General features: G+C 69.4%; 38 protein-coding genes (2 of these 38 only partly in view). 21 read left to right on the plus strand and 17 right to left on the minus strand.

All coding sequences use genetic code 11. The features are described from left to right. From K343_RS0119670 to K343_RS0119695, 6 genes are all read left to right on the plus strand, one after another. Positions 1-1,618: the 3' portion of an efflux RND transporter permease subunit gene (locus K343_RS0119670; protein ID WP_028009514.1), read on the plus strand. It extends 1,208 nt beyond the left edge of the window; the window shows 1,618 of its 2,826 coding nt (coding positions 1,209-2,826); the start codon falls outside the window, past its left edge; the stop codon is at positions 1,616-1,618. Positions 1,619-1,865: 247 nt separating this feature from the next. Beyond that, positions 1,866-3,218 (plus strand): TolC family outer membrane protein, encoded by a 1,353-nt coding sequence (locus tag K343_RS0119675; protein ID WP_028009515.1) that lies wholly within the window; start codon positions 1,866-1,868, stop codon positions 3,216-3,218. A gap of 16 nt (positions 3,219-3,234) precedes the next feature. After that, positions 3,235-5,571, plus strand: coding sequence for an HlyD family secretion protein (locus tag K343_RS0119680; RefSeq protein WP_028009516.1), 2,337 nt, complete (start codon positions 3,235-3,237; stop codon positions 5,569-5,571). Positions 5,572-5,634: 63 nt separating this feature from the next. Continuing rightward, on the plus strand, positions 5,635-7,113 hold the full coding sequence (locus K343_RS0119685) for a hypothetical protein (protein ID WP_028009517.1): 1,479 nt from the start codon (positions 5,635-5,637) through the stop codon (positions 7,111-7,113). Then, positions 7,110-8,033 (plus strand): sulfotransferase, encoded by a 924-nt coding sequence (locus K343_RS0119690; protein ID WP_028009518.1) that lies wholly within the window; start codon positions 7,110-7,112, stop codon positions 8,031-8,033. The genes K343_RS0119685 and K343_RS0119690 overlap by 4 nt, the downstream gene beginning before the upstream one ends. 227 nt (positions 8,034-8,260) lie before the next feature. Next, positions 8,261-10,207, plus strand: a complete 1,947-nt coding sequence (locus K343_RS0119695; protein WP_028009519.1) for an alkaline phosphatase D family protein — start codon at positions 8,261-8,263, stop codon at positions 10,205-10,207. Between the two features lie 95 nt (positions 10,208-10,302). Here K343_RS0119695 and K343_RS0119700 read toward each other — a convergent pair whose 3' ends face one another. The 10 genes from K343_RS0119700 to K343_RS0119745 all read right to left on the minus strand — a co-directional run bounded on the left by K343_RS0119700 (position 10,303) and on the right by K343_RS0119745 (position 34,155). Then, positions 10,303-12,576 (minus strand): CaiB/BaiF CoA-transferase family protein, encoded by a 2,274-nt coding sequence (locus tag K343_RS0119700; RefSeq protein WP_084616015.1) that lies wholly within the window; start codon positions 12,574-12,576, stop codon positions 10,303-10,305. Then, complete coding sequence (locus K343_RS0119705) at positions 12,573-13,658, minus strand: glycosyltransferase (protein ID WP_028009521.1); 1,086 nt, start codon at positions 13,656-13,658, stop codon at positions 12,573-12,575. The genes K343_RS0119700 and K343_RS0119705 overlap by 4 nt, the downstream gene beginning before the upstream one ends. A gap of 91 nt (positions 13,659-13,749) precedes the next feature. Then, positions 13,750-14,622, minus strand: a complete 873-nt coding sequence (locus K343_RS23740) for an alpha/beta fold hydrolase (RefSeq protein ID WP_028009522.1) — start codon at positions 14,620-14,622, stop codon at positions 13,750-13,752. A gap of 10 nt (positions 14,623-14,632) precedes the next feature. Then, positions 14,633-14,914 carry an acyl carrier protein gene (locus K343_RS0119715; protein WP_028009523.1) on the minus strand — a complete coding sequence of 94 codons (282 nt, stop codon included), beginning with the start codon at positions 14,912-14,914 and terminating at the stop codon, positions 14,633-14,635. Further along, positions 14,844-15,710 (minus strand): LbetaH domain-containing protein, encoded by an 867-nt coding sequence (locus tag K343_RS25235; RefSeq protein ID WP_028009524.1) that lies wholly within the window; start codon positions 15,708-15,710, stop codon positions 14,844-14,846. The genes K343_RS0119715 and K343_RS25235 overlap by 71 nt, the downstream gene beginning before the upstream one ends. Before the next feature lie 133 nt (positions 15,711-15,843). Beyond that, positions 15,844-17,463 (minus strand): alkaline phosphatase family protein, encoded by a 1,620-nt coding sequence (locus tag K343_RS0119725; RefSeq protein WP_028009525.1) that lies wholly within the window; start codon positions 17,461-17,463, stop codon positions 15,844-15,846. Between the two features lie 43 nt (positions 17,464-17,506). Then, on the minus strand, positions 17,507-22,360 hold the full coding sequence (locus K343_RS0119730; protein ID WP_028009526.1) for a type I polyketide synthase: 4,854 nt from the start codon (positions 22,358-22,360) through the stop codon (positions 17,507-17,509). 73 nt (positions 22,361-22,433) lie between these two features. Then, complete coding sequence (locus tag K343_RS0119735) at positions 22,434-31,802, minus strand: type I polyketide synthase (protein ID WP_051278744.1); 9,369 nt, start codon at positions 31,800-31,802, stop codon at positions 22,434-22,436. A gap of 57 nt (positions 31,803-31,859) precedes the next feature. Then, positions 31,860-32,675 (minus strand): sulfatase-like hydrolase/transferase, encoded by an 816-nt coding sequence (locus K343_RS0119740; RefSeq protein WP_028009528.1) that lies wholly within the window; start codon positions 32,673-32,675, stop codon positions 31,860-31,862. Between the two features lie 637 nt (positions 32,676-33,312). Continuing rightward, a complete protein-coding gene (locus K343_RS0119745; RefSeq protein WP_028009529.1) occupies positions 33,313-34,155 on the minus strand; it encodes a symmetrical bis(5'-nucleosyl)-tetraphosphatase in 843 nt (280 codons plus the stop codon). Positions 34,156-34,427: 272 nt separating this feature from the next. On the opposite strand from K343_RS0119745, the gene K343_RS0119750 reads away from it, so the two are divergent. The 12 genes from K343_RS0119750 (at position 34,428) to K343_RS0119805 (ending at position 46,853) form a co-directional block, all read left to right on the plus strand. Further along, positions 34,428-34,616 (plus strand): Flp family type IVb pilin, encoded by a 189-nt coding sequence (locus K343_RS0119750; RefSeq protein WP_028009530.1) that lies wholly within the window; start codon positions 34,428-34,430, stop codon positions 34,614-34,616. A gap of 342 nt (positions 34,617-34,958) precedes the next feature. Further along, positions 34,959-35,399 carry a prepilin peptidase gene (locus K343_RS22995; RefSeq protein ID WP_051278745.1) on the plus strand — a complete coding sequence of 147 codons (441 nt, stop codon included), beginning with the start codon at positions 34,959-34,961 and terminating at the stop codon, positions 35,397-35,399. A 12-nt stretch (positions 35,400-35,411) separates the two neighbouring features. After that, positions 35,412-35,915 (plus strand): TadE/TadG family type IV pilus assembly protein, encoded by a 504-nt coding sequence (locus K343_RS23745; RefSeq protein WP_028009531.1) that lies wholly within the window; start codon positions 35,412-35,414, stop codon positions 35,913-35,915. 98 nt (positions 35,916-36,013) lie between these two features. Then, positions 36,014-36,937, plus strand: coding sequence for a Flp pilus assembly protein CpaB (gene cpaB, locus K343_RS23005; protein WP_154662663.1), 924 nt, complete (start codon positions 36,014-36,016; stop codon positions 36,935-36,937). A 12-nt stretch (positions 36,938-36,949) separates the two neighbouring features. Continuing rightward, the gene (locus tag K343_RS0119770) at positions 36,950-38,344 is read left to right on the plus strand and encodes a type II and III secretion system protein family protein (RefSeq protein WP_245585255.1); all 1,395 of its coding nucleotides are present in this window, start codon (positions 36,950-36,952) and stop codon (positions 38,342-38,344) included. A 52-nt stretch (positions 38,345-38,396) separates the two neighbouring features. Then, positions 38,397-39,584, plus strand: coding sequence for a CpaE/TadZ family protein (locus K343_RS0119775; protein WP_028009534.1), 1,188 nt, complete (start codon positions 38,397-38,399; stop codon positions 39,582-39,584). A gap of 27 nt (positions 39,585-39,611) precedes the next feature. Further along, positions 39,612-40,838, plus strand: a complete 1,227-nt coding sequence (locus K343_RS0119780) for a TadA family conjugal transfer-associated ATPase (RefSeq protein ID WP_028009535.1) — start codon at positions 39,612-39,614, stop codon at positions 40,836-40,838. Then, a complete protein-coding gene (locus tag K343_RS0119785) occupies positions 40,835-41,764 on the plus strand; it encodes a type II secretion system F family protein (protein ID WP_028009536.1) in 930 nt (309 codons plus the stop codon). The genes K343_RS0119780 and K343_RS0119785 overlap by 4 nt, the downstream gene beginning before the upstream one ends. Next, a complete protein-coding gene (locus K343_RS0119790; protein WP_028009537.1) occupies positions 41,764-42,705 on the plus strand; it encodes a type II secretion system F family protein in 942 nt (313 codons plus the stop codon). Before K343_RS0119785 ends, K343_RS0119790 begins: the two co-directional genes overlap by 1 nt. A gap of 40 nt (positions 42,706-42,745) precedes the next feature. Then, complete coding sequence (locus tag K343_RS23010) at positions 42,746-43,402, plus strand: tetratricopeptide repeat protein (protein ID WP_051278746.1); 657 nt, start codon at positions 42,746-42,748, stop codon at positions 43,400-43,402. After that, positions 43,399-43,737, plus strand: a complete 339-nt coding sequence (locus K343_RS23750) for a DUF3613 domain-containing protein (RefSeq protein ID WP_051278747.1) — start codon at positions 43,399-43,401, stop codon at positions 43,735-43,737. The genes K343_RS23010 and K343_RS23750 overlap by 4 nt, the downstream gene beginning before the upstream one ends. 329 nt (positions 43,738-44,066) lie before the next feature. Then, complete coding sequence (locus K343_RS0119805) at positions 44,067-46,853, plus strand: sensor domain-containing protein (protein WP_161628930.1); 2,787 nt, start codon at positions 44,067-44,069, stop codon at positions 46,851-46,853. Between the two features lie 18 nt (positions 46,854-46,871). Here the strand turns inward: K343_RS0119805 and K343_RS0119810 are convergent, their stop codons facing one another. From K343_RS0119810 to K343_RS0119830, 5 genes are all read right to left on the minus strand, one after another. Beyond that, entirely contained in the window at positions 46,872-47,300 is a 429-nt protein-coding gene (locus K343_RS0119810) for a universal stress protein (RefSeq protein ID WP_028009539.1), read from the minus strand. A 61-nt stretch (positions 47,301-47,361) separates the two neighbouring features. Next, positions 47,362-48,177 (minus strand): 16S rRNA (adenine(1518)-N(6)/adenine(1519)-N(6))-dimethyltransferase RsmA, encoded by an 816-nt coding sequence (rsmA, locus tag K343_RS0119815; RefSeq protein WP_028009540.1) that lies wholly within the window; start codon positions 48,175-48,177, stop codon positions 47,362-47,364. Beyond that, entirely contained in the window at positions 48,174-49,166 is a 993-nt protein-coding gene (gene pdxA, locus K343_RS0119820; RefSeq protein ID WP_028009541.1) for a 4-hydroxythreonine-4-phosphate dehydrogenase PdxA, read from the minus strand. The genes rsmA and pdxA overlap by 4 nt, the downstream gene beginning before the upstream one ends. A gap of 26 nt (positions 49,167-49,192) precedes the next feature. Then, positions 49,193-50,530: a peptidylprolyl isomerase gene (locus tag K343_RS0119825; RefSeq protein ID WP_028009542.1), complete on the minus strand. Its 1,338-nt coding sequence runs from the start codon at positions 50,528-50,530 to the stop codon at positions 49,193-49,195. 85 nt (positions 50,531-50,615) lie between these two features. Then, the gene (locus K343_RS0119830) at positions 50,616-52,784 is read right to left on the minus strand and encodes an LPS-assembly protein LptD (protein ID WP_028009543.1); all 2,169 of its coding nucleotides are present in this window, start codon (positions 52,782-52,784) and stop codon (positions 50,616-50,618) included. Positions 52,785-52,958: 174 nt separating this feature from the next. On the opposite strand from K343_RS0119830, the gene K343_RS0119835 reads away from it, so the two are divergent. Genes K343_RS0119835 through pmbA form a run of 3 tightly spaced genes read left to right on the plus strand, consistent with a single transcriptional unit; the run spans position 52,959 to position 56,069 of the window. Beyond that, entirely contained in the window at positions 52,959-53,981 is a 1,023-nt protein-coding gene (locus K343_RS0119835; RefSeq protein ID WP_028009544.1) for an aminoglycoside phosphotransferase family protein, read from the plus strand. Between the two features lie 41 nt (positions 53,982-54,022). Further along, on the plus strand, positions 54,023-54,700 hold the full coding sequence (gene murU, locus K343_RS0119840; protein ID WP_051278762.1) for an N-acetylmuramate alpha-1-phosphate uridylyltransferase MurU: 678 nt from the start codon (positions 54,023-54,025) through the stop codon (positions 54,698-54,700). A gap of 4 nt (positions 54,701-54,704) precedes the next feature. After that, on the plus strand, positions 54,705-56,069 hold the full coding sequence (pmbA, locus tag K343_RS0119845) for a metalloprotease PmbA (RefSeq protein WP_154662664.1): 1,365 nt from the start codon (positions 54,705-54,707) through the stop codon (positions 56,067-56,069). A 31-nt stretch (positions 56,070-56,100) separates the two neighbouring features. Here pmbA and K343_RS0119850 read toward each other — a convergent pair whose 3' ends face one another. Next, positions 56,101-56,913 (minus strand): UDP-2,3-diacylglucosamine diphosphatase, encoded by an 813-nt coding sequence (locus tag K343_RS0119850; RefSeq protein WP_028009547.1) that lies wholly within the window; start codon positions 56,911-56,913, stop codon positions 56,101-56,103. 144 nt (positions 56,914-57,057) lie between these two features. After that, positions 57,058-57,671: the 3' portion of a UDP-2,3-diacylglucosamine diphosphatase gene (locus K343_RS0119855; protein ID WP_028009548.1), read on the minus strand. The gene runs 232 nt beyond the window's last position; 614 of the gene's 846 nt are visible here — the last part of the coding sequence; the start codon falls outside the window, past its right edge — the gene reads right to left on this strand; its stop codon occupies positions 57,058-57,060.

A 57,671-nucleotide genomic window follows, 5' to 3' on the forward strand; every position in this document is an offset into this window, starting at 1 on the left:
TCTGGCGATCTACGGAACGATGGCGATCATGACCGACGTCGTCGGCTTCGCGCTGATCGGCCTGATCCCGATCGACATCATCCGCGAGATGGCGCTCAACGCGACGCTCGGCATGGCCGCGATCATCATCACCAACAAGGTGATGATGCCGATCATGCTGACCTGGGTCGATATCGGCGATCCGGTCGCGTTCCAGCAGAAGCAGGATTCGCGCGACAGCGTGTTCGATCCGCTGTGGCACCTGATTTCGAACATGGTGCGCCCGGCGCCGGCGGTCATCGCCATCGTCATCGGCGCGGGCCTGTTCGGCTGGAGCCTGTGGAAGGGAGAGGAACTGCAGGTCGGCGACAGTCAGGCCGGCGTGCCGGAACTGCTGCCCGATTCCCGCTTCAACCAGGACATGGCGGCGATCAACGCCAACTTCACGGTCGGTACCGATATCTTCAAGATCGTCGCCGAGATGGATCCTGAAGCCTGCGTGCGTTACGACATGATGGAGCAGGTCGACCGCTTCGATCAGCACATGGAGAACACGGTCGGCGTGCAGAGCATCCTGTCGCTGCCGTGGGCGGCCAAGCAGGTCAATTCGGCGTTCTCGGAAGCGGCGCCGAAGTTCCGCGTGCTGCCGCGCAACCAGTACGCGATCGTGCAGGCGATCACACCGATCCCGACCTCGTCCGGCCTGCTCAGCCCGGACTGCTCGGCGCTGGCCGTGTTCGTGTTCACCAAGGACCATACCGCAGCCACGCTGGAGCGCATCGTCGACGACACCAAGGCGTTCAACAAGAGCAACGCCGCCGAGTTCTTCGAGACGCACAAGGACGTCGATGCCAAGTACTGCGACGCCAAGCTCGACGCGCGCCGCGACGTGGGCGTTACGCGCGTGAAGATGGAGAAGTACGTCGAGAAGCTGAAGAAGAGCGGCAAGAAGCTCAGCGACAGCGAAATCGCCGAGAACGCCAAGGTCAAGGACCTGACCGCCAAGTACGAGGCGGCCAAGGACAAGCTCAAGGGCATGGACAAGGCCTGTCCGGTGAACTTCGCGCTGGCGACCGGCAACGTCGGCGTGATGGCGGCGACCAACGAGGAAGTGCACCGCCTCGAGCGGCCGATCCTCTACATCGTCTACGCCGGCATCATCATCTGCGTGTTTCTGTCGTTCTTCGAGTGGCAGTCGATCGTTTCGATCATGCTGCCGCTGGCGCTGGTTTCGTTCATGGCCTACGCGGTGATGGCGATCCTGGGCATCGGCATGAAGGTGGCGACGCTGCCGGTCGTCGCGCTCGCCGCCGGCATCGGCGTCGACTACGGCATTTACGTCTACGCGACGCTCGCCGATGCCACGGCCGGCGGCTACAAGCTGCGCGACGCCTACTTCAAGACGCTGAAGATGACCGGCAAGGCCGTGGTGTTCACCGGCATCACGCTCGGCATCGGCGTCGCGACCTGGCTGTGGTCGGGCCTGCAGTTCCAGCGCGACATGGGCAAGCTGCTGGTCTTCATGTTCACCGCGAACATGTTCGGCGCGATTCTGCTGCTGCCGGCGATCGCCTCGTTCCTGCTCAAGCCGCGCGAACTCGCGCCGGGCGAGGCGCCGGTCTTCAAGCCGCGCCACTGAGGCCGCTTTCGTTGCGTCTGCGTTCGATGGCCCACCTCGCGTGGGCCATTTTTTTGGCGCGGCGATTTCTTACCGACAAAGTTCATCGTCTGCGGCCATAATGCCAACGGCACGCCCGCGGGCACGGCGCGCCCACGTAGAAGCGACGGGCTGCCGGGTCGGGCGGCTGCTAACGAGGAATCTGGGGATGCTGTTTCGCACGAGACTGTACCGGTCATGCGGCCGGGCATGGGCACTGTTGTGCGTCGTGGCGGCTGCGCAGGCGGCGGCCCAGGACGTCGCATCGCCACCGCCGTCCGGGCCCGCCGATCTGCTGTCGATCTGCGGCGACGCCTTGCAGCTCAATCCCGCCTACGAGGCGGCGCGCGCGCAGTTCTTCGCGGCCCGGCAGCTGCTGCCGCTGGCGCGCGGCAAGCTGCTGCCGCAGCTCGAAGCCGGCGCGCAGTTCGCGTGGACGCACGACGACACCGACGTCACCTATTACGACATCTACCACGTGTCGGTGAACGACACCTACACCCGCACCGTCTACGGTGCGCAGCTGACGCAGGCGCTGTACCGGCCCGACCTGTTTCTCGGTCTGTCGAAGGCCGAGATGCAGCAGAAGCAGGCGAGCTTCGGGCTCGACGCCGCGCAGGACGGCCTGCTGATCGAGGTCGCGTCGGCCTATTTCGCGGTGCTGGCGGCGCGCGACGCGCTGGTCTTCGCCAAGGCCGAGACCAAGACCCTGGCCGAGCAGCTCGACTACATCAGCTCGCGCGCCGAGGCCGGCCTGGCGACGCAGGCCAACGTCAAGGAGGCGCAGGCCGCGCACGAACTGGCGATCGCCGACCAGACGGCCGCCGAGAACACGCTGGCCGCGTCGCGCATGTCGCTCGAGGCGCTGACCGGCAAGAGCTACGGCGAGCTCAAGGTGCTGCCGCCGAACACGCCGCTGGCGCCGCCGCAGCCGCTCGACGAGTCGGTCTGGGTGCAGCGCGCGCAGAGCGAGAACCCGCAGGTGCTCGCCAGCCGCGCGGCGCTGGAGATCGCCAAGATCGAGCGCCGCGTCGCCCAGGTCGGCCGCTATCCGAAGGTCGACATCGTCGGCACCGCCTATTCGCTCGACAACGGCGGCGGCATCACCGGTGACCGCAATCAGGACGACGCCCAGATCGGCATCAAGTTCGGCATGCCGCTGTTCACCGGCGGCCAGCTGACGGCGGCGATTCGCGGCGCCGAGGAGCTGCAGAAGAAGGCCGAGGCCGAGGAGCGCAACGCCGTCGCCAAGGCCGTGCGCGACACCCGCATCGCCTATCTCAACAGCTCGGCCGGCCTGCAGCGCGTGCTGGCGCTGCGTCGTGCGGTGGAAGCGGCGATCGAGGCCGAGGCCTCGGCGCGCGCCGGCTACGACGCCGGCACGCTGACCAATGCCGACGTGCTCGACGCGATCGACCGCCGCTACCAGGCCGAGGCCAATTACGCCAACGCCCGCTACATGTTCCTCGTCAATTCGCTGAAGCTGAAGCAGTCGGCCGGCAATCTGCTGACGGCGGATCTGGCGCAGATCAACCGCCTGCTGCAGTCGCCCGCGACGGCGCCGGCGCCGACGCAGCACTGAAGGCCGGACCCGCACGATGCATCGCTACCGCCGGTTCGTCGCTGCGTCGGTCGCAGATCTCGGCGTCCAGGTCGAGCTGTCGGGCGGCGAGGGCCTGCCGCGCCTGCGCCTGAGCGCCGACGAATACCGGCTCGCGCAGCTGTTCGACGGCGCGCGCGGACCGGACGAGCGCCTGGCCGCGGCGCGTGCGCTCGACATCGACACCAGCGCGGCGCGGCTCGAAGGCCTGGCCGACCGCCTCGCGCGCGCCCAGGTCCTGCAGCGCGGCACGCACGAGACGCTGCCGGTGCCGGCGCAGTCGGTCGACGAAGCGCGCGAGCTGGGCTGGCTCGATGGCCACGTCGGTCGGGCCGGGCGCACGCACGAGCCGCTGGCGCTGCCGCCGTCGTCGATGCCGGGCTCGCGCCTCAGTCCGGGCCTGCTCGGCGGCCTCGCCGGCCTGGTCGGCCGGCGCGGTCGCGCCAATCACATCGATCTGCCGCTGTCGCCCGGCGGCCTGGTCGCGCTGGGCCGCCCGTTCGCTGCGCCGCTGGCTTCGCGCGCCGGGCTCTACACGCTGCTGTTCCTGGTCGTGACGCTGGCGGTCGCGTTCTACCAGCGCCGCTTCGACGCGGCGCGCCACGTCGCCATGCTCGCGCATCTGTGGCCGTTCCTCGGCGCCGCGGTGCTGTCGGCCTATCTCGTCAATCTGGTGTCGATGGCGGCGCGCGCGGCGGCGGTCGCGCGCTACACGCCGAGCCGGCCGCGCGTCGGCCTGCGCATCACCTCGCTGTATCTGCCGGCCCTGTTCGTCGACACCGCCGGCCCGGCCGAACACGCCGGCCGCGCGACGCGCCTGCGCATCGTCGGCAGCCCGCTGGTCGCCACGCTCGGCCTGTTCGTGCTGGCGACGCTGCTGTGGTTCCTGACGCATCTGACGCAGCCGCGGCTGGCGGCGTTCTGTGTCGCGACGATGGCCGCCTGCGTGATGTCGACGGTGATCCGCATCAATCCCATCGCGCGCCGCGACGGTTACTTCCTGCTGCTCAATACTTTCGGCGTTTCCGACCTGCGCGAAACGGCGGCGCTGGTGTTCTTCGGCTTCGGCCGGCGGCCCTGGCAGGTCGCGCGGCGCGAGGTGCCGTCGTCGGTACTGCGTCTCTACGCCTGGCTGGTCGGCGCGTTCTGGCTGCTGGTCGCGGTGATGATCTTCAATTACTCCGGGCGCTGGCTGGTCGAGCATCTGCGCGGGGTGGGTTTCCTGTTGGTGGCAGCGGTTTTGGGGGTGTACATGGTCAAGCAGATGGGCAAGACGGACTCGGCACGCAGCAGCCTCGGCTGGACGTTCTCGTGGTGGCCGTTCTCGGAGAAGACGACCTGGATCGCGGTGACCGTGCTGCTGATCGGTCTGATTCCGTATCCGTACGAGCCGAGCGGCGACATGATCGTGCTGCCGCGCGCGCAGGCCGACGTCCGCGCGCTGGTCGCCGGCGACATCCGCGAGGTCCTCGTCAAGGAAGGCGACACGGTCGCGGCCGGGCAGGTCATCGTGCGGCTTTCCGACGACGTCTACGCCGCCAAGCTCGCCGCCAGCGAAGCGCAGCTTGCGTCGCTGAAGTCGGATCTGGCGCTGGCGCAGAAGGGCGGCAAGCCGGAGGAGGTCGAGGTCGCCCGGCAGGCGGTCGCGACGGCGCGCACCAAGGCCGAGTTCTCGCGCATCAACGCGCAGCGCCTCGCCCAGGCCTACCAGCGCAAGGCGGTGACCTCGCAGGAATACGACCGCGCCCGCGGCCAGGCCGAAGTCGACGCGCAGCTGCTGCGCGAGGCCGAGCAGCAGCTGGCGCTGGTCTCCAGCCCGGCTGCCGCCGATCGCCTCGACTCGATCCGTGCCGACCTGCAGCGCGTCGAGGCCGAGCTCAAGTTCAACCGCCAGCAGCTCGGCTACACCGAGGTGAAGGCGCCGATCGTCGGTCGCATCGTGTCCGGTACGTTGCAGTTCGCGCACGGCAACTACCTGAACGTCGGCGAGCGCGTCGCCATCATCGAGGATGCCGGCGCCAAGCGCGCCGAGATCAAGATGCCGGAGTCGTCGATCGGCGCCGCCAAGGTCGGCAATACCGCCTGGGCCAAGTCCTGGGCGTATCCGTGGCACAGCTTCGCCGGCACCGTCTCGGCGATCGCGCCGGCCGCCGAGGACAGCCCGTACGGCAAGGTCGTGCGCGTCGAGATGGAAGTCGATGATCCGCAGGATCTGCTGAAGTCCGGCATGACCGGCAGCGCCAAGGTCGACGGCGGCTGGAGCCTGGCCGGCGTGGTCTTCACGCGTGCGCTGGTCCGCTTCGTGTTCGTCGAGGTCTGGTCCTGGCTGCCCTGAGCATGACGCTCGCGCCGTGCCGCCTGTGCCTGATGCCCGCGTGCGGGCGGGAGAGTCTGCGCCATGACTGACGCGGCGTGGCCCTTGCGCGAAGCCGATTTCCGCCTGACCTGCGAGAACGGCTTCGGCGACGGCTGGAACCACTACGCGCACAGCATGGCGTGGTTCCGCGGTCGCCTGTACGTCGGTACGACGCGGGCGACGATGGCGATGAACAAGTGGGTGATCCCGCGGCCGGAGATGCGGCCGTGGCCGGTCGAGTGCCCGGAGGACGTCTACGATGTGCCGCGCCAGGCCGAGATCTGGGAATACACCCCGGAGACCGATACCTGGCTGCGCGTCTATCAGGCGCCGCTGGTGCCGGGCCGCGAGCTCAAGCGTCTGGTGCCGCGCTACATCGGCTTTCGCGGCATCACCGTGTTCCAGGGGCCGCAGGACAGCGCGCCGTGCCTCTACGTCTCGACCTGGGCGCCGCTGCAGGCCGAGCCGCCGGACATCCTGCGCAGCGAGGACGGCCGCGAGTTCGGCTCGGTGCCGCGCCCGCCGTGGGACACCGTGGTGCGCTCGTTCCGCACGCTGCAGGTCTTCAACGGCCGCGTGCACACCTCGCCGACCAGCTCGACCGCGGTCGCGCGCCGCACGCAGGACTCGGTCGGCTCGGACTCGACGATCTACGCCTGCGACGATCTGATCGGCGGCCGCTGGCAGGCGGCGAGCGCCGAGGGCTTCGGCTTTCGCGCCAACGTCACCGTGTTCGAGATGGCGCTGTTCGACGGCCACCTCTACGCCGGCACCGTCAATCCGGTCACCGGCCTCGAAGTGTGGAAGACCCGCGGCGGCGATCTGCCGTACCGCTGGACGCGCGTGCTGACGCGCGGCGCCTGGCGCGGCAAGCTCAACGAAGTCGGCGGCAGCTTCTGCGAGTTCAACGGCGCGCTGTACCTGGGCACCGGCATCGCCAACGGCGGCTACCACCGCGCCGCCAACGTCGGCCCGGGCGCGGCCGAGGTCATCCGCATCTGGCCGGACGACAGCTGGGAGCTGATCGTCGGCGAATCGCGGCTGACGCCGGACGGCGCCCGCTATCCGCTGTCGGGTTACGCGCCGGGCTTCGATTCGCTGTTCAACGGCTACATGTGGCGCATGGCCGCGCACGCCGGCCATCTGTACGTCGGCACCTTCAACTGGGCCAACATGCTGCCGTACCTGCCGACCTACGTCTGGCCCGAGGACGTGGTGGCGATGATGTACCGCTGGGGCGAGGAGAACCTGATCCGCCGCTTCGGCGGCTGCGAGCTGTGGCGCACCCGCGACGGCATCCTCTGGGAGCCGGTCACGCGCAACGGCTTCGGCAACAAGTACAACTGGGGCATCCGCAATCTCGTGTCGACGCCGCACGGCCTGTTCGTCGGCACCGCCAATCCGTTCGGGCCGACGGTCGCGCAGCGCATCGACGGCCACCGCTGGCAGTACGTGCACAACCCGCGCGGCGGCTGCGAGGTCTGGCTCGGCCAGCCCGCGGCGGCGGAGACGCCGGCATGAGCGCGGCGCCGCTGTTCGTCGTCGCCGCGCCGTTCTGCGGCGCCTCGCGGCTGGCGGCCGCGCTCGGTGCGCATCCGCAGCTGTACGCCGTGCCGGAAACCAATCTGTTCGTCGCCGGCACGGTCGCCGAGCTGCTGGAGATCTTCGAGCTGAGCCAGGGCAGCGACGCCGACGGCCTGCTGCGCGCGCTCGCCGAACTGGAATTCGGCGGCGAGGGCGACGAGTCCGTCGAACGCGCGCGCCAGTGGCTGGCGGCGCGCGCCGACTGGCCGACGCCGTGCGTGCTGGAGCATCTGGCGGCGCGCGTCGCGCCGCGCCGTCTGGTCGTCACCGAGACCCTGTCGGCGCTGCGGCCGCTCGACCTCGATCGCCTGTGCCGTGCCTTCCCGCAGGCCGCCGCGATCCAGCTCGTGCGTCATCCGTGGAGCCACGGCGCGCTGTTCGCCGCCTGGCTCGCCGACCGACTGTTCGTCGCCGCCGATTACCGCGACCACAGCCGCGATCTGGCGCCGATCGACCCGCAGCTCGCCTGGCTGCGTGTCAACGGCAATGTCGAGCGCGTGCTGGCGCCCGTCTACGGCGAGCGCCTGCTGCGCGTACGCGACGAGGATTTTCGCGGCGAGCGTCTGGCGACGCTGGCAGCGATCGCCCGCCACGCCGGCGTCGCCGCCGATGCGCTGACGGTTTCCGCCCTGCAGCCGCAGGCCTGGACCTTCCACGGCTACGGCCCGCCGGCCGCGCCCTACGGTCTCGACGCCGAGCTGCTCGAGGATCTGGTGCCGGACGATGCCTCGGCCCGCCTCGACGGGCCGCTGCCGTGGCGCGGCGACGGCGTCGCGTTCGCCGCCGAGGTCGTCGCGAGTGCGCGCGCCTGCGGCTACGGGCCAGAAGAAAATCCGTCTTCGCAGAATCCGGCCTAGAAGAATCCGGCTCGAAAAATCCGGCTCGAAGAATCCGGCGTAGAAGAATCCGGCCGTGAGAAGCCGCCGCCGGTCCGGGCTCCGGTAGTAAAAATCGCTGGGTCCGGCGCGCCGTCACGAGCCTGTCGGCTGGCGCCCGTACACTGCGGCGCAGGCGGCCTACGGGGGCGGGCGGCGTGTTGCGGCGTGCGCTCCGGGCCGCGCCCACCCGCTCTCGGATTCCTCGCATGGCCCCGCCGCTCGACCGTCGTCATTTCCTCAAGGGCGCCGCGGCGCTCGGTGCCGCGCCGCTGATCGGCGGACTGCAGGCCTGCGGCGGCAGCGACGCCGCGCCGGCGTCCGGCAACCTCGACGAAAGCGCCGGGTTTGACTATCCGCTGGCGCTGCCGCTGCCGTTCGCGCACGGCGTCGCCAGCGGCGATCCGCTGCGCGACCGCGTCATCATCTGGACGCGCATCACCGAGACCACGCCGTCGGCCGACGAGATCGCGGTGCGCTGGGAGGTGTCGGAGACGCCGGACTTCGCGCGCGTGCTGCGTTCCGGCACGCAGCGCACGAACGCGGCGCGCGACTGGACGGTGAAGGTCGACGTCACGCAGCTGGCGCCGGCGAGCAGCTACTACTATCGCTTTCACGCCTTCGGCCGGACCTCGATCACCGGCCGCACGCGCACCGCGCCGGATACCGCGGTCGATTCGCTGCGCATCGCCGTGCTGTCGTGCTCCAGCTACTGGTCGAGCTGGTGGAGCGGCCTCGGCCATCTCGCCGACCGCAACGACCTCGATCTGGTGATCCACTGCGGCGACTACATCTACGACTTCGTCGATCAGGACGAGGAAGTGCGCGCGCGCAAGGACGCCAAGGATACGGCGCTGCCGGACTACCGCGACTGGCTGAACATCGACGAACTGCGCCGCCGCTACGCGCTGTGGCGCTCGGACCCCAACAATCTGCGCGCGCACCAGCAGCATCCGTGGTTCATCGTCTGGGACAACCACGATCTCGACGAGGACTACGGCAACGAGCTGGCGACGCCGTTCGACGGCCAGCAGAGCACGACCACGCTGGCGCAGACCACGCAGGTGTTCTGGGAGTGGACGCCGTCGCGGCCGGTCAAAGCCGGCGGCTCCGGCGAATTCATCCTCGTCGACGACGGCTCGTATCCGGCGCCCGAGGACAGCCAGCTCGTCTGGCGGCGCCTGCCGTACGGGCCGCTGCTCGACGTGTTCGGCGTCGATACGCAGATCGGCCTGCCCGGCCACGGCCTGACGATGGACGCCTCGCACCTGCCGTCCGGTAACAGCCTGATGGGGCGCACGCAGTTCGAGTGGCTGACGCAGTCGATGCGCGCCTCGGCGGAGGGCGGCGTCACCTGGCGTCTGGTCAACAACCAGACCTGGCTGGCGCCGGCCGACGTGCCGGATCTGGTCGAGGGCCTGCCGCCGCTGCCGAAGATCGGCATCAGCCGCTGGACCGACTATCCGGAGGAACGCGCCGCGTTGCTGCAGAACCTGCGCGGCGACAATGGCGCCGGCTCGCGCGTGCGCAATAACATCGTCGTGTCCGGCGACGCGCACGGCAATCTCGCTTCGGACCTGATCGAGAGCACCGCCCTGCTCAGCGCCTACATTTCCGGCCTGCCGGTGCCGAACCCGCGCTCGGGTTCGACGGCGGCGAACGTGCTCGCCGGCTTCGGCCGCGCGACCACCGGCAACCTCGGGCCGCTGAACCTGCGCGACGCCTCGGTCGGCGTCGAGTTCGCGCCGACGTCGATGGGCCGCGGCGGCGGCGACGAACTGCTCGCCAACGCCCTCCAACTCGAACCCGGCTCGGCGGCGACGGTCGCCGGCACGCGCCTGCTCGAACTGGCGCTGATCTCGCTGAACAAGAACATCCAGTTCATCGAATGGGTCGACCACGGCTACGGCATCGTGCACCTGACGGCGGACCGCGCCGTGTTCGAATACTGGTGGCAGGACAAGCTGACGCCGGGCTCGCCCGACGTGCTTGGCCGGCAGATGATCGCCTGGGCGCAGACCGACAGCAGCGGCCTGGTCGCGCGCTTCCAGGACCAGATCGACGACGTCGCTGCGCACGGGCTCGCGGTCGCGCCGACGAGCGGCACGCGCGTCGCCGAGCCGGCGCCGCTGACGCAAACCCTGGCGCCGCGCTGAAGGCGCGCGTGCGAAGCCCGATCGCTCTGCGAAGCGCGCCGCCGCGACGCGCGCGGCCTGATGCCGCGCGTTGCGCGGCGCCGCTGCCGCAGCTTCTACTGGAAGGCGGTTCCGAGGCGGTCCGGCGCCAGCGTGTCGCCGAGCGCGAGATCGCCGTAGGCAGCGAAGTGCGCGTTGTCGCGGCCGAGGTCCGGGCCGCGCCAGCGCAGCACGCCGCCGCCGCGGCGCATGCGGAACGGAAAGCCGGGCAGGCGGATGCCGTCGACGCTCTGGAACCACTGCCGCGCCGCGAGCTGCGGATCGACGGCGAGGTCGCGCGCGTTGCAGACCAGGCCGGCGGCGATGCCGGCCGCCTGCAGGCCCCGCATCGCTTCGTCGGCCTCGTGCTCGCGCGTCCACGCGGCGATGCGGGCGTCGAGTTCGTCGTGCGCGGCGCGGCGCTGTTCGACGCTGGCGTAGCGCGGGTCTTCGGCGAGCGCCGGGCCGCCGACGATGAGCGCGAGGCGCCGCCACTGCGCGTCGTCGGCGACGCTCAGCGTCAGCCAGCGGTCGCTGCCGGCGGCCGCATAGCAGCCCTGCGGCGCGTGGCGCGCGTGGCGGTTGCCGAGCACCGGCGGCTCGCGGCCGCTGGCCGAGGCCTGCGCGAAGAACTCGCCGACCGTCCAGCAGCAGGTTTCGGTTTCCGACAGGTCGATCCACTGGCCGCTGCCGCCGCGCGCGCGGTGCAGCAGCGCGGTCAGCGCCGCGCAGCTGCCGAAGATGCCGTTGAGCACGTCCATCTCGCGCACGCGGAACGCCGGACCGGACGCGTCGTAGCCGGTCAGCGCCTGCAGGCCGCTGATCGCCTCGATGGTGCCGCCGTAGCCGGCGAAGCGCGCGTACGGGCCGTCGGCGCCGAAGGCCGACATCGAGACCATGACGATCCGCGGGTTGATCGCGCGCAGCGCCTCGTAGCCGAGGCCGAGCTTGTCCATCACGCCCGGCCGCGAGTTCTCGAGGACCAGATCGCTGTCGGCGGCCAGGCGCTTGCAGAACGCCAGATGGTCCGGGCGCTCCAGATCGAGCGTCAGCGAGCGCTTGTTGCGGTGCAGCTGCCAGAAGCGCGCGAAGTCATTGACCTTCGCCGGATAGCCGCCGCGCATGCCGTCGAGGCGCTTCGGGTATTCGACCTTGATGACTTCGGCGCCGTAGTCGGCGAGCACCCGCGCCGCGTGCGGGCCGGCCCAGTCGTGCGTGAAGTCGAGCACGCGCAGGCCGGCGAGCGGCGTGTCGACCCGCTCGCCGTTGGCGGCCGCTGCGGCCGCGCTGCGCGGAGGCGCGTCGTCGTCATCGTTCCAGCGCGTGGCGGTGCCGCGGAACGGCGCGCCGGGCACGCGGCAGGCGCGGCCGTCCGGCAGCGTCGCGTCGACGAAGAACTGCCGCGCCACGTTCTGCGGGTCCTGCAGGGCGTCGAGCATCGTCGCCAGATACGACCAGGCCAGGCCGCAGCGCTGGCCGGCGAGGAAGATCTCGCGCTTGTCGTGCGCTTCGAGCCAGGGCCGCAGCAGCGCCTCGAACTGCTTGCGCTCCTTGATGCGCTGGTCCATGCGCGCATAGCGCTCGATCTCGGCGTTGCCGAACAGCGCCGCGGCCTTGCTCCAGTTGCGGATCGGCCCGCCGATGATCGCCGCCTCGCCGTCGGCGCAGCGGTAGGTGCGCCACGGCACCATGTTGTGCTCGTCGCCGTTGCGGCGCGGGATGTTGCCGGCGTGCAGGTGCTCGGCGATCGCGTTCTCGTAGTTCTCCATCGCCGCTTCGCGGATCGACAGGTCGATGAAGTCGCCGAGGCCGTCGCGCTCGCGGCGCAGCAGGGCCATGACGCTGGCGATGTAGGCGTAGAGGCCGGCCGTGACCTGGGCGATCTTCGGCTGCGCGTTGAGCGGCTCGCGCGTGCCGTCGCCGGTGCTCGTCATCAGGCCGCTCATCGCGTACAGCGTGATGTCCTCGGCGGCGTGGTCGCGGTACGGCCCGTCGAGGCCGAACGGCGTGATGCGGCAGACGATCAGGCGCGGATGGCTCGCGGTCAGCGTCTCCGGCTCGGCCGGGCAGGGGCCGGCGTCGGCAGCCGCGCGCGCGTCGATCAGCACGTCGGTCTGCTGCAGCAGGCGCGCCCAGGCCTGGGCGGCGTCGGCCGCCGACCAGTCGAACGGCAGGCGCCCGCGCTCGACCTCGTACCAGGCCATTTCTTCGCCGCTGTAGTCGGGCGTCGCCGCATCGGCCGGCACCACGCTGTGCACTTCGGCGCCGAAGCCGGCGAGCAGCTTGGTGCAGTAGGCCGCGCCGAGGCCGTCGCCGATGCGCAACACGCGAATCCCGCCGAGTGACTTCATGGTCGTACGCTCCTTGTCTTTTCTTTTTCCTGCTGCGGTCGCGCGTCGCGCGCCGGCGGCGATGCCGCGCCCGGTCCGGGCGCGGCCGGCGCCGCGTAATACGTCGCCAGCATGTCGCGCAGCCGCGCGGGCGCGAAGCGCGCCTCGATCGCCTGCCGCGCGTTGCGGCCGATGCGCTCGCGCAGCGCGGGGTCGTCGCGCAGGCGGCGCAGAATCTCGATCGCCTCGCGCTGTTCGTCGAACACGAAACCGGTCTGCCCGTGCACGATGTGGTCGGCGTGACCGGCGAAGCGGTGGCAGACGACCGGCAGGCCGCAGGCCATCGCTTCCCAGACCACGCGCGCGGCCGGGTCGTAGAACGTGCCGGTGCGGTAGAAGAACACGTCGAGCCCGCGCAGGAAGCCGGCGACCTCGACCTCGCCTTCCGGGCGCAGGCGGATCGCCGGGTGCGGCGCGACCAGCGGCGCCAGGCTGCGCGCGCCGAGCAGGTCGAACTCGATGCTCTCGCGCGACAGCAGCGCGTAAAGCTCGGGATCGTAGAGGGCGTGATGCTTGTCGAGCGCGTCGCGGCTGCAGCGCCCGACGCGCAGGCGTCCGGCGACCGCCGCCGGGCGCGCCGGTTCGGGCGCGAAGCGCTGCAGGTCGATCGGCGACAGATGGATGTCGCCGTCGACGCCGTGCGTGCGCCGTTGCAGCTCGCAGGTGTAGACGAAGCGCACCGCCGGACAGATGCGCCGGTACAGCGGCAGGAAGTTCGCGAAGCGCTGCGGCTCCATGGTGTTGACGACCACCGTCAGCTGCCGCGGCCGTGTCAGGCGCAGCAGGCGGCTCGGCTTCCAGAACGTGCCGACGAAGACGAAGCTGCCGTCGAGGCCGAGGTGCCAAGGCAGGAACAGGCGGATGCCGTGCCGGCGGCGGAACGCGGCGCGCGAGCGCGACGAGGTCGCCCACAGCTGCGCGTCGGCGCCGCACAGCTCGCGCAGCTGCCGCGTGATTTCGAGCGCGCGCATTTCCGAGCCGCCGACTTCGGTGGCGTACGGAAAGAACACGTGCACGCGGGGGCGCTCGGCGACATCCGTCATCGGCGGCGCTCCGGCGCGCGGGCGGTCGGCGGCTTCCGGCGGGGCCGGACGGCGGCGGTCGATGACGGCATGCGGGTGTCCGGGCGCAGGCTCAGGCCACCGCGCGCTGCGGTTCGAGGAAGGCCATCAGCTCGTCGATCACGCGGCGCGCCTGGCTGACCGGGAAGAAATGGCCGGCGTTGGCGACGCTGAGGTAGCGCGCCTGCGGCAGCAGCTGGGCGAGCTGGCGGCCGGAGATCTCGCAGCGCGAGTGCTGCGCGTACATCAGCAGCACCGGCATCGGCAGCGCCGCGATCGCCTCGCGGCTCGCGCCCGGCTGGTTGAACTCGGCCGGCGCCGCGGTGCCGTCGAGCAGGCGCAGCCATTGCTGCGCGGCACGCAGTGCGCCGCGGCCCTCGCCGAACGGCGTGAACTCGTCGCGCGCGTCGTTGACGGTGCCGGCCGCGCGCAGGCGCGCCGCCGCTTCGAGGAAGCGCAGACCGACCTGGGTTTCGCTTTCCCAGTCGTAGCCGAAGGCGGCGCTGCTGCGTGCCGCGACTTCGCGTTCGAACGCCGACAGCTCGGTGACGTCGTGCAGGCGCATTTCCGGCTGCAGGCGGTTGACGCGCGTGTCGAGCAGGCCGAGATGGCTGAAGCGCCGCGGTGCCGCGACTGCGGCTTCCAGCGCGCAGGCGCCGCCGAAGCTGTGGCCGACCAGCGCCGCGCGCTCGATGCCGGCCTGATCCATCAGCTCGACGATGCCGTGGCCGAGCGCCGTCGCCGAATAGCCCTGCGGCGGCATCGCGCTGTAGCCGTGGCCCGGCAGGTCGAACAGGGTGACGCGGAAACGGTCGCGCAGGCCGCTGGCGACGCCGCCGTACCAGAACGCGCGATTGGTCGCGAGCCCGTGCACGAGCACGAGGTCGGGGCCTTCGCCCATCTGCTGCCAGGCGATCTCGGCGCCGTTGATCGTCGCGCTGGGCATCGGTTCGCGCCTATTTGACGTAGGCGACGAGGAAGTCGGCGAGCTGGCCGAGCGCGAGGTCGTCGACGTAGCGACCGTCCTTCATCAGCAGCTTGTCGAACGGCGTCTTGAACAGGCCGAGGTCTTCCTCGATCGCGACGATGAACTGGATGATGTCGATCGACTCGAAGCCGAGGTCGCCGAGCAGCTTGGTGTCGCGCCCGTACTCGCCCTCGAACTCGTTATCCCAGTCCTGCGTGAAGTCTTGGAGAGTGGTGATCAGCTTGCTCAGGATCTCGTCGCTGGTGGCCATGGGGATCTAGTCGGTCTTTGAAGTACAGAGGTTCGGAAAGTTGTTCGATGCGAAAGCCGCCGCCGCGGCGCTCGACGCGATAGGTGTCGGGGCGCAGTTCCGGCAGGCGGCCGTCGGCGGCGCGTTCTTCGAGGAAATCGAGCGCCGCCTCGACCTTCGCGAAGTCGATGTCGCGCTTGTACGGCGCCAGATCGTAGCGCCACCACTGCAGCTTGAGGAGGCGCTCGACGGTGCGCTCGGCGAAGCGCATGCGGATCACGCGCGCCGGACTGCCGGCGACGATCGCGAACGGCGGCACGTCACGCGTCACGACGCTGCCGGCGCCGACCACGGCACCGGCGCCGACCGTGAGGCCGCGGCGCACGACGGTGCCGGCGCACAGATACGCTTCGTGGCCGATGTAAGTCTCGCTCGGCACGCTGTCGACGTACGAAGGCTCGTCGCTGTCGTCCGGGGCGAGCCGGGCGAAGTCCGGCAGCTGGTAGAGGTTCGGCATGTACTGCGGCCGCGTGAACGCGAACGGGTGCGAGCTGAACCAGTCGAGCGGGTGCTCCGGCGCGCCGACGATCACCGACTCGGCGATCTGCACGAAGCGGCCGAAGTGGGTGCGATAGGCGCTCGTCACGCCGGCCGTATTGAAGTACGTGAACGCGCCGACCGTGCAGCTTTTCAGCCGGTGCGTGTACACGTAGGCCGGCCGTTCGTAGACCAGCCCGCCGATCAGGTGCCCCGTGGGGCTCGCGATCAGGCCTCGTTCCTTGAGTTCCGCGATGGCTTCCGCCGTCAATCCGTTCATGCGTCCCCGATCTGCTGTCGTCCGGCGGCGCCGCGGTCGTGGCCGCGGGCTCGCCCCTGAGGTTCGCGTCCACCGTCCGGATCGCGCGTTCCTCCGCGCGCGGTCCGGACGGACCCGTGTCATGCCGCCCGGCTCATTCCATGTAGCCGAGCATTTGCAGCTGCTCGATCATCTTCTGCTTTTCGCCGGCGTCGAGGTCGTCGGTCTTCTCGCCCTCGCGCTCCAGGCGCGTCTTGGCGCCCTTCTTGACCGGATGCTCGGCCCACCATTCGGGCGTGAAGAACGAGGCCGGCACTTCGCCTTCGAGATCGGACGGGATCGAGGTGCCGAGGCTGTAGAGCAGCGTCGAAGTGACGTCGACGATCTGGCGGCGCTCGACCATGCCGGCCTTGGCGATGCCCTTGCCGTAGGCGACGAAGATGCCGTCCGGGTGGTGCGTGCCGGCGGCGTGCGGGCGCTGCACGACGACCGGTTTCAGGTTGCGGATCGACACGAAGCCGCTGTCGCGCAGTACCAGCGTCAGATCGCAGGCGCGCTCCATGTGCGGGCCCGGGAACCATTCGTCGCGCTTGAGCACGTCGACAACGACCGGCTCGCCGAATTCGTTGCGCAGCTTCTTGAGGTCGGCGATCAGCTTCTCGCGGAAGGCCTCGTACTGCTCGGGCGGCACGCCGTGGTCGCCCGGCTTCTCGGCGACGCGGATGTGGATGCCGTTCGACGAAGGTGTGCGGCAGTAGGCCGTGGTGCCGCTCCAGTCGAGATTCGCGAAGTTGGCGGCCTCGCGGCGCAGCGCCATCTCCGAGCCGTCGGACTGCGCCCACTTCAGATAGCCCAGCTCTTCGAGGTAGGCGTTGATGCGCAGCACTTCGGTCGAGGCCGTGAAGCCGTGGTCGGAGGCGAAGAAGACCTGCGCGTCCGGGCCGGCCAGCGTCACCAGCGTTTCGATGTAGCGGTCGAGGTTGCGGAAGTACTCCAGCACGACCTCGCGCATCTGCTGGTCGTGCGCGCTCGGCTCGGCCTTCAGCAGCTCGGGGTCCAGCCACGGCCAGGCCTGGTGCTGGATCTTGTCGGTGCCGTCGAACATCACCGCCATCAGGTCCGGCGCGTCCTCGCGCAGCACGTACTCGGCGATGCGGAACCACTGCTCCTCGCGCGGCAGGTGGTAGCGCACCCACTTGTGCGTCTCCTCCGGCGACAGCGAGTCCATCGCCTGCTGCTCGTTCTCGAAGTCCCAGGCCAGCTCCTTCGGATCGAAGCCGGCGACGTCGTTCTTGAGGCGCTCGAACAGCTCGCGCGGATGCGTGTTGCGGCGCAGGTGCTTGGCCGACGTGAAGCCGGGGATCACGGCGCCGTTGATGTTCTTCGGCGGCGGTGCGGTCAGCGGAAAGTTCAGCGCCGCGCAGCTCATCTTCTTGCGGCTGACCATCGACCAGATCATTTCGCTGTCGACGTCGCGCGAGTCGTACAGCGTCCAGTAGACCTCGCCGCCCTTGTCCTCGGCGCGGATGAAGTCGAACACGCCGTGCACGCCGGGACCCTTGCCGGTCATCAGCGAGGTCCAGGCCGGCGGCGTCAGCGGGTTCGGCGTCGAGCGCAGCTTGGCGCGCACGCCGTTGTCGAGGATCGTCTTCATGAACGGCATCGTCACGCCGACGCCGGGCAGATCCTTCGTCATCTCGTCGAGCACGGTGAAGGTGCAGCCGTCGAGGCCGATGAACAGGGTCTTGGTCTTGCGGGGAAGTGCGGCGTTCATGTCGGTTCCTGCAAACTGGATGCGGACGGTTTGGTAATGAGGTTCAGGCGAGACAGAGCGCGAACACTTCGCGCCCCTCGATGAAGTGGATCATGACGGCGTAACGCTGGCCGCCGTGTTCGACGTCGGCGCCGGCGATCGTCGCATCGCCGGCGTAGCGAATCACGTGCCAGTCCTGCGGGCGGCCCTGCAGGCCGAGGCCGGATGCCTTGGCGGCGGCCTCCTTGGCGCTCCACAGGGCGGCGATCGCGCGTGCCCGCGCCGCGCCGGTCTGGGCGGCGATCAGGGTCTGCTCGGCAGCGTTCAGCGCGCCGCGCGCGACGGCTTCGAGGTCGATGCCGTCGAGGCGCTGGTAGTCGATGCCGAGGCGCGCGCCGGGCGGCGCGACGGCGGCGACGCCCCAGCGGCGGCTGTGGCTGATCGACACCGCCGGCGTCGGGCCGGGGTGCGCGCCGATGCGCAGCTGCGGCGCGCCGGCCGCGTCGCTGGCGACGTGCACGTCGGCGGCGGCGAGCGCCAGCGGCAGCGCGGCCAGCCACTGGCGCGCGGCGTCCTTGGCGGCGACGCGGCCCATCAGCCATTCCTCGCGGCGCGGGCCGCTGGCCGGCAGCGCGTAGAAGGTCTTCAGCTCGGCGGCGTCGAGCACCATGTGCGCGAGCACGCGCTTCCAGATCGCGAAGCCCTGGTCGAGGAAGCCCTCGTCGAACGGTTCGAGGCGGCGGGCGACGACGCCCGGCGGCAGCAGGCCTTCGAGCAGCGGCTCGGACAGCATGCGCGCCGGCGGATCGAGGCGGTAATGCAGGAAGCGCTGCGGCGTCGGGAACTTGCGGTCTTCCCAGTCGTCGGCGCGCATCAGCACGCGGCCCTGCGCGTCGGCGACGTCGAAGTCGGCGGCGACGATCGTCTCGCCGACCAGGCGCACGTCACCGCGGCAGCGCACGCGCGTGCCGGCCGGCGGCGGCGGCGCGTACAGCGTGAAGCGGCCGAGGCGGAACGGGAAGCAGTTGTAGGCCCAGGCGAACTTCTCGGTGACCCAGTACGCGGCGAGCGCGCCGACCGCGTCGAGGATCGCGGCGTCGTACTCGAAGCGCGGCGCCGTCGTGAAGTCGAAGTAGTCGTGCGTGGCGATCGCCTCGACGTCGGCCTCGATCGAGCGCTCGCCCCAGCGCGCGATGTGCTTGACGCCCTGCAGGCGCGGGCCGTGGAACATGCCGCGGCTGTAGATCTCGCCGTCCGGATTGGCGCGCGCCGGGTGGGCGTCGGCCGAGGCCCAGGGCCGCATCGGCGGCGGCGGCGGATAGTGCGTGGCGAGCAGCACGGTGGTTTCGAACACCAGCGTGCCGCCCGGCGGCCCGCCGCTCTTGCCGAGGGCAAAGATGCGGCCGGCGACACGCTCGTGGCCGTCGCGCGCGGCTTCGCGTTCGACGACCAGGCGCACGTCGAGCACCTCGCCGTCGAGGGCCAGCCAGCGGCTGCCGCGCGACTCCTCGAAGCCGGTGACGACCAGCTCGTCGCGGCCGAGCAGCTGGACCGCGGCTTCGGCCAGCATCTCCATGCTGAAGGTGAACGGCACCACGGTCAGCGGCAGCAGGCCGGCGTCGCGCCGGCTCGGCGTGCCGCCGATCGCGTGATCCTGCAGGAACAGATCGTGGTGATGGTCGAGCGTGCGTTCGCAGACCAGCTTCTGCGCGCTCTGCTCGACGATGCGGCCGAGCATCGGCAGGCGCCGCGGCGCGCCGGCCGGCGCTGCGCCGGCCGCCGCCGGCATGGCCGGCGGACCGGGCATCGTCAGCGGCGGCAGCGGCGCGGTGCCGGTCATCGCCGCCAGCACCCGCGACTGGCTGTCGAGAAAGTCCTGCATCAGCGAGAAATGCGTGCGCAGCAGCTCGCTGCGCGGATCGGCGGCGGCTTCGGCGACCGCGACGGCCGGCGCCGCTTCCGGGCGCTTCAGCGGCACGACTTTGGGATGCGCCGGATCGGCGGCGGCAGCCGGCGCGGCCGGCGTGGCCTGCAGCTGGCGCCGCAGCGGTGCCCAGTCGGCCGGCAGGCTCAGCTCCGGCATCTGCAGCGAGATCGTGATGCCGCGGCGGCCGGCGGCGCGCGGCGCCGCCATCAGGTCGAGCGTGTCGATGTCGCGATGCGCGTACAGCGCCGCCGGTTCGAAGGCGACGCCGGCGGCGTAGAGCTGCGCCAGCGCGTGATGCAGCTGCGTGACGCCGTGGCGGCGGCGGCTGTTGGTGGCGACCGCGACGACGTCGTCGTGCGCGCGCAGCGTGTCGGACGCGAACGAGGTCAGGTTGCCGCTCGGGCCGACCTCGACGAACACGCGATAGCCGTCTTCGTAGAGCCGCTGCAGGGTCTCGGTGAAGCGCACCGGGTTTTCCCACTGCTGGGCGGCGAGTTCGCGGATCGCGTCGCCCTCGGCCGGGAAGCGGCCGACCGCGCGTGCGCTGTACAGCGTGCAGCGGCCGGGACCGAAGTCCAGCGACTTGAAGTACTCGCGCAGCGCGTCGGCGAACGGCTTGAACAGCGGCGTGTGATAGGCGCGGCCGAACGGCAGCGCCACGCAGATGACGCCTTCGGCGGACAGCTTTTCGCGCAGCGCCTCGGCGGCGGCCGGCGGCCCGAACAGCACCAGTTGGTTCGGGCAGTTGTCCATCGCCACGATCATCTCGCCGGGGTCCTTCAGCAGCGCTTCGCGCAGCGGCGCCTTCAGCGCGCCGAGCGTCAGCAGCGTGCCCTCGGCGATGCGGCCTTCGGCTTCGAGACGGCGCGACAGATCGTTGAGCGTGCGAATCGATTCGGCGATTTCCTCGCGGCGCTCGGTGCGGCGCACGCGGCTGACGGTCAGCGCGGTGTTCTCGCCGGTGCTGTGGCCGAGCATCGCGTCCGGCGCGAAGTCCATGGCGTCGAGCAGGGCCTGCAGGCCGAGCGCGGCCGAGAACACGCTCTCGGCGGCAACGTCCATGCCGTAGAGGCGTTCTTCGAGCGCCTTGCGGGCTTCGTCGTCGAGGCCGGTCGGTGCCGGGAACACGATCGGCGCGCGCGCCGGCATGCCGCTGGCGAGCCCGGTCGACTCCATGAAGTCGAAGGCCTCGCGCACCTGCGGGAAGTGCAGCGCGAGGTCGGCCAGCATGTTCGGGTACTGCGCGCCTTCGCCGGGGTAGAGGAAGCAGAGCTTGCCCGGCGCGTCGCCGCGGCCGTAGAACACGCCGCCGCGCGTCTTGTACGGCCTGGCGTCGGCGCGCTGCAGTTTCTCCTGCGCCTGCTCGAGCTTCTTGACGAGATCGGCTTCGCTGTCGGCGACGATCGCCAGACGATGCGAGCCGCGCGCGAGGCTGGCGCTGGCGCGCGCGACTTCGGCGAGCGTCGCCGCCCGCGGCGCGCGCAGGTGCAGCAGCGTCTGCTCGATCTTGGTGAGCAGCGCCGGCACCGTGTCGCCGCCGAGCGTGACCAGCTCCGACGGCGTCGGCCGGTGCAGCACGCCGACCTGGGTGCGGCGGCGTTCGCGATGCTCTTCGAGGATCACGTGCGCGTTGATGCCGCCGAAGCCGAAGGCGTTGGCGGCGGCGCGGCGTGGATGCGCGGCGCCATGCACCCAGGGCCGCGCCTCGTTGTTGATGTAGAACGGCGTCTCGTCGAGATGCAGATTCGGATCGGGCTCCGCGCAGATCATCGGCGGCAGCACCTTGTGGTGCAGCGCCAGCGCGGTCTTGATCAGCGAGGCGCTGCCGGATGCCGGCAGGCAGTGCGCGATCATCGACTTCACCGAGCCGACCGCGATCTGCGCGCCGCGGCCGCGCGCGCCATAGATATGGCGCATGGTCTCGATCTCGGTGCGGTCGCCGATCTCGGTGCCGGTGCCGTGCGCCTCGATCAGGTCGATCGTCAGCGGGTCGATGCCGGAGCTTTCGTAGGCGCGCTGCAGCGCCAGCACCTGGCCTTCGAGGCGCGGCGAGAGCAGGCCCTTGGCGCGGCCGTCGGACGAGGTGCCGACGCCCTTGATGACGGCGTAGATGCGGTCGCCCGCGGCCTCGGCGTCGGCGAGGCGCTTGAGCACCAGCATGCCGACGCCCTCGCCGAGCAGGATGCCGTTGGCGCCCTTCTGGAACGGCCGGATGTCGCCGTGCGACAGCGCCTGGATCTGGCAGAACTGGATGTACAGCTGCGGCGGCGTCTGCGAATGCACGCCGCCGGTGATCATCAGGTCGCAGCGGCCGGTGACCAGCTCGCGGACCGCGGCGTCGAGCGCGATCAGGCTCGACGAGCAGGCGGCGTCGACGATGAAGTTCGGCCCCATCATGTTGAGGCGGTTGGCGATCAGGCCGGCGATCACGTTCGGCGTCAGCACGCCGACCATGTCGGCGTTGTAGACCGGCAGCTGCCTGCGGAAGTGATCGTGCAGCTCGCGCAGCTCGGCTTCCGACAGGTCCGGCCGCAGGCCGCGCGCGAGCGCGATCGCCTGGTCGGCGAACAGGCCGCGCGCCAGCACGCTGGCCATGCCGCGGTTGCCGTAGGTGCCGCGGCCGATGACGACGCCGGCGCGCTGCGGATCGAACGGCTTGCGCTGTGCGCCGTAGCCGGCGTCGGCGAGCGCGTCGCGCGCGTACTTGAGGGCGATCAGGTGATCGGGGTCGCCGCCCTCGGCGAGGCTCGGCAGCACGCCGAACTCGACCGGATCGACGACGATGCTGTCGTGCAGGAAGCCGCCGCGCGTCGTGTAGATGCGGTCGTTGGTCTTCGCGTCGGGATCGAAGTACGGCCCGGTCCAGCGCGGCCCGGCGTCGCTGACGGCATCGACCTTGTCGAGGATGTTCTGCCAGTAGCGGCGGGCATCGGTGGCGCCGGCGTAGGCGCCGGCGAGTCCGACGATGGCGATGTCGACCGGCTGGCTCACGGGCGTGCTCCGCGCGGGCCCGCGCTCGTGGGCTGCCGGCGACGGGCGGCGGTCGCGGCGGGCATCGGCGCGTTCAAGCGATCAGCCCCGAGACGAAGTCGCGATGGTTCGGCGCGAGCTTGTTGAGGCCGGCGCTCATCGTGCTGGTGCCGTCGACGATGGCGATGCGCACGCGGCCCTGCGCGTCGATGATGTCGGCGTCGTAGGCGATCGCGTGCTCGTGCGGCGCTGGCTTGAGGCGCATCACCAGCTTCAGCGGGCCGGACAGCGGTTCGCGGCCGTAGCGCGACACGCTGCCGAAGCCGGCCGGCAGCGCGCCCTTGTCCTGCTGCACGCGCGCCCAGACGAAGGCCAGCTGCGGCGGCACGTCCATCAGGCCCATGTCGAACACCCAGCGGCCACCGGCGGCGCCGACGAAGCCCTCGATCGGCGAGGGTTTGACGGCGACGGCGATGCCGCCGCCGTGCAGCTTGTCGATGCGCTCGATCAGGCGGAAGCGCGGACCGTGGAACAGATGCTCGCGATAGGCGTCGGCGGCCTCGATGGCGATGCCTTCGCCCGGCAGCACCGGTGCCTGCGCCAGCGTCGCTTCCGGCAGCTCCTGCAGCAGCACCGCGGTGGCGCGGTAGAACGGCAGCTTGCGCTGCGGGTCGATGATCTCGACCGTCACCGTCTGGCCGTGCAGATCGGAGTGCGAGGACGCCCGCGCGCGCAGCTGCACGGCGCGCGAACCGCCTTCGAGCACGATGCCGTTCATCTGCCGCACGTCGCGCATGCCGACCACGTGCCAGCCCGGCCACGCGGCGCCGACGAACTGCGCCATGTACTCCAGTGCGCCGGCTGCCGGCACCACGGCCTTGCCGTCCATGCAGTGGTCGATCAGGTACGGATCGCTGGCCAGCGTGAAGACGTGGTCGAGCGTCATGTTGCCGCCGGGGCCCATGCGCAGCGCGTCGCGGATCAGCGGATAGCCGCTGCCGCCGCTGCCGCTGCCGGCCGCCGGCGGCGCCGTGTCGGCGCTGGCCGGCGTCGGCCCGAACAGGCGCCACGGTCCGTAGCCGGCGACGATCTCGACGTCCTGGCGCGTGCCGTAGGCGAGCTCGTCGGCGAAGAAGCGGCGGCCGGCGGCGACCGGGATCGGTTCCATGCCCTTGTCGCGGAACGCGCGCTTGACGCCGTCGCTGGCCATGCCGGCATCCCACGGTCCCCAGTTGACGGCGAACACGCGCGTCTGCGGCCAGGCGCGCGACAGCGACCAGGCGATGCGGTTCAGCGCCTCGTTGGCGGCAGCGTAGTCGCTCTGGCCGCGGTTGCCGTAGCGGCCGGCGACCGAGGTGAAGAACGACAGCCACTTCAGCGAGTCGGCCTTGAGCTTGTGCTGCAGCACGAACACCGGATCGAGCTTGGTGCCGAACACGCGCGCGAACGATTCCGGCGTCTTGTCCTTGAGCAGCTTGTCCTCGATCACGCCGGCGCCGTGGATCACCGCGTCGATGCGGCCATGGCGCGCGTAGACCTCGTCGATCACCGCGCCGAATGCCTCGGCTTGGCGCACGTCGCAGGCGAGGTATTCGACCTCGGCGCCGCGGGCGCGCAGGCGGGCGAGGTTGGCGCGGATCTCGCGCTCGACGAGCGTGGCGGCAACGGCGCGGTCGATCTCGACCGGCTTCGGCTTCTCGCCGCGCGCGATCGCCGCTTCGAGCAGCGCCTTGCGCAGCGCCGCGGCGTCGGCCAGCGCCGCGGTCGCGGGGCTTTCGGCAGCCGGCTCGGCGGTGCGGCCGAGCAGCACGTAGCGCAGGCCCGGCACGGCCAGCTCTTCGAGAATCTCGGCGGTGATGCCGCGCGCGCCGCCGGTGACGAGCAGCACCCAGCCGGCTTCCGGCTTCAGGTTCGGTGCGAAGGCGTGCTCGGTCGCCGCCTGTTCGACGGTGACGCTGCCGTAGCGCTCGCCGCCGATCCAGCCGGCTTCCGGCTGCGGGTCGTTGGCGAGCAGCTCGGCGACCAGCTCGGTGGCGATTTCGTCGTCGCTCTGGCCGTCGAAATCGACGCTGCGGATCTGCGCGTCCGGATACTCGTGGCGCAGGCAGTTGGTCAGGCCGGTCACGCCGCCGGCGATCGGCGCGCCGCTGCCGAAGGCGTCGCGGCCCAGCGTGCCGCCGAGGCGCGTCGCGGCGATCAGGCGGATCTGCGCCAGCTGCGGTTCCAGCGCCTTGGCGGCGAGGAACAGGCTGCCGACGCAGCGCGCGCCGAGCCGCTGCCAGTCGGCGGCGCTGGCGGCTTCCTCGCCGACCAGACCGTGCAGATGCAGCACGGCGCGCGCCGGCCCGTGTTCGGCCTGCGCGCCGGCGAGCGCCGCGGCGAGGCTGTCGTCGAAGGCGTCGATGAAGACCGGCGTCAGGCCGCGCGCGGTGAGGATCGTCTGCAGCGCGGTGCGCACGCCTTCGGGGCCGCCCAGCACCACGGTCAGACCCTGCAGCTCGGCGTTGCCGGCCGCCAGGGGCATGGCCTGCGACTTGATCAGATAGCGCGGGATCGTCGTCGCCGGCGCTTCGACCGCGGCGTCGTCCGCCGGCACGGCGGCCAGCGGCGCTGCGGCACCAGCGCCGGCCGACAGCTCGGCGTAGGCGGCGACGATCGCGCTCAGGCTCTTGGCCTTGGTGAAGCGCTCCATCTCCGTCTGCATGCGCGCCGCTGCCTCGGCCGTCAGCAGTTTCTGGAACGCGCCGAGGATTTCGACGCGCTTGATCGAGTCGATGCCGAGGTCGGCTTCGAGGTCGGCGTCGAAGGCAAGCATGTCCTGCGGATAGCCGGTGCGTTCGGCGACGATCGCGAGCAGCTGCGCGGAGACGTCGAGGCTGACCGCCGCGGCCGTGGCGACCGCGACCGGCGCCGTCGCCGCCAGCGTCGCGGCCGCCGCTGCCGGCGCGCCGCTGCCGGCGATCGTGGCGAATTCGTCGAGGATCGCACGCAGGCTCTTGGCCTTGGTGAAGCGTTCCATGCGGCCCTGCATCGTCTCGGCGAGCGCGGCCGGCAGCAGCTTCTGCAGCGCACCGAGGATTTCGACGCGCTTGATCGAATCGATGCCGAGATCGGCTTCGAGGTCGGCGTCGAAGGCGAGCATGTCCTGCGGATAGCCGGTGCGCTCGGCGACGATTTCGAGCAGCGTGCGTTCGGCGTCGAAGCCGGCCGCCGGTGCGCTCACCGCCACGGCGACCGTCGTCGCGACGGCCGTCGCGACCGGGGCCGCGGCAAGTCCGCCGAGCGTGCGCGCTTCGGCGAGGATGGCGTTCAGCGACTTGGCCTTGGTGAAGCGCTCCATGCCGCCCTGCATCTGCGCGGCGGTTTCGGCCGGCAGCGCTTTCTGCAGTGCGCCGAGGATTTCGACGCGCTTGATCGAGTCGATGCCGAGGTCGGCTTCGAGATCGGCGTCGAGGGCGAGCATGTCCTGCGGATAGCCGGTGCGTTCGGCGACGATGCCGAGCAGCAGCGCCTGCAGATCGAGCGCCGGCGCGGCGACGGCGATGCTCGCAACGCTGAGCGCGAGTGCCGGCGCGGCCGCTGCGACGCCGGCCGGCGCGAAGGCGCGCGCCTCGGCGAGGATGGCGTTCAGCGACTTGGCCTTGGTGAAGCGTTCCATCGCCGCCTGCATGCCGCTGCCGGCGTCGCCGGGCAGCGCCTTCTGCAGTGCGCCGAGGATTTCGACGCGCTTGATCGAGTCGATGCCGAGGTCGGCTTCGAGATCGGCGTCGAGCGCGAGCATGTCCTGCGGATAGCCGGTGCGTTCGGCGACGATGCCGAGCAGCAGCGCCTGCAGATCGAGCGCCGGCGCGCTCGGCGTCACGGCTGCGAGCGGCGCGGCGACGGCGGCGGGGCTCACCGCGCCCGCCGCCGGCAGGAAGGGCTGGGCCTCGGCGAGGATGGCGTTCAGCGACTTGGCCTTGGTGAAGCGCTCCATCGCCGCCTGCATCGCCGTGCCGGCGTCGCCGGGCAGCGCCTTTTGCAGCGCGCCGAGGATTTCGACGCGCTTGATCGAGTCGATGCCGAGATCGGCTTCGAGATCGGCATCGAGCGCGAGCATGTCGTGCGGATAACCGGTGCGCTCGGCGACGATGTCGAGCAGCAGCTTCTTCGCATCGAAGGCGGGGGCCGCGACCGGCGCGCGGGTGACGACGGCGGGCGCGGCCGCAACCGGCGCGCTCGGCGGCGGCGCGAAGCTCGGCTGCGTCGGCGCGACGACGGGCGCCGCGACGGCGGGCGCCGGCGCCGCGACCGGCAACGCCGGCATCTGCGGCAGCGACGGCATCGCCGCCGGTGCGCCGCCGAGGAACTGCTGCATCACGCGTTCCTGCAGCGCGAGGAACTGGCGCATCGTCTGCTGGTAGGCCTGCATCGCCTCGTTGCCGAGCGCCGGCGGCAGCGCCGCCAGCCCCGGTGCCGCGAGCGGTGTGGCCGGCAGCGCGACGGGCGCGGCCGGCGGCGTGCGCGCCACGGCGAGCCGGGTGTCGCGCTCGGCCTGGGCGCGGGCGATCGCCGCGTCGGCGGCGGCCTTGTCGAGCTGCGGCTTGGCGCCGGTGCGGTACTGCGGATCGTCGAGCGGGCGCGCACAGCCGCCGCTGACCATCCAGATGTGCTTCGGCAGCGCCTCCGGCCGGGCGCGCGCCGCGAACTGCGCCGGCTCGACCGGCGCGATGTCGCGGCCTTCGAACAGGCGCGTCAGCGTCAGCGCGACGCCGGCGGCCGTCAGCTCGGCGAGGCCGAGCAGCAGGCCGCGCAGGCCGCCGCCGCTGCCGTCGAGCGAGACCGCGACGTGCGGCTTGCCGGCCAGCGTCTGCCGGGCCATGTTGCTGCAAATGCCCTTCGGGCCGAGTTCGACGAACACGCGGCTGCCGGCGGCGTACATCGCCTCGATCTCGGCGACGAACTCGACGCTGCTGAGCAGGTGCGCATCGAGCTGGCGCTGCATGTCCTGCGGCTTGGCCGGGTAGGGCTGCGCCGTGCTGTTCGAATACACCGCGAACGCCGGCTTGGCGAAGGCGGTGGCCTGGATCGCCTGCGACAGCGGCGGCTGTGCGCCGGCGACCAGCTCGGTATGGAACGCGCCGGACACCGCCAGCAGCGTCGCCCGCATGCCGGCGGCGTCGCAGGCCTTGGCGGCCGCGGCGACGGCGTCCTTGGGACCGGAGATCACGGTCTGCTCGGGCGCGTTGTGGTTGGCGACCTTGACGCCTTCATAGGGCGCGATCATCGCGGCGATCGCTTCGCGCTTGCCCTGCACCGCGGCCATGCCGCCGGGCACCGAGGACTGCGCGGCGCTGGCCATCGCCGCACCGCGAATCGCCGACAGTTTCAGGAAGTCCGTCGCGCCGAGCACGCCGGCCGCCATCAGTGCGGCGTATTCGCCGTAGCTGTGGCCGGCCGCGGCCTGTGCCGACAGGCCCAGGCGCGTCGCCAGCCGGTGATAGCCGAGCGCAAGCGCGCCGATCGCCGGCTGCGCGATGCGCGTGTCGGTCAGCTCGGCGGTCTGGCGCTGCTCGGTTTCGGAATCGAACGCGGCCGGCGGCAGGATCCGGCGCGACAGCAGGCCCGGGATTTCGTCGCGCAGCGTGCGGTCGGCAAGCTCCAGCGCCTCGCGCACCTCGTCGAAGTAGAGCGCCGCTTCGCGCCCCATGTTGACGTACTGCGCGCCCTGGCCCGGGAACAGCAGCGCGACGGCCGGCGCCTCGGCCGGCGTCGCGCGGTTGAGGCGGATGTGGGCCGGCAGCGGCTTGCTTTGCGTCAGATGCGCGAGCACCGCTTCGAAGTCGGCGGCGAGGCCCTGCAGGCTGCCGGCGACGATCGCCAGCGTCAGTGCCTGGCCGCGGCGGGCGTCGGCCTCGCGCGCCAGCGCCAGCGCCAGCTCGGCGAGCGTCAGCTTGCCTCCCTGCGTGCTCAGCGCCGGCAGCAGCTTGTCGATCGCCTGCTTGAGTGCCGCGTCGTCGGCGGCGCGTAGCACGCAGAGTTCCGACGACCAGCGGTTCGCGCCGCTGGCGGCGCTGCTGCCGCCGTTCGCCGGACGGTATTCCTCCAGCACGGCGTGGAAGTTGGTGCCGCCGAAGCCGAAGGCCGAGACGCCGCCGCGGCGCGGATGATCCGGATGCGCGATCCACGGCCGCGCGTCCTTGAGCAGGTACACCGCCGAGTTCGGGTCGGCGATCGTGTCGATCGGCTTGTCGACGCCGTAGTGCGCCGGCAGCACGCGGTGGTACAGCGACAGCGCGACCTTGATCAGGCCGGACACGCCGGCGCTGGCCTTGGTGTGGCCGATCAGCGTCTTCACCGAGCCGAGCGCGACGCTCTTGGCCGGCGCGTGTTCGTCGGCGAGCGCGCGCGTGATGGTCTGCGCTTCGGCGCGGTCGCCGACCGCGGTGCCGGTGCCGTGCGCTTCGGCCAGCGCCAGCGTCGCCGGCGAGAAGCCGGCCTTGGCGTAGGCGCGGCGCAGGGCGCGGATCTGGCCCTCGGGGCGCGGCGCGGTGAGGCCGAGCGCCTTGCCGTCGGACGAGCCGGACGCCGCCTTGATGACGGCGTAAATGCGGTCGCCGTCGCGTTCGGCGTCGGCGAGCCGTTTCATGACGATGACGGCGAGACCTTCGCTGATGGTGATGCCGTCGGCGCCCTGGTCGAAGGTCTTCGGCTGGCCGGTCGGCGACAGCGCCTGCGTCTTCGAGAAGCACAGGAAGCCGAACGGCGACTGCACGGTGTCGACGCCGCCGGCCAGCACCATCGCGCTGCGGCCCGATTCGAGTTCGTTGACGCCGATGCTGATCGCCGCGAGCGAGGACGCGCAGGCGGCGTCGACGGTGAAGTTGATGCCGCCGAAATCCATGCGATTGGCGACGCGGCCGGCGGCGACGTTGAGCAGCGAGCCGGAGAACGACTCCTCCGTCCATTCCGGCAGACGTTCCCAGACCGACGGGTCCGGGTTTTCGACGAAGCGCGGCAGCTCGGCGCGCACGCCGTACTGCAGGCCGAGGTCGCCGAGACCGCCGCCGGCGCCGAGCACGATCGAGGTGTTGGCGCGGTCGTAGCCGCCGTCGCCATAGCCGGCGTCGGCGACCGCGCGGCGCGCGACCTCCAGCGTCAGCAGCTGCATGGGATCGATCGCCTTCATCGACTTCGGCGGGATGCCGAAGCGCATCGGGTCGAAGGCGACCTCGTCGAGGAAGCCGCCCCAGCGCGAGTAGACCTTGTCGCGCGCCTTGCGGTCGCCGTCGAAATACAGCGTCCAGTCCCAGCGCGTCTTCGGCACTTCGCCGAGCGCGACATCCTTGTGCAGCACGTGATACCAGAACTCGTCGGCGCTGCCGGCCTTCGGCAGCAGCGTGCCGATGCCGATGATGGCGACGTCGGACGGCTGCGCCTTGACCGCGCGCTCGACGCGCACCGCCGACAGCGTTTCGAGCAGGCGCTGGCCGGCGTTGCAGACGTCGTCGTGCAGCGCTTCGACCTTGACCGGCTCGCGACGCAGGGTCGCGACCTGGCCGATCATGTACATGCCGTCGCTGAGCTGGCGGTCGGCGCCGATCTCGACGACCTTGCCGCTGTCGTCGCGGTTGACGCCCTTGGAGGCGATGCGCAGGCGCCCGAGGTTCAGCTCTTCGAGGATGTCGCGGATTTCCTCGGCGCTCCGGCCTTCGCGGATCAGCTGGCGGCGCTGTTCGAAGAAGTCATGCGCGAACTGCGTGTCCGCGCAGCGCGTCGAGTGGCCGGGGCCGGTTTCGAGGTTCTTGGTGCGTTCGCAGAGCAGGGCCTGCTGCTGGAAGCCCGGCACCACCGCGCCGCTCGTCACGATCTCCTCGCTGAACAGGTAGGCGGTGCCCATCAGCGCGCCGACCTTCATGCCGCGCGCCGCGAGCGGCGCCGTCATCGCGGCGACCATCGCGCCGGAGCGCGCATCGTGAATGCCGCCGGCGAACAGCAGATGCACGTCCTTGGCCTCGGCCGGCGGCACGTGCTCGAGCAGCACGTCGATCATTTCCTCCCACAGCGTGAAGCTGGCGAGCGGGCCGATGTGGCCGCCGCATTCGCGGCCCTCGAACACGAAGCGGCGCGCGCCCTGTTCGAGGTACATCTTCAGCAGCGCCGGCGCCGGCGCGTGGATGTAGGTCTTGATGCCGCGCTTCTCGAACTCTGCGGCCTGGTCCGGGCGGCCGCCGGCGATCAGTGCGAACGGTGGCTTGCACTTCCAGATCGCTTCGCACTGCTCTTCGCGCAATGCATGCGGGATGAAGCCGAGCATGCCGACGCCCCACGGCCGGTCGCCGATCGTCGCCGCCGTCTGTTCGAGCATCTCGCGCACCTGCTCGCCGCGCATCAGGGCGAGCGCGAGGAAGGGCAGCGCGCCGCCCTTGGCCACTTCGACGGCGAAGGCCGGCGAGTCGGAGACGCGCGTCATCGGCCCCTGCGCGAGCGGGAAGCGCGTGCCGTGCGAATCGGCCAGCGCGCCGTGCTCGGCGAGGAAGCGCAGCTCGGCGGCCTGATCGATCTGCTTCAGGCTTTCGCGGCGCACGGCCTGCACGAGCTTGGCGACGCTGCCGTAGCGGCGGCGGAACGTGCCGGCGAGGCCGATGCCCTGGCCGAGCGGCAGCAATGTCGAGCCGTCGGCGGACCAGGCGACGCGCGCCGCGGTCTGCTCGCGCCAGGCGTCGAGGGCCAGCAGGCCACCTTCGGACTGGCGATTGTCTTCCTCGGCCGCTTTCATCACCGCCGAGGCGGGGCGCGCATAGACGCGGCAGCTGGTGTCGAGCAATTCGCCGAGCAGCTTGGTTTCGGCGCCGTTGAGACGGCCGAGCTCGTTCTGCAGCGACATCGGCAGCGGCGATTCGGCGAGCAGCAGCAGCTGGTCGTCGTAGATCACGCCGGCGGCCCCGGCGGCGCGGCAGGCGGCGGCGGAATGCACGCCGACGCCGCCCTGCACGACCAGCGGCAGCTCCGTCCGTCCGGCCAGCTTCTGCAGCAGGATGTAGCTGGTGTATTCGCCGACCCAGCCGCCCGATTCGTGGCCGCGCGCGACGACGGCATCGCAGCCTTCGATCGCTGCGAGCTGCGCCGGATCGGTGATCTCGGCCCAGGCGCGGTCGCCGGCGCGCAGGCCGGCGTCCTTGCGCAGTTTCTTGTAGCTGTCGGTTCCGGCCAGCACCACCGTCAGCGCGCGGCCTTCCGCCTGCGCGAGCAGCTTGCGGGCGAGCTTGGCGCTGTCGGGCGTGACGCGCAGACCGATGCGCGCATCGGACGACACGCACAGCTGCACGAAGTTGCGCTGGATCAGCTCGCCGTCTCGGGCGAACTCGAGATCGAGCAGGCCGATGCCGCCGGCGCGTGCGACGGCGGCGGCGATGCCGGCGTGCGGCAAGTCGGCGGCCTGCAGGCCGATGACATCGAAGGTCTTGGCAGGGGCAATGCTCACGGGACCTCTCCAGCGTTCAGTCAGTTGCTTCGCGAAAAAATGCGCCGGGGCCAGCCGTCAGCGCTTCTTGCCTTCGAGGAACGGCACTTCGAGCACCTTCTCGTGCACGATCGGCCCGTGGCCGAAGTAGCCGTTCTCGCCGAAGCACTCGCCATGGTCGGCGGTGATGATGAAATGCGTGTTGACGGGTGCCTTGGCGATCAGCGCGTCGAGCACGCCGTCGACGTATTCGACGGTCTTGATCTGCTGCTGGTGCAGGTCGCGCATCTGCTTCTCGTCGAAGAACTGGTCTTCAGTGTCCTGGCCCAGCGTGTCATCCATGCGCTTGAACACGCCGTGCACCCCGGAGATGTGCGGCAGCGACTTCGGGTCGAGCATGTACGGATAGTGCGTTTCGCCGAGATTCAGGAAGTGGAAGCTCGGTTCGTCCTCGTCGAACTCGATCTCCTCGACCATGCCGGCGAAATCGTTGTGGTTCGACATCAGCTTGTAGTCGTCGAAGTGACGGTTCAGGTGGCTGGCCGGGTTCAGCACCGGCATCGACACGCGACCCACCGTGCGGTAGCCCTGGTCCTGCAGCACCTTCGGCAGCGACAGGTTGGGGATGAAGCTCTTGAACGACAGGCCGTCGATGCCGAGGCGATCAACCCACTTCACGAAGTCCTTCTTGTAGACCTCGGAGGCAAAAACATGCTGCGGGCTGTCGTGCGGGACCATGCCCATCAGATAGGTGTAGTGCGAAGGGCTGGTCCAGGACGCGTACGCGAAGCGGCGTTCGCCGGCGCCGATACGGTCCATGTTCGGGGTCTTGGCGGCGCTGTAGCTGTCGAAGCGGCAGCTGTCCATCACGATGAAGACGAGGTTGTGGCTCATGGCAGTCGGTCAAAGGGGAAGGGCGGCTTGGCTCCGCCATGTGTCAAGAAATAGAACGAATGGTCAAATCGGAACAGCCCTAAACGGCTGAAGGTGCGACGACGCGGCTCAGGATGGGCGGCGCAGGACGTCAGCGACGCCCGCTCGCGGTGGCAGCAGCGCATATCCCGGCTGGTCATCGTGTCTGTCATCCCCCTCAATCCGCGCGAGCGCGTACGCCCAGGCACTGGCTTTCGCCATGACCGTCTCCTCCCGTTCATGGCCTCCGGTCGTGTCGGAGCTTGGAAAGCCGGCTTACTGCTATTCCGGTCTTTCCTTATCGTTGGTAGTGCTTAGGTACCACGCGTTTGCCAACAGCAGCTATCAGAAATTTCCGGCTCTTAGCTCAGGGTTTGCAGACAGGACTTTGCGATGCGACATAAGTCGTCGGTTTGTGTAGGAAAAACGACAGCGACTGACACATTGTGACGTCATGTGCCATTCACTGACGGCTTGCAGATTTGGCCTGAAACTGGCGGCCGTTCGGTCGCCGGGGCCGAGCATCGAGCAAAATCTTTGATGGTCCCTGCAAGCGGCGTGCAAGGTCCGGCAAGGATGCGGCTCGCCAAGGGCCCCACCCGATCGGGGGGCTCAGCGCCTATGCCGGTGTCGGTACGCGTTCGGCGCGTTCGGCTGCGACGGAGAACAGGCGGCGGTCATCGAGCCGCAATGCCGTGAGGCTGCCGCCCCAGAGATAGCCGGTGTCCAGGCCGTACACGCCGTATTCGGGCCAGTGCACGGTGCCCAGCGTCGACCAGTGTCCGAAGATCAGCGTCGAGCGTCGTGTGCGGCGTCCCGGCACCGAGAACCAAGGCATCAGGCCGGCGGGCGCGTCGGAGGGGCCGCGCTTGTAGCGGTAATCGAAGTTGCCGTCGGCATCGCAGACGCGGGCGCGGGTCAGGACATTGACGATCGCGCGCAAGCGCTCGCTGCCTTGCAGCGTGTCGCGCCAGCGGCGCGGCTCGTTGCCGTACATCGTGGCGAAGAACGCACGATGGCGACGGTCGTCGCCGAGAACCGCTTCGGCCTCGCCCGCCAGCGCCAGCGTCTGCCGCTGGGTCCATTGCGGGGCCACGCCGGCGTGGATCATCAGTACGCGGTGTTCGGCGTCGCGGTAGGCGAGACGCTGGCCGCGCAGCCAGTTCAGCAGCCTTCCGGCGTCCGGGGCGCCGAGGACGGCGTCGAGGCGATCGGCCGGGTCGCCCGGCTCGCCCTTCTCTGCGAGCGCCAGCAGATGCAGATCATGATTGCCGAGCACCGTGACCGCGCGTGCGCCGAGACCGGAGACGAAGCGCAGCGTTTCCAGCGAGTCTGGCCCGCGTGCAACCAGATCGCCGGTCAGCAGCAGCCGGTCGTGGCGCCGGTTGAAGCGGACGAGGCCGAGCAGGTCCTGCAGCCCCTGGAAACAGCCTTGGATGTCGCCGATCGCGTAGGTGGCCATGGAATAATGAAAAAAGTGGAAACCGCCGGCGCCACAATACCGTGATATGTAAGAGATTTCTTACATTGGGCGTGTCGAGGCGGGATGAGCGGCGTAATTCGGCGGGACGAAGGAAATTTAACCGATGAACGGTACTGAAGGAGCCGTCAACGCGCTTTGACGGTGGAGAGGGCGAAACTCATAGTACCGCCACGGTCGGTGGTGACCGGGGAAAGCGGGACCAGGAAAGTCCCGACTTCGGGTTCAGGAAGCGGTTCTCAGGAGCGAAACCAATGTTGAACAAGATGATGAATTTTCTGCGCGACGAAGAAGGTGCGAGCGCGGTCGAGTACGGCCTGATCGTCGGCCTGATCGCGGTGGCGATCATTGCAATCCTGCTGACGACTGGGACCAATCTCAGCGCGCTGTTCAAGAAGGTCAGCGATCAGCTTTCGACCGTGGTGGGCGGCGCCGCCGCCTGACCTCTGATCATGGGGCTCTGTGGGCTTGAGAGCCGTATGACGAGGGGTATGCGACCAGGCGCCGAGATCCTACTGAGTTGACCAAGGATTTCGGCAGCTTGGTGAGCTTCCTCGGTCTCCCGGGCTTTTGAGGGATTCAAAAAGGCAATGGGGCAGGGCGGTGGCTGTGATTGCGGTCAGACGGAAGACATAGCCTCTTCTTTCGCTGGCGGTTGCCAAGGTTGGGGGCTGGCTTGTCTGGTCTTAATGAGAGCTCGGAGCCAGTGCGGGTGCCCTGCTTTGCGGTGTGTTCACGATCAGCACGCATATTGAGGACGGGTTGTAGTAGCCAAGGGATATGGCATGGTTGTCGTGGGGCTCTTAATCGTATGGACTGCCTGCATCGCGTGGTATGACTTCAGGCAGCGGCGGGTTCCTAATGTTTTGCTAATCCTGGCGGCAGTTCCGGCGCTCTTGGCATTGATCGTCAACGGCGTGGGATTGCTGGGCGAGCGTTGGGGCAGTAGCGTCGGTGGAATGGCCCTAGGTTTTGCGCTTACGATTCCGGGCTACGCTCTGCATCGCTTCGGCGCGGGCGACGTGAAGTTCGCAGCGGTGCTCGGCTTGCTGCTGGGCGTCGGACGCGGATTCGAAATGGTGCTCGGCGCGTCGATTTTGATGGGCGTTGCGGCGCTCTTCTTGCTTGCGCTGCACAGGCAGATGCAGGCTCGGTTCCCGGCGGCGCCGATGTTGGGCGCGGCCTTCGCGGTGGAAATGATGTGGGGGCCGCTCCTGATCCGGTAGCGGAAATATGGAATGAACAAGAATGATCGGCGGCAATGCAGGGGGCGCCAGACCGGCGCGGCAGCGATCGAGTTCGCCTTCGTTTTTCCGCTGCTGCTGGCGCTGGTGTATTGCGTGATCGTCTACGGATACCTGTTCGTCGTCAGGCAGTCGATCGAGTTCGCGGCACACAAGGGGATCGAAGCTGCAATCGCAGTGGATCCCGCCGCAACGGATGCGCAGACGCAGCGCCAGACCCAGGCGAAACTGGCGGCGAATTGCGCTTTGCAGTGGTTATCCGGCACGTGCACGGCTGCAGTGGCCAACAACGCCCGCGTCGTGCCCCAATACACTTTGTGTGCGGGGACCGGTACGACGGCTTGCCCGGCTGGATACGGGCTTGTGACGGTAACCTACAAAGTCAACAACGGTGGCAGCTGGATCTTTCCGAAGCTGCTCGGCTTGCCGATGGTCGGCACGATTCCGCCGATGCCGGAAACGATGGTGGCGACCGCCATCGCTAAACTCGAACCATGAATGACAGGATTACGCAGCCATCCCGCTGATGGCCGCGTGATCGAAGCTTTGCAGTCGGTGACAGGACGCCACCGGTTCGGTGGGGAAGGGGATTGAAGATGAGCAGTACCGCTTTGAAGATTTTCGCGGCGGTTTCCGTGCTGGCGGCCATCATCCTGGCAGCGGTCGGCTACCGCATGAGCCGCGAATACGCGCAGAAGTCCGAATCGGCGCAGCAACAGGTCAAGCAGCAGGAGGCCGAACAGACGCTCGCCGTGGTCGCGGTCAAGCCGCTCGAGGCTTACAAGCCGATCGCGCGCGACGCCGTGGCGCTGGTTCCAGTCTCGGTCAAGCCGGCCGATCCGTTCACGACGATTGATGAGGTGGTCGGCAAGCAGCCGCTCGTCGATGTCGATGCCGGTGCCCCGGTCACGCGTCGCTATTTCCGCGAGGGCAATCTGCTCGCCCGCGCCATCCCCGCGGGCTTCCAGGCGGTGTCGATTTCGGTCACCGACGTCCTGGCGGTCGGCGGATTCCTGCGGCCGGGCGATATCGTCGACATCCTGATCTACCTGCGCGGATCCGACGGCATCGACAAGCCTCAGTCCCGCGTGCTGCTGAAGGACGTCCGCGTGCTCGCCTATCTGGAGCAGGTCGTCGATCGTCCCGAGGGCGTGCAGGACGACCAGCAGCGCCAGCAGCAGCGTCAGCAGCGTACGGCGGTCCTGGCGATTGCCGACAAGGACACGACCAAGCTGATGCTCGGCGCCAGCCTGGGTGAACTGCGGCTGGCGCTGCATGGCCAGAGCGACGAACCCGCAGTTGAGGGCACCGACGTCGCGGCGGCGCCCGAGGGCGCCGTGCCGGAGACGGCCGCGGTTGCTGCGCCCGCTGCCGCTACGGCTGCTGCCAAGCCGTCCCCGGAAAAGGTCATCACGGCCGAGGAACTGGGACGCGTCAAGCCGCCACCGCGTTCGGCTGTGCCGGTGACGCGCGTCGAGATCATTCGTGGCAACGATCGTAGCGCCGTGACGACGAAGTAAGGACGAGCCTCCATGAACAACAAACAAGCGCTTCGTACGATGAACTCCCGCTTCGGTCTCGTGCTGCTGCAAATCCTGCTGTTGCTCGGCGCCTGGTTGGGTAGTGTGCCGAGTCGGGCCGACGACACCGCGCCGAGCGCGGTGGTCATCGTCGAGCAGGGCACGCACAAGCTGATGCGCGCCAATGCCGACGTCACGCGGGTCGCGGTCGGCAACCCGGCGACCGCCGACGTCAGCGTCGTCAACCGCCGCGATCTGTTGCTGAACGGCAAGGCGGTCGGCATCACCAGCCTGATGATCTGGGTGAAGGGGGCGACGCAGCCGCGCCAGTACATCGTCCGCGTGCAACTGCCGATCGACCCGCTGAAGGCCAGCGTGCCGGATCCGGAGCTCGGCAACGCCGTCGTCGATCCGGGCCGTGGTGTCGAAGGCAAGCTGCCGAACCTGCTGGCCCATCGCCGCGCTCAGCTCGGCGCTTCCGCGCCGAAAGAAGGTGCGATTACCGATCGCAGCAGCATCGAGCTCGAATCGCAGGTGCTGACCGAGGTCAAGATCGCCGAGGTGTCGCGCAAAACCATGCAGCGCTACGGCTTCAATTTTGTGCTGAGCAACCCGGGCGCCTCGCAGACTTCCGGCGGCATCTTCGGCTCCGGCACGACCAGTGGCGTCGATTTCTCCCCCACGGGCGCCGGCCTCGAAGGCACGCTGAAGAGTGCGCTGTCCGATGCATTCAGCATCGTTGTGACCGACGCCAGCAGCAACATCACGGCGCTGCTGAACATGCTGGAAGGCAAGGGGCTTTCGCACACGCTGGCCGAGCCGAGCCTGCTCGCGACCAGCGGCCAGACGGCGAGCTATCTCGCCGGCGGCGAATTCCCGGTGCCGGTCAGCCAGGGCGGCGGCGGGACCAGCAGCAACGCCGCGATCACGGTGCAGTACAAGGAGTTCGGCGTGCGGCTGTCGCTGACGCCGACGGTGCTGGCGCGCGACCGTATCGCGCTGAAGGTGGCGCCGGAGGTCAGCGATCTCGACTTCTCGGCAGGCATCCAGATCGGCGGTGTTGCGGTTCCGGCGCTCACGGTACGTCGCACCGACACTTCGATCGAACTTGGCGACGGCGAGACCTTCGTGATCTCCGGCCTTGTCAGCACCAGCCTGACCGACAGCGTCAACAAGGTGCCGTGGCTGGCCGACATTCCGGTGCTCGGCGCGTTCTTCAAATCGACGACGCTGGACCGCACCGACAAGGAGCTGATCATGGTCGTGACCCCGCATCTGGTGCGCCCGGTCGCCAAGGGTGTTGCGCTGCCGAAGCTGCCGGGCGATCAGTACAACGGCAAGACGCCGAGCCCGGCTTACAACATCTTCCTCGAACGCGGCAAGTTTGATTCCGGCTTCAGCCGCTGATGAAAGATCAGCAGCTAGAATCACAGGCTGACCTTCGCTCACGGAAGAGACAATGAAAACGCAGGCTGTCGTCGTCGCCGACGATCCCGTCTATCTGAGCTGGCTCGAGAACGCCGCCGGGGCCAACGCCGAGTTCTCGCTGATCCGGCCGCTCGATGCCGAAGATCTGATCGAGCGCGTGCAGATGATGGGGCGGGTCGATGCCGCCTTCTTCCAGTTCGAGCGTGCCAATCTCGATGCACGCCTGTCGATGATGGAGCGTCTGGTCGAGCGCATGCCGGATGTCGCCGTCGCCGGCCTCGGCGCCGACAGCAACCCGGACGTGGTGCTGGCGGCGATGCGTGCCGGCGCGCGCGACTTCTTCGTGCTGCGGCGCGACGAGGCCGACGTGGCCGCCCTGCTGTCCAAGCTGCTGCGACGCAGCCAGACGGTCACGCGCGCCCAGCAGAAACAGGGCCGGCTGTTCAGCGTGTTCGCGAGCCAGCCGAACGACTCGATCGCCTTCGTCGCCGAGCATCTTGCGCTGGCCTGCGCCGCGCAACTGCCGAAGAGCGAGCCGACGCTGCTGATCGACATCGCGACGCCGCCCGGAGCCGCAGCGATCTTTCTCAACATCAGCCAATCGTACAGCCTGCTCGATGCGGTCAACGACGTCTATCGCTGTGACCAGACGCTGGTCGATACGGCGTTCTCGCGCCACGCCAGCGGTCTTTACCTGCTGAGCCTGCCGGAGGACCTGATCGGCCGTCCGCAGTTTGTGTTCGATGATTTCCTGAAGTTGCTGCAAGTGGTTCGCGGCCTGTTCGGCTGCGTGGTGGTGGCTTTCGACGCGCACTGGCCGATCGATTGCCTCACCGGCGTTCTCGGGCAGGCGGAGCGCTCGCTGTTGCTGTCCGATCAGTCGATCATCAAGTCGCGTCACAGCAAATACCTGCTGCGCGCGCTGCGCCTCGACGATTGTCCGCTCGACCGTACCGCCCTGCTGGTCGACCACTATCGCAAGCGTCTCGGGCTGGAGCCCGAGAATCTCGCCGAGATCCTTGACCTTCCGCTGTACGGGCGCCTGTCGGCGAGCGTCGGGCACGGTCGCGTGCAGGCCATGAATGCCGGCGAGCCGATGTTCAGCGTCGCGCCGAAAGAGCCGTTCTGCACCGATATGCGCGCGCTTGCATCGGCCCTGCTTGGCTCGCAGGAGCGCATGGAGGCACCGAAGGCCGGACTTGCCCGGCTGTTCGGCTAGGTCGTGGGGCATTCGGATCGCACCAGCATGAGCACGACACCGGACGCGCAGGTCGCCCGCTTCCGGCTGTCGGATCAGTACCTGCAGCTGAAGAACAGCTTTCACCGGCACCTGATCCAGCAGATCGACGAGCGCAATCTCGACATCGACCAGTGGGACACGGATCAGATCGAGCGCTTCGTGCTCGAACAGATCCGTCGCTATGTCGTCGATCAGCGCCTGCCGATCAATCAGCGCGAATCCGAGGCGCTCGCGCGGGACGCCAAGGACGAGCTGATGGGCTACGGGCCCATCCAGAATCTCATCGACGACGACAGCGTCAACGATATCGTCGTCAACGGACCGAACCGGGTTTTCGTCGAGCGGGCCGGACGTCTCTACAGCGTGCCGGTGCGCTTCTTCAACGATTCGCACGTGATCCGCGTGATCCAGCGCATCCTGGCGCCGATCGGGCGTCGCGTCGACGAGTCGACGCCGATGGTCGACGCCCGCTTACCGGACGGTTCACGCGTCAACGCCATCATTCCGCCGATCGCGCTCGACGGCCCCTGTATCTCGATCCGCAAGTTCCGCAAGACCCCGTTGTCGGCCGATGATTTGCTGCGTTACGGCACGATTAGCCCGGCCGAGCTCGACTATCTCAAGCAGCGCGTGGCCGGGCGCACCAATCTCATCGTCGTCGGTGGTACCGGTTCGGGCAAGACCACCTTCCTCAATCTGCTGTCGCAGTGGATTCCGGCCGACGAGCGCGTCGTCACCATCGAGGATGCGGCGGAGCTGCGCTTCGATCACGGACACGTCGTGCGGTTGGAGACGCGGCCGCCGAACCTGGAGGGCGAGCGCGCCGTCAGTGCCCGCGACCTGGTCCGCAACGCTTTGCGCATGCGCCCGGATCGCATCGTCGTCGGCGAGGTGCGCGGCGACGAGGTGCTGGACATGCTGCAGGCAATGAACACTGGTCACGACGGATCGATGACCACGCTGCACGCCAATTCGACGCGCGATGCGATCCATCGTCTCGAACTGCTCGCCGGATTCGCGGGCTATACCGGCAGCGAGCTGACGTTTCGTGGCCAGATCGCCGCGGCGATCCAGCTGATCGTCCACGTCAGCCGACTCAAGGGGGGCGAGCGTCGGGTGATGTCGGTGACCGAGATTGCCGGCTTGTCGGGGCATGAGCTGGTCATGCGCGACATCTTCCGCTACGACAGCGAGCGCGGCGAACATCTCGATCTGCGCGGGGAACATACATGAGCCTGGTCATCGTCCTGTTATTCGCAGTGGTGCTGTTCGCCGCAGCCGTCGTGCTGGTCCTGCGGGCATCGGAGCGCGAGCGCCAGGAAGACGTCGGCCTGCGCCTGCGCGTGCTCGGTGGCGGCGAGGAGGCCGCGAGTACGCTCGTGCAGATGGATGCCGCGCGCCAGATTCGCAATCCGGTTCTGCGTTGGGCTTGCCACCTGATCTGGCGCACAGGCGTGGAGCTGACGCCGACGGCGGTGCTGCGCATTCTGATCGCGCTTGTCCTGCTGGTTCCGCTGGCGCTGCTCGCGTTCGGGCTGCTGGCGGGATTGGCGCTGGTCGCCATGCTGCTGGTGATCGGCTGGTTCCTGCTGGTGCAGAAGGCCGCGCGCCGGCGCGCCAAGATCATCGAACAGCTCCCGGCCTTTCTTGAGAACACGATTCGCGTGCTCGCCGCCGGCAACACGCTCGACGAGGCTTTATCCTCGGCCAGCCGCGAGGCGCCGGACCCGATCAAGCCGCTGTTCGTCAGCATCGGGCGCCAGGTACGTCTCGGCGCTCCGCTGGAAGCGGTCCTGATGGAAACGGCCGAAATCCACCAGCTGCGCGATCTCAAGATCATGGCGCTGGCTGCGTCGATCAACCGCAAGTTCGGCGGTTCGCTGCGCAATGTGTTGCGCAGCCTGATTGCGGGCATTCGGGCGCGAGAGAATGCGGCCCGCGAGCTGCGTGCGCTGACGGCCGAAACGCGCTTTTCGGCGCTGGTGCTTGCGTTCATTCCGGTCGCGCTGATGTTCTACATCGTCTGGCAGAACCCGCACTACTACGTGCAGATGTGGGCAGAGACGAGCGGACGAGGTCTGCTCGCGGGCTCGGTCATCCTGCAAATTGTGGGTGTGCTGGTGATCTGGCGCATGATGAAATCGACGGAGGATGCCTGATGAGTCCGACGCTCTTCGCGACGGTTATCGCCGCGGCGATCATCGTTTGCGTGCTGGCTCTGGCGGCGCTCGCGTACCTGCTGGTACGTACGCGTGAGGAATCGGCGGTGCGCCGCCGCCTCGATCCGCAGGCGGCGGCGGCTTCGCGCGATTTCAATGCCACCGGCAACGCGCCGATCATCGAGAGCATGGCGCGCAGCGGCAAGGCCATCGAGCAGATGGTCGACACCGAGGGAGAAAGTGCGCAGCTCATCATTCAGGCCGGTTGGCGTTCGACCAAGGCGCGCCTGTTCTGGTACGCATTTCAGGCAGCTCTGCCTGTGGTGCTGTTCGCTGGCGTTGCTGCATTCTGGACATTCAGCGACTCGCCGCAACGGGCCTTGAGTGGGCTTCTGCTGGGTGTTATTGCCGCAATCCTGAGCTTTCTGGCTCCTCGCTGGATATTGCGCTCTGTCGCCGAAGGGCGGCGGAAAAAGGTACAGCACGAAGTTCCGCTATTCATTCATCTTCTGGTGCTGCTGTTCGAGTCCGGTTTGTCGACTCGCCAGGCGCTGGCGAGCATCGTTCGTGAAAGCGGGGGCGTGTTGCCCGAGCTGGGTGGGGAGTTGGATCTGGTTTTGCGACAGGTTGAGGCCGGTGCCGAGGCCGGAGACGCGCTCAAGAACCTTGGCGCAGCGCTGGGCGTCGAGGACCTGACGACGGTGTTGGGGGTGCTGCGTCAGGTCGATCGCTACGGCGGCGAGCTGCGCGAGCCGCTGCTCGAAACGCTGCAGGTGATCGAGGAGCGTCGCGGCTACGAGATCCGCGAGAAGGTCAACCTGATGTCCGGACGCATGACGGTGGTCATGGTGTTGTTCTTCTTTCCAGCCTTGATGATCTTCGTCGCCGGTCCGGCATTTCTTTCCATTATCACTGCGTTAACCGATATCAATGCTCGGTAATCGACTGCCGTGGTTAAAGCTCCTGTCAGGTGGAGTGCTTGTGGTGCTGCTCGCCGGCTGCGCCGGCGGCTTCGGCCGCACGAACGCGGCATCGCCGAATACGCCCGAGGAACTCGAATCCACCGACAAGTCCATGCACGTCGACCTGATCCGCAAGATGCTCGATCAGGAGCAGTACTACGCGGCGCTCGCCCATATCCAGCAGCAGCAGCGCAGCAGTGGCAACAGCGACGAACTGCGTTACCTCGAGGCGGAGGCGCGGCGTCAGCTCGGCGAGGATGCGGCGGCGGAAAAGCTCTACCGCGAACTGCTCAGGGGCCGTCTGGCCGGCGACGCCTATCATGGGCTCGGCCTGCTCTACGCGCCGCGCAATCTGGCCACTTCGATTCAGTATCTGCGCGAGGCGGCAGCGCGCGCGCCGACCGATGCCAGGGTGCGCAACGATCTCGGCTATGCGCTATTGCGGGCGGGTCGTTATGCGGAGGCGATGCCGGAGCTGTCGACGGCCGTCGAGCTCGACCCGGCCAACGACAAGGCACGCAACAATCTCGTACTGCTGTTGATGGTGACGCGTGACGAGGAAGGCGTGCAGCGCGTCATCGACCAGGCGGGCATCGCGCCCGAAACCGTTGCCCGCCTGCGCAGCGATGCGCAGGCTTTGCAGGCCCGCGCCGCGGGCTCAGGAGTGAGGAAATGAAGAAGAAGCTCGCGTGGATCGGCGCTGCGCTGACTTGCGCCATGTCGGCTGCTTTTGCGCAGGACGCGGTGCCGGCGCCGGATGACACGGCAGCGGCGCCGGCAGCGGCCCAGCCCGTCGCCGAGGCGGCTCCATTGCCGCAGATCGGGGGCGACACGCGCTCCTGGCTGGCCATGCAGAAGGACGCCGCCGCGCAGACGCCGGATTTGCGCCCGGTACCCGGCGAGATTGCCGAGCAGGTCTACCAGCGCTACGTCAACAGCTTCAAGCACCCGATTCCCGAGGAGTTCAAGCGCGACAGCTTCGTGGAAAGCGGCGGCGGCGGCGGGTCTTGATGCACGAATCGGCGGCCGCGTCGCTGTGGGCGCTGTGTTGAACGATGCGCACGACCGATGCCGGCAAGCGCTGGCCGCGACGTCAGGCGGCATATGGTCTGCTGCTGCTGCAAGCCGTGCTCCTGCTGGCGCTCGGCTTTTCCTGTCTCGCGTACGGCGGCGGCTTGCAGGCGCGCGCCGCGCGGACCTTGGCGGCGGCGGCCGTTCCGGATGCGTTGCGGTCGGAGCTGCAGCGAAGCCGACGCTCCGCCGCGGAGATCGGACGCCTTGCGCGAGCGCTTACGGCCCAGGGTGGCGAGGGAGCGCGCCGCTGGGGGCTTTGCCGGCTGGTGGTGCTCGACGCCGACGGCCTGCTGCTCGCGCGCGCCGGGCGCTATGACGACCTGAAACTGTCGGGGGCATTCGGCGCCGCCATCGAGGACTGGCTGTATCGCGTGCGCGCCGTGCGCGCCAGCGCGCTGATCCAGACCGAAGATGGCCGCGTGCTGGGTCGTGCCGAGTTCGACCTGATTCCTTCCGAAGCGGCGGCGATCCACGACGACGCCGTTGCCCGGCTGCGTGCGACCGGCTATGCCTTGCTGTTGCTGGGCGGTTTGCTGGCGCCGATCTGGTGGTGGCTGCTGCGGCGTCAGGCGCGCCGTCCGGAGTGGATGCGCCGCGCTGATCCGCATGCCCCGGGAGCGCCGAGCGCGATGATCGACGCGGCGACTGCAGCCGAGTTGTTCCGCGAGCGCGCCGGCACGGTCATGGACGCGCTCGGCTACGGCATGGTCACCGCCGACCGCGACGGCCGCATCCGCTATCTGAATGCCACTGCCGAGCGCCTGAGCGGCTGGCCGCTCGCGGCGGCGCGCGGGCGCATGGCGTATTCGGTCTTCCACCTCAACGATCGCCACGACGCGCCGCTGCAGAGCGCGCTCGAGCTGGCGCTGCAGCGTGGCGGCGATATTCCCGCGCAAAGCGCCTGGCTGCGCGCCCGTGATGGCATGCGGCGGCCCGTCGAGCTGCTTGCATGCGTGATCCGCAACCGCGACGGCAGCGTCGACGGCGTCGCCATGCTGTGCCGCGACGTGACACGGCACGCGGCCGAACTGGACGCGCTCAGGCACGAGGCGCAATTGTCGCAGGCGGTCGTCGATCATCTCGAGGAAGGCGTGCTGATGACCGATCCGTCGGGCGTCGTCCGCTTTGCCAACGCGCGCGCCGAACGCATGTTCGGTTACGCCCGTGACGAACTGCAGGGCTTCACGATCACCAAGCTGATGCCGGTGCCGTTCCTCAACACGCCGGGTATTCGCATCACCGACTACGTCGGCACGGCCGCGCAGCGCAGCGACGCGGCGCTGCCGAAGATCGTCGGCTGGCGCAAGGACGCCACCACGTTCCCGGTCGAGATCTGGGTGCAGCCGCTGCAGGTCGAGCAATCGTCGGGGCTGGTCGTCATCGTGCGCGACATCAGCGAGCGCCTGCGTGGCGAGAACCTTGCCAGCCGTCTCGGCCGCCTGCTCGACGCCGCGGTCGAGGAGGTCTACATCTTCGACGCGCAGACGCTGGCCTTGCTCGACGTCAATCGCGGCGCGCGGCGCAACCTCGGCTTTCGCATCGAGGCACTGCTGCGCATGACGCCGCTCGATATCAGCGAGCAGCTCGATGAAGCCGTGTTCCGCCAGTATCTGCTGCAGCTGCGCGGCGGCGAGCACGACCACCTGATCTACCGCTGCCGGCATCGCCGCGCCGACGGCAGCAGCTATCCGGTCGAGGTGAGGCTCAACTTCTCGCGCGACGAGGAGCCGCCGGTCTTCATGGCGATCGCCGTCGACATCAGCGAGCGCATCGAGGTCGAGCAGAGACTGCAGCAACTGGCGCATTACGACGTGCTGACCGGGCTGCCGAATCGCGCGATGCTGCAGGATCGCCTGCAGCAGGCCTGGCTCGCCGCCCAGCAGCGCGGCGCGCGTGCGCTCGGCGTGCTGTTCCTCGATCTCGACCGTTTCAAGGAGATCAACGACCGGCACGGCCACGAGGCCGGGGATCTGGTGCTGAAGGCGACCGCCGACCGCCTCCGCGCGGCGCTGCGCGAATCCGACACCGTTGCGCGTCTGGCCGGCGACGAGTTCGTGATCGTCGCGCCGGGCCTGCGCTCGATCGAGGACGCCGCGCAGCTCGCGCAAAAGCTGCTCGACCGGTTCGCGCATCCACTCGACATCCCCGGACATCGCATCCAGATGCGGCTGAGCATCGGCGTCACGCTCTATCCGCTCGACGAGAGCGACGCCGAGGGTTTGCTGCGCCATGCCGACGCCGCGATGTACGAGGCCAAGCAGGCGGGACGAGGCTGCTACCGGATCTTCTCCACCGAGATCGACGCCGACCGCCGCCGCCGCCTCGACCTCGAGCGCGAGATTCATGCAGCGGTCGCGCTCAACCAGCTGCATTTGCTCATGGAGCCGGTGCTCGATATCGAGCATGGCGCGGTCAAGGCGATTCGCGCTTCACTGTACTGGCAGCACCCGCGCTTCGGTCGTATCGCGCAGGACGAGCTGCTGCGCGCCGCGGCTCGCGCCGGCCTGATCGGCGATCTCGAACTGTGGCAGATCACGCACGCCTGCGAGCATCATCTCAGCGCCCGCCGTCACGGCCTGCCGGCGCTGCCGTTCATCATCGACGTGTCCGGCTGGCAGCTGCGCAGCGGCGAATTCGCGCGCCATGTCGACGAGCTGGTGCGGCGCTACGACGTGGCGGCCGACCGCCTGATCCTGGCGCTGAATCCCGACGGCGTGCTCGACGCAGCGACGCTGCATGCCGATGCCGCCGCCCTGATCGGGCGTGGTCTGCGCCTGGCGCTGCGCGACTTCAATCTGCCGCTGCCGGACTTCGGTCCGTTGCCGATCCGGCTGCTGCTGGCTTCCGATACCTTGACCGACGCGGCGGACATGGCGACGGCGACGGCGCAAGCACGCGGGCTTCTGCTGATCGCGATGCAGGTCGACGAGAGCCAGCACGCGCGCTGGCGCGAAGCGGGATGCCGCTGGTTCGGCGGCGAAGCCGTGCGTGCGCCGATGGAAGCCGCCGAGGCGATCGGCTGGCTCGAAGACCGCGAAGTGCAGCCGCTCTGAAACTTCCGCGCGGTCGCCTCAGACGTGCAGTGCGAGCACGTCGCAGTGCGCACGCGTGACCACGTTTTCCTCGGTGTGGCTGAACCAGGCGGCGAGGCCGTGCCGCGGATGGTGGCCGAGCACGATCAGATCGATCTGCAGCGATTCGGCGAGCTGCTGGATCTGCGGCGTCACCGGCCCGCTGGCGGTATGTAGATCAGCGGCCGGGATCGAGAATTCCGCGCACAGCGCTTCGAGCTGGTGACGCGACTGTTCTTCGAGCTGCTGCGTCAGGTCGACCGGCGCGCTCATCAGCAGCTCGCCGCTTTCGATCGGGATGTACTCGACGACGTGCAGCACCGACAGATGGGCTCCGAAGTGCTGGGCCAGCGCCTGCGCGCGTGCCAGCACGGCGCGCCCGCTCGGATCGAGGGCCACTGCGGCAAGGATGTGGCGGTACAGGCTCATGCGCGACTCCGGGGCGTGAACACTCGGGTGAGACCGCAGTATCGCGCGGCAGCCGCCGGCGTCAACCGGCGGCGGACGGTGCCGAGGCTCTCGCGTGCAGCAGGTTGGCCAGGCGTGCGAAGTCGCGCGCATGCAGGCGCTCGGCGCGGATCGCCGGCTCGATGCCGGCCGCGGTGATGGTCGCGGCATCGGCGACGCCCTTGAGCGCGTTGGCGAGCGTCTTGCGGCGCTGCGAGAAGGCGGCGGCGACGACGCGGTCGAACAGCGCCAGATCGTCGATCGCGTATTCCGGCGTGCGCGGGCGCAGGCGCACGATCGCCGAGTCCACCTTCGGTGCCGGCCGGAACGCGCCCGGCCCGACGTTGAACAGGTGCGCCACCTCGCAGCGCGCGGCGAGCGCGACCGTCAGGCGACCGTAGTGCTCGCCGCCGGGCTCGGCGCACATGCGCTCGACGACTTCCTTCTGCAGCATGAAATGCATGTCGGTGATCGCGTCGGCCTGTTCGAGCAGGTGGAACAGGATCGGCGTCGAGATGTTGTACGGCAGGTTGCCGATCAGGCGCAGGCGCTTGCCGGGTTCGGCGAATTGCCGGTAGTCGACCGTCAGCGCGTCGGCCTGGGTGATCTGCAGGCCCGGCGCGTGGCCGGTCGCTTCGAGCAGGTGCGGGATCACGTCGCGGTCGATCTCGACGACATGAAGCCGGCCGGTCTTTTCGAGCAGCGGCACGGTCAGCGCGCCGAGGCCGGGGCCGATCTCGACGAGCACGTCGTCGGCCTGCGGATGGATGGCGCGCAGGATGCGGGCGATGACCTGCGGATCGTGCAGGAAGTTCTGGCCGAAGCGCTTCTTGGCCTGGTGCGGGGCGTGTTCGTTCATCGCGTGGCGAGTTCGATGGCCAGGCGCAGCGCGGCGCGCAGGCTGCCGGCGTCGGCGCGGCCGCTGCCGGCGAGGTCGAGCGCCGTGCCGTGGTCGACCGAGGTGCGCACGATCGGCAGGCCGAGCGTGATGTTGATGGCGGTGCCGAAGCCGGCGTACTTGAGCACCGGCAGTCCCTGGTCGTGGTACATCGCCAGCACGGCGTCGGCGCCGGTGAGGTGCTGCGGGGTGAACAAGGTGTCGGCCGGCAGCGGCCCGCGCGCGCCGATGCCTTCGGCTCGCGCCGCGGCCAGCGCCGGCTCGATGCGCTCGATCTCCTCGCGGCCCAGATGTCCGGACTCGCCGGCGTGCGGATTGAGCCCGCAGACCAGGATGCGCGGTGCCGCGATGCCGAAGCGCGTGTGCAGATCGTGAGCCAGGATGCGCAGCGTCGCCAGCACGCGCTCAGCGCTGATCGCGTCGGCGACTGCGCGCAGCGGCAGGTGCGTGGTGACCAGTGCCACGCGCAACGGCCGGTCGCCGCCGGTCGCCAGCATCATCACCGGCAGCGCCGCGCCGCAGCGCTCGGCCAGAAACTCGGTGTGGCCGCTGAAGGGCACGCCGGCGTCGTTGATGGCGCTCTTCTGCACCGGGCCGGTGACGAGCGCGCCGGCCTGGCCGGCGCAGCAGGCGTCGGCGGCGCGGCGCAGCGTTTCCAGCACGTAGGTGGCGTTGCGCGGATCGAGCCGGCCGGCCGCGGTCGGTGCGGCGCGCGCGACGGGCAGCACCGCCAGCGCGCCGGCCGGGCGCAGCCGCGGCGGTGCCGACAAGTCGACGGTTTCGAGATGCAGCGGCAGTTGCAGCGCCGCGGCGCGCTCCTGCAGCAGCGCCGGATCGGCGACGGCGACCAGTTCGGCCGGCCACGACGCCTGCGCGATCGCACAGGCGAGGTCGGGGCCGATGCCGGCCGGCTCGCCCGGCGTCAGGACGATGCGCGGCGGCGGTTTCATGGCGGGTCGGGGCGCGGGCGCGTCGTTTACGACAGCTGCGCGGCGGCTTCGGCATCCGCGGGCACGCGGTACTCGATGTAAGCCTCGTTGCGCAGGCGGCGCAGCCAGATGTCGTATTCCTCGGCGGCCTTGCGCGTGCCGATCGCGGTGCGCGCGCGGGCGCGCTTCTGCTCTTCGGTGATGTCGCGCTCGCGGCGTTCGAGCAGCTGCGCGATGTGCCAGCCGAACTGGGTGCGGAACGGCGGCGAGATCTCGTCCGGCTTGAGCTGGTCGAGACGCGACTGGAATTCCGGCACGAACACGCCGGGCGGCTGGAAGCCGAGGTCGCCGCCGCTGTTCTTGGAGCCCGGGTCGTCCGAGTACTCCTTGGCGAGCTTGGCGAAGTCCTCGCCGGCCTGCAGCCGGGTATACAGCTCGCGCGCCTGGGCGCGGGCCTGTTCGTCGTCGCGGATCGCGTTGGTCTGGATCAGGATGTGACGGGCGTGCGTTTCGGTGACGGTCTTGCGCTCGTCGCCGCCGCGCATGTCGGCCAGCTTGATGAGGTGATAGCCGCTGCCGGTCTCGAAGACCTCGCTGGTCTCGCCGACCTTGAGCTTGCCGGCGGCGCTGGCGAACGCGCTCGGCAGGTCGCCGCCCTTGCGCCAGTCGAGATCGCCGCCCTGCAGGGCCTGCTGGCCGTTGGAGTTGGCGATCGCCAGCTGCGCGAAATCCTCGCCGGCGCGGATGCGCTTGAGCAGGTCGGCGATCTTGGCGCGCGCCTGGTCGCGGACCTGCTGGCTGGCGCCGTCCGGCACGGCGATCAGGATGTGCGACAGGCGGTATTCCTTGTCGCTGTTGGCGCCTTCGCTGGCCAGGAAGGCATCGACGTCCTGTTCGGTGACGACGACGCGGCTGTCGACTTCGCGATTGCGCAGGCGCTGCAGCGTCACCTCGTCGCGGATCTGCTCGCGCAGATTGAGATAGTCCAGGCCCTCGCTGCGCACCGCCTCGGCGAAGGCCGCCAGGCTCAGGCCGTTCTGCTTGGCGATGCTGGTCAGCACTTCGTTGAGCTCGCGGTCGTCGATGCGGATGCCGGCCTGCGTGGCGCGCTGGGTCTGTACCCGCGTCAGGATCAGACGCTCGAGCACCTGCGCGCGCAGCGCCGCCTCGGGCGGCGACGACAGGCCGCGCTTGCTGATCTGCAGGCGCGCGTCGTCCATCGCCTGATCGAGTTCGCTCTGCAGGATCACGCCGTCGTTGACGACGACGATGATGCGGTCGAGGTCCTGGGACGCGGCGTGGGCGGCCGGCGCGAGCGCCAGCGCGGCGGCAAGCGACAGCAGGAACGAGAACACAAGGCGCAGCGGAATGGGACGCGACGGCATGGTGGGACCGTTGGCTGGAAAGACGGAATGGGAACGCAAGTCGGGGATTATCGCCCAGAGCCGGCGGCGATACCTACTGCCGGTCCTAGTAGACATCGTCATCGACGCGAAGGTTCGGGAAACCGGAGCCGATCTGGCCCAGGCCCTTGAGTTCGAGCTGGGCGTAGATGCCGGTGTTGAAGGTGCCGCGCGAGTCGGAAATGTAGCGCCGCGCGGCGACGTCGATCGCCCAGCAGCAGGTGTCGTAGCGCAGGCCGACGTAGGTATCGAGCGTCTTGGCGTCGCTGACCGAGTAACGCCAGCGCCCGGCGGCGCTGATCGCCTTGTAGATCGGCGTCATCATCACCAGATCGGTCTGCTCGAGCTGGTCGCGGCGGTAGCGGTAGGCGGCCTCGAACAGGCGCCGGTGATCGTCGCGGTAGCGCACGGCGATGCCGGTGCGGCTGAATTCGTTCTGCTCTGGCGACCACTGCGCGAGCAGGCGGGTGCCCCAGTTCTGCGACAGGTTGTAGTCGAATTCGCCGATGAAGTCGGTCGCACCCTTGTCCGGGGCGGCCGCGTCCGGCAGGGTCACGCGCGGCGCCTCGAAGCGGTAAAGCTGGCCGATCGCCACCGAAGCCTTGACCGCGCCGGTGTCCGGATCGAGCTGGCGGCCGGTCAGCGCCAGCGTCAGCTCGTTGGCATCCGAGATGCGGTCGAGGCCGGAGAAGCGGTTGCGCGCGAACAGCTGCGTGAAGTCGAAGTCCGGCTCGCCGCTGTCGAACACCGGCAGATCGCTCTGGCTCTCGTAGGGCACGTACAGGTAGAAGAGCCGCGGTTCGAGCAGCTGCGGCGTGCCGTCGGCGAGCATGCGTTCGAAGCGCAGGCCGTATTCGGTGCTGAACATCGGCAGCGCGCGGTCCGGCGAGTTCGACTGTCCGGCCGTTGTGTCGGTCAGCTCGTAGGCGGTGTAGTGGAAGTCCAGCTGCGCCTTGCTGAACCAGGCGATGGTGTCGCGCTCGATCCTCAGGTACGGATCGAGGTCGATGCGCTGGCCCTGCACCGAGTCGGCGCGGGCGAAGTTGCTGTACTCGCCGGTGAAACCGGCGCGCGTATAGAGATAGGTGTTGCGCGTCTGCGCGTTGACCAGCACCTGCGGCAGGCGCCGGTACGGTTCTTCGAGCGAGGTGATGTTGCTGTTGATCTTCTGGTAGTCCTGCACCAAGGCCTGGATCGAATACTCGGCCGGCGACTGGTAGGTCAGGCGCGCGCTGCGGTCGAGGAACGAGATCGAGCTCAGGTCGACGTTGCCGCCGAGGTCCTCGAAATAGGCCGGGTCGCTGACGTTGGCGTAGTGCAGCGCCATGCTCATGCGCTGGTTCAGCAGGCCGCGATGCTCGAACGACACGTAATCGCGCTTCTCGCCGGTGACATCGTCCTTGTCGAGGTATTCGTAGCCGAGATTGCCCTCGGACTGCTCGAACAGGTAGCGGCCGGCGAGATCGAGCTGCGTGCCGCGCTTGGACATGTAGCGCGGCGTGAACGTCAGGTCGTAGTTCTCGGCGAGGTTGATGTACAGCGGCTGGCGGATATCGAGGCCGGTCTTCTTGGTGTCGGCGACGATCGGGTACAGCAGGCCGGTGCGGCGACGGTCGTCGATCGGGAACTGCAGCCACGGCGAGTAGAAGATCGGCACGCCGAGGAAGCGCAGGCGCGCGTTGCTGGCGCTGCCCAGGCCGGCGTCGTAGTCGAGCTTGATCTTGCTCGCCTCCAGATACCAGCTGTCGTCGCCGGGCGCGCAGCTGGTATAGGTCGCCTCCTGCATCGACGCCGTCTTGTCGGCGTTGACCTGCAGCTCGCGGGCGTTGCCGCGCGCGACGCGCGCGGTCAGCGTGAAGGCGTTGTCGCTGAAGATGCCGGTCTGGTCGTCGAGGTCGAACTGCGCGCGCTGCGAATCGACGACCACGTCCTGGCTGCGGAACAGCGATTCGTTGTTGATGATGACGCGCTTCTGCGCCGCATCGTAGTCGAGCTGGTCGGCGCTGATCTCCTTGTCGCCCTGGCGCAGCTTGACCGAGCCGAGCAGCTTCGACAGGCCTTCCTGCTGCAGGTCGACCTGATCGGCCGTCATGCGGATCTTGTCGTCGGTTGCCGGCTCCAGCGGCGGCAGCGTGTCGCTGATCTGCGGGCAGGTCGACGGCATCAGGTCGTGCCGGTCGCGCGTGTAGTCCGAACGGGTCGGCAGCGTGCTCTGCGCGTGCGCCGGTGCGGCCATGGCGCAGCAGAACCCGAGCAGGAAGGCGAACGGACGCTGGGAAAGGAACAAAGGTGGGCCGGTTTCGGGGATCGGGGCGCAAGTATCGGCGGACGTTTGCGCCCGGTGCAATCGTCGGCGGCACGGCCGTTCGGTTAAGCTGCGGCGCCCGTCTCGTCCCGCCCCGGCCCCGCCTTGTCCAATACGCCCCCCGTTGTCGAACTCGATGCCCGCGCCGCCGCCGGCCGCGACTGGGCGCTGCGCCAGCTCGGGCTCGCCGATGCCCGCTTCGCGCCGGCCTCCGCCGACGCCAGCTTCCGGCGCTATTTCCGCCTCGAATCCGGCGCCGACAGCTGGGTGCTGATGGATGCGCCGCCGGCGCGCGAAGACTGCACGCCGTTCATTCAGGTGGCGCAGCTGCTGCACGAGGCCGGCCTGCACGTGCCGCGCATCGTCGCCCGGGACCTCGCGTCCGGCTATCTGCTGCTGACCGACCTCGGCCGCCAGACCTATCTGCAGCGGATTCGCGAGGGCGGAGCGCAGGTCGACGCCGACGCCCTGATGGAGGATGCGATCGACGCCCTGATCCGCTGGCAGCTCGCCAGCCGCCCGGGCGTGTTGCCGCCGTACGACGCGGACCTGCTGCGGCGCGAGCTGCAGCTGTTCCCGGACTGGTATGTCGCCCGCCACCTGCAGACCGCGACCCGCATCGAGCAGGCCGCCGCGCTCGAAGGCATCGAGCGTCTGCTGGTCGACTCGGCGCTGGCCCAGCCGCGCGTCTACGTGCATCGCGACTACATGCCGCGCAACCTGATGGTGTCGGCCCCGAACCCGGGCATCCTCGACTTTCAGGACGCCGTCGAGGGGCCGCTGACCTACGACGTCGTCTCGCTGTTCAAGGATGCCTTCCTGAGCTGGCCGGCCGAGCGCGTCGAGCGCTGGCGCCGGCTCTATGCCGAGCGCGCGCGCCGGGCCGGCCTGCCGGTCGCCGACGAGGCCGAGTTCGCGCGCCAGTTCGACTGGATGGGCGTGCAGCGTCACCTCAAGGTCATCGGCATCTTCGCCCGCATTCACTATCGCGACGGCAAGGCGCACTACCTGGCCGACGTGCCGCGCTTCATCGGCTACGTGCGCGACGTCGCGCAGCGTTACCGCGAGCTGGCGCCGTTGCTGCGCCTGTTCGACGAGCTCGGCCTGCACGACGGCGCCGCCGCGTGACGGTACGCGCCTTCATCCTCGCCGCCGGCCGCGGCGAACGCATGCGGCCGCTGACCGATGAGACGCCCAAGCCGCTGCTCGAAGCGGGCGGTCAGGCCCTGATCGAACATCAGCTGCGCGGACTGGCCGCGGCCGGCGTGCGCGAGGCCGTCGTCAACCTCGGCTGGCTCGGCGCGCGCATCGCCGGGCGGCTCGGCGACGGTTCCCGTTACGGCCTGCGCATCGCTTACTCCGACGAAGGCTGGCCGGCGCTGGAGACCGGCGGCGCCTTGCGCCGCGCGCTACCGCTGCTCGGCGAGCGGCCGTTCCTGCTCGTCAACGGCGATGTCTACACGGACTACGCCTGGCCGGCGCTGCTGGCCCGGGCCCGGGACTGGCCGGATGCGTGCCGGGCGCACCTGGTGCTGGTGCCGAATCCGGCCCACCATCCGCGCGGTGATTTCACGCTCGCCGACGGCAAGCTCGTCGAACCGCCGGGCGCGGCGCGGCTGACCTTCAGCGGCCTTTCGATCATCGACCCGCGCCTGCTCGACGAGGCTCCGGACGCCGGCGCGTTTCCGCTGGCACCGCTGCTGCGTGCGGCGGCGCGCCAGGGCCGCGTCAGTGCCGAGCTGCACGCCGGCCTGTGGTCGGACGTCGGCACCCCCGAACGCCTGCAGGCGCTGCAGGCCCTGCTGGCGCCCCCCTTGCAGACCGGGCCCGCCGCCCATAAGCCTTGAGACCATGAGCATGAATCCGAGTCCGATGCCCGCCGCCGATTCCGGTCTGCCGTCTGCCGAGCTGCTGCAGGCGCGCCTCGACGTGGCCCTGTCCCATGCGCGCCGCGGCGGTGCGAGCGCCGCCGAAGCCAGCGTTTCGGCGAGCCGCGGCCTGACCGTCAACGTCCGCCAGAAGGAAGTCGAGAGCCTGGAGTTCCAGCAGGACCGCGAGCTCGGCCTGACGGTCTACATCGGCCAGCGCAAGGGCCATGCGACGACCGGCGACTGGAGCGACGCCGGCATCGCGCAGGCGGTCGACGCGGCGCTGGCGATCGCCGCCGCGACCGGCGAGGACCCCTGCAACGGCCTGGCCGATCCGGCGCTGATGGCGCGCGAGTTCCCGGACCTCGATCTCGATCATCCCTGGGATCTGTCGGCCGAGGCGGCCGTCGATCTGGCGCGTGCCTGCGAGGCCGCCGCATTCGCCGCCGATCCGCGCATCACCGGCAGCGAGGGCGCCAGCGTGTCGAGCCATCGCGGCATCTCCGCCTACGCGAACACGCATGGCTTTTTCGGTGCGCGGCGCGGTACGCAGCACAGCCTCAGCTGTGCGGTCGTCGCCAGCGCCGGCGAGGACATGCAGCGCGACTACTGGTACAGCAACGCCCGCGTGCCGGGCGAGCTGATGACGCCGGAGGCGATCGGCGACAAGGCCGGCCGCCGTGCGGCGGCGCGCCTCGGCGCGCGCAAGCTGGCGACCCGGCGCGCGCCGGTGCTGCTGCCGCCGGAGCTGGCGCGCGGCTTCTGGGGTCATTTCACCGGCGCGATCTCCGGCGGCGCGCTGTATCGCAAGGCCAGTTTCCTGGTCGACAAGCTCGGCGAAACCGTGTTCTCGCGCGCCGTCACGTTGCGCCAGCAACCGCAGCTGCGGCGCGGCGCGGCGAGCGCCGCGTACGACCACGAGGGCGTCGCCACGCGCGAGCGGACGCTGGTCGAGCAGGGCCGCCTCGAAGGCTGGCTGCTGTCGAGCTACTCGGCGCGCAAGCTCGGCCTGCAGACGACCGGCAATGCCGGCGGCGTGTTCAACCTCGTCGTCGAGCCGGGCGCGTTCGATCTGCCCGGGCTGCTGCTGGAAATGCGCGAGGGTCTGCTCGTCACCGAGCTGCTCGGTCACGGCGCCAATCTGGTCAGCGGCGACTATTCGCGCGGCGCGGCCGGATTCTGGATCGAGAACGGCGAGATCGCCTATCCGGTCGACGAGCTGACGATTGCCGGCAATCTCGCCGAGATGTTCCGCGGCGTCGTGGCCGTCGGCCGCGATGTCGATCCGCATGCCGGCATCCGCACCGGCTCGGTGCTGATCGACGGCATGACGATCGCCGGGCACTGACGGGCGTGCCGGTGCCCGCCGCGGCTGAGCTTCAGCGCGGCCGCGCGGCGTTCGATCTGCCCCGCGGCGCCAGCGGCGTGACTTTGGCGGAGTCCGGCTCGCCTTCGTGCAGCTCGGCCCAGCGGACGATCTCGATGCGGCCGTTGAGGTCCTCGGCCAGCGCCGTGCAACTCTCGACCCAGTCGCCGCAGTTGTAGTACTGGATGCCGTGGACACGCCGGATCTCGGCGTGGTGGATGTGGCCGCAGATCACGCCGTCGAGCTGCCGCCGGCGGCAGTCGCGGGCCACCGCGTCCTCGAAAGCCGAAACGAAGTTCACCGCGCGCTTGACCTGGTGCTTGGCGTAGGCCGACAGCGACCAGTGCGGCTTGTCGAGTCGGGCCCGGACGCGATTGATCAGCACGTTGGCGCGCAGCAGCGTCTGGTAGGCCGCGTCGCCGGCGACGGCGATGCGCCGGAAATAGCGCGTGATCATGTCGAAGGCGTCGCCGTGCAGGACCAGCAGGCGGCGGCCGTCGGCGGTGTGGTGAATTGCTTCGTTGGCGATCGAGATATTGCCGAAGTGCATCGCGTGGTCGACGTAGCGGCGCAGGAACTCGTCGTGATTGCCGGTGATGTAGTAGACGGCGGTGCCGGCTTCCGCCTTGCTGAGGATCTCGCGCACGACATTGGCGTGCGCCTGCGGCCAGTACCAGCTCTGGTGCAGCTTCCAGCCGTCGATGATGTCGCCGACCAGATAGAGCCGCTCGCAGTCGTGGCGGCGCAGGAAATCGGCGAGGAGCTCGGCCTGGCAGCCGGGCCGCCCGAGGTGGACGTCGGAAACCCACAGCGTGCGATAGCGCATCGTGCCCCCGCTTCCGCCGCGGCCCGGCGCAGGCCGCGTCAGTCTGGGGCGAGCAAGTTCCTTGCCATGCAAGCGCGCGGATAGGGCGGGGCCGGCACCGGCCGTGATGCGCCGCTCACTCGGCGGCGTGCCGTGCGGGCCGGATCAGGCGGTCGCGCGGCGCCGCAGCGGGGTGACCGTCGAGCTCTGGTTGAGGTGGTCGAGTTCGACCCAGCGAATGACATGGATGCGGCCGTTGAAGTCTTCGGCCAGCGCCGTGCAGCTCTCGACCCAGTCGCCGCAGTTGTAGTACGTCACGCCCTCGATGTCGCGCGCATCGGCGTGGTGGATGTGGCCGCAGACGACGCCGTCGAGCTCGCGGCGGCGGCATTCGCGGGCCAGCGATTCCTCGAAGGTCGAGACGATGTTGACCGCCGTCTTGACGTGCTGCTTGGCAAACGCCGACAGCGACCAGTAGCGCATGCCGAGCAGCGAGCGGCCGCGGTTGAACCAGTAGTTGAAGCGCATCGTGCCTTCGTAGAGCGCGTCGCCGGCCAGCGCGATCCACTTGTGGTAGCGCGTGATGACGTCGAAGAAATCGCCGTGCACGACCAGCAGCCGCCGGCCGTCGGCCGTCTCGTGCACGTGCTCGTTGACGAGGCGGATGTTGCCGATTTCGAGCTCGTAGCCGACGAACTTGCGCAGGAATTCGTCGTGGTTGCCGGTGACGTAGAAGACCTGGGTGCCGCGCTTGGCCTTGGTCAGGATCTTGCGCACGA

It is taken from the genome of Solimonas flava DSM 18980 (assembly GCF_000426685.1).
Classification (GTDB): Bacteria; Pseudomonadota; Gammaproteobacteria; order Nevskiales; family Nevskiaceae; genus Solimonas; species Solimonas flava.

Bases quoted from the DNA above. Each gene is read 5' to 3' on its own strand.
- cpaB (WP_154662663.1), top strand. From the start codon at position 36,014: ATGAGCAGTACCGCTTTGAAGATTTTCGCGGCGGTTTCCGTGCTGGCG.
- K343_RS22995 (WP_051278745.1), top strand. From the start codon at position 34,959: ATGGTTGTCGTGGGGCTCTTAATCGTATGGACTGCCTGCATCGCGTGG.
- K343_RS0119700 (WP_084616015.1), bottom strand. From the start codon at position 12,576: ATGAAGTCACTCGGCGGGATTCGCGTGTTGCGCATCGGCGACGGCCTC.
- K343_RS23740 (WP_028009522.1), bottom strand. From the start codon at position 14,622: ATGCCCAGCGCGACGATCAACGGCGCCGAGATCGCCTGGCAGCAGATG.
- murU (WP_051278762.1), top strand. From the start codon at position 54,023: ATGCGGCCGCTGACCGATGAGACGCCCAAGCCGCTGCTCGAAGCGGGC.
- K343_RS0119830 (WP_028009543.1), bottom strand. From the start codon at position 52,784: ATGGCCGCACCGGCGCACGCGCAGAGCACGCTGCCGACCCGTTCGGAC.
- K343_RS0119775 (WP_028009534.1), top strand. From the start codon at position 38,397: ATGAAAACGCAGGCTGTCGTCGTCGCCGACGATCCCGTCTATCTGAGC.
- K343_RS25235 (WP_028009524.1), bottom strand. From the start codon at position 15,710: ATGAACGGATTGACGGCGGAAGCCATCGCGGAACTCAAGGAACGAGGC.
- K343_RS0119810 (WP_028009539.1), bottom strand. From the start codon at position 47,300: ATGAGCCTGTACCGCCACATCCTTGCCGCAGTGGCCCTCGATCCGAGC.
- K343_RS0119725 (WP_028009525.1), bottom strand. From the start codon at position 17,463: ATGAACGCCGCACTTCCCCGCAAGACCAAGACCCTGTTCATCGGCCTC.
- K343_RS0119715 (WP_028009523.1), bottom strand. From the start codon at position 14,914: ATGGCCACCAGCGACGAGATCCTGAGCAAGCTGATCACCACTCTCCAA.
- pmbA (WP_154662664.1), top strand. From the start codon at position 54,705: ATGAGCATGAATCCGAGTCCGATGCCCGCCGCCGATTCCGGTCTGCCG.
- K343_RS0119770 (WP_245585255.1), top strand. From the start codon at position 36,950: ATGAACAACAAACAAGCGCTTCGTACGATGAACTCCCGCTTCGGTCTC.
- K343_RS0119790 (WP_028009537.1), top strand. From the start codon at position 41,764: ATGAGTCCGACGCTCTTCGCGACGGTTATCGCCGCGGCGATCATCGTT.
- K343_RS0119750 (WP_028009530.1), top strand. From the start codon at position 34,428: ATGTTGAACAAGATGATGAATTTTCTGCGCGACGAAGAAGGTGCGAGC.
- K343_RS0119685 (WP_028009517.1), top strand. From the start codon at position 5,635: ATGACTGACGCGGCGTGGCCCTTGCGCGAAGCCGATTTCCGCCTGACC.
- K343_RS23745 (WP_028009531.1), top strand. From the start codon at position 35,412: ATGAACAAGAATGATCGGCGGCAATGCAGGGGGCGCCAGACCGGCGCG.
- K343_RS0119780 (WP_028009535.1), top strand. From the start codon at position 39,612: ATGAGCACGACACCGGACGCGCAGGTCGCCCGCTTCCGGCTGTCGGAT.
- rsmA (WP_028009540.1), bottom strand. From the start codon at position 48,177: ATGAACGAACACGCCCCGCACCAGGCCAAGAAGCGCTTCGGCCAGAAC.
- K343_RS0119850 (WP_028009547.1), bottom strand. From the start codon at position 56,913: ATGCGCTATCGCACGCTGTGGGTTTCCGACGTCCACCTCGGGCGGCCC.
- K343_RS0119690 (WP_028009518.1), top strand. From the start codon at position 7,110: ATGAGCGCGGCGCCGCTGTTCGTCGTCGCCGCGCCGTTCTGCGGCGCC.
- K343_RS0119745 (WP_028009529.1), bottom strand. From the start codon at position 34,155: ATGGCCACCTACGCGATCGGCGACATCCAAGGCTGTTTCCAGGGGCTG.
- K343_RS0119695 (WP_028009519.1), top strand. From the start codon at position 8,261: ATGGCCCCGCCGCTCGACCGTCGTCATTTCCTCAAGGGCGCCGCGGCG.
- K343_RS0119785 (WP_028009536.1), top strand. From the start codon at position 40,835: ATGAGCCTGGTCATCGTCCTGTTATTCGCAGTGGTGCTGTTCGCCGCA.
- K343_RS0119705 (WP_028009521.1), bottom strand. From the start codon at position 13,658: ATGACGGATGTCGCCGAGCGCCCCCGCGTGCACGTGTTCTTTCCGTAC.
- K343_RS0119740 (WP_028009528.1), bottom strand. From the start codon at position 32,675: ATGAGCCACAACCTCGTCTTCATCGTGATGGACAGCTGCCGCTTCGAC.
- K343_RS0119825 (WP_028009542.1), bottom strand. From the start codon at position 50,530: ATGCCGTCGCGTCCCATTCCGCTGCGCCTTGTGTTCTCGTTCCTGCTG.
- K343_RS0119680 (WP_028009516.1), top strand. From the start codon at position 3,235: ATGCATCGCTACCGCCGGTTCGTCGCTGCGTCGGTCGCAGATCTCGGC.
- K343_RS23750 (WP_051278747.1), top strand. From the start codon at position 43,399: ATGAAGAAGAAGCTCGCGTGGATCGGCGCTGCGCTGACTTGCGCCATG.
- pdxA (WP_028009541.1), bottom strand. From the start codon at position 49,166: ATGAAACCGCCGCCGCGCATCGTCCTGACGCCGGGCGAGCCGGCCGGC.